This window comes from Pimelobacter simplex, from assembly GCF_900114845.1.
GTDB lineage: Bacteria > Actinomycetota > Actinomycetes > Propionibacteriales > Nocardioidaceae > Nocardioides > Nocardioides simplex.
On sequence record NZ_FOUK01000009.1, the window covers coordinates 1 to 55234 of the forward strand.

58 protein-coding genes and 3 tRNA genes (1 of these 61 cut by a window edge) are annotated in these 55234 nt (G+C 70.5%); 40 read left to right on the plus strand and 21 right to left on the minus strand.

Going from position 1 to position 55234, the window contains the following annotated elements; genetic code table 11:
* Positions 1 to 293: 293 nt before the first annotated feature.
* Together BM223_RS26840 and BM223_RS26845 are read right to left on the minus strand one after the other, a co-directional pair.
* The gene (locus BM223_RS26840) at positions 294 to 1466 is read right to left on the minus strand and encodes a hypothetical protein (RefSeq protein WP_141267150.1); all 1173 of its coding nucleotides are present in this window, start codon (positions 1464 to 1466) and stop codon (positions 294 to 296) included.
* Between the two features lie 237 nt (positions 1467 to 1703).
* Entirely contained in the window at positions 1704 to 2210 is a 507-nt protein-coding gene (locus BM223_RS26845) for a TIR domain-containing protein (protein ID WP_038676875.1), read from the minus strand.
* 623 nt (positions 2211 to 2833) lie between these two features.
* Between BM223_RS26845 and BM223_RS26850 the strand changes: the two genes are divergently transcribed.
* On the plus strand, positions 2834 to 3394 hold the full coding sequence (locus BM223_RS26850; protein ID WP_141267149.1) for a hypothetical protein: 561 nt from the start codon (positions 2834 to 2836) through the stop codon (positions 3392 to 3394).
* A complete protein-coding gene (locus BM223_RS26855; protein WP_075018787.1) occupies positions 3391 to 3972 on the plus strand; it encodes a TIR domain-containing protein in 582 nt (193 codons plus the stop codon). The genes BM223_RS26850 and BM223_RS26855 overlap by 4 nt, the downstream gene beginning before the upstream one ends.
* Before the next feature lie 721 nt (positions 3973 to 4693).
* On the opposite strand, the gene BM223_RS26860 is transcribed toward BM223_RS26855, so the two are convergent.
* The 4 genes from BM223_RS26860 to BM223_RS26875 all read right to left on the minus strand — a co-directional run bounded on the left by BM223_RS26860 (position 4694) and on the right by BM223_RS26875 (position 7732).
* On the minus strand, positions 4694 to 5140 hold the full coding sequence (locus tag BM223_RS26860) for a TIR domain-containing protein (protein WP_038676879.1): 447 nt from the start codon (positions 5138 to 5140) through the stop codon (positions 4694 to 4696).
* A gap of 79 nt (positions 5141 to 5219) precedes the next feature.
* On the minus strand, positions 5220 to 5858 hold the full coding sequence (locus BM223_RS26865) for a Thoeris type III anti-phage system protein ThcA (RefSeq protein ID WP_038676881.1): 639 nt from the start codon (positions 5856 to 5858) through the stop codon (positions 5220 to 5222).
* Positions 5855 to 7057 carry a Thoeris type III anti-phage system protein ThcB4 gene (locus BM223_RS26870; RefSeq protein ID WP_038676883.1) on the minus strand — a complete coding sequence of 401 codons (1203 nt, stop codon included), beginning with the start codon at positions 7055 to 7057 and terminating at the stop codon, positions 5855 to 5857. The genes BM223_RS26865 and BM223_RS26870 overlap by 4 nt, the downstream gene beginning before the upstream one ends.
* 294 nt (positions 7058 to 7351) lie before the next feature.
* The gene (locus BM223_RS26875; protein ID WP_038676884.1) at positions 7352 to 7732 is read right to left on the minus strand and encodes a hypothetical protein; all 381 of its coding nucleotides are present in this window, start codon (positions 7730 to 7732) and stop codon (positions 7352 to 7354) included.
* A 79-nt stretch (positions 7733 to 7811) separates the two neighbouring features.
* On the opposite strand from BM223_RS26875, the gene BM223_RS26880 reads away from it, so the two are divergent.
* Positions 7812 to 8243 (plus strand): hypothetical protein, encoded by a 432-nt coding sequence (locus tag BM223_RS26880; protein WP_141267148.1) that lies wholly within the window; start codon positions 7812 to 7814, stop codon positions 8241 to 8243.
* On the opposite strand, the gene BM223_RS26885 is transcribed toward BM223_RS26880, so the two are convergent.
* Genes BM223_RS26885 through BM223_RS26895 form a run of 3 tightly spaced genes read right to left on the minus strand, consistent with a single transcriptional unit; the run spans position 8204 to position 11382 of the window.
* Complete coding sequence (locus BM223_RS26885; RefSeq protein WP_052138230.1) at positions 8204 to 9019, minus strand: MBL fold metallo-hydrolase; 816 nt, start codon at positions 9017 to 9019, stop codon at positions 8204 to 8206. The genes BM223_RS26880 and BM223_RS26885 overlap by 40 nt on opposite strands.
* Complete coding sequence (locus BM223_RS26890; protein WP_038676886.1) at positions 9006 to 10343, minus strand: MFS transporter; 1338 nt, start codon at positions 10341 to 10343, stop codon at positions 9006 to 9008. Before BM223_RS26890 ends, BM223_RS26885 begins: the two co-directional genes overlap by 14 nt.
* A complete protein-coding gene (locus tag BM223_RS26895; RefSeq protein WP_038676888.1) occupies positions 10333 to 11382 on the minus strand; it encodes a carbon-nitrogen hydrolase family protein in 1050 nt (349 codons plus the stop codon). Before BM223_RS26895 ends, BM223_RS26890 begins: the two co-directional genes overlap by 11 nt.
* Positions 11383 to 11539: 157 nt before the next feature.
* On the opposite strand from BM223_RS26895, the gene BM223_RS26900 reads away from it, so the two are divergent.
* Positions 11540 to 12319 carry a TrmB family transcriptional regulator gene (locus tag BM223_RS26900; protein WP_038676889.1) on the plus strand — a complete coding sequence of 260 codons (780 nt, stop codon included), beginning with the start codon at positions 11540 to 11542 and terminating at the stop codon, positions 12317 to 12319.
* A 36-nt stretch (positions 12320 to 12355) separates the two neighbouring features.
* Here the strand turns inward: BM223_RS26900 and BM223_RS26905 are convergent, their stop codons facing one another.
* Positions 12356 to 13825 (minus strand): Vgb family protein, encoded by a 1470-nt coding sequence (locus BM223_RS26905; protein ID WP_038676891.1) that lies wholly within the window; start codon positions 13823 to 13825, stop codon positions 12356 to 12358.
* A gap of 110 nt (positions 13826 to 13935) precedes the next feature.
* Here BM223_RS26905 and BM223_RS26910 point away from each other — a divergent pair, with 110 nt between their 5' ends.
* On the plus strand, positions 13936 to 14985 hold the full coding sequence (locus BM223_RS26910; RefSeq protein ID WP_038676892.1) for a S66 family peptidase: 1050 nt from the start codon (positions 13936 to 13938) through the stop codon (positions 14983 to 14985).
* An 82-nt stretch (positions 14986 to 15067) separates the two neighbouring features.
* Here BM223_RS26910 and BM223_RS26915 read toward each other — a convergent pair whose 3' ends face one another.
* The 6 genes from BM223_RS26915 to BM223_RS26940 form a co-directional block, all read right to left on the minus strand.
* The gene (locus BM223_RS26915; RefSeq protein WP_038676893.1) at positions 15068 to 16120 is read right to left on the minus strand and encodes an ABC transporter ATP-binding protein; all 1053 of its coding nucleotides are present in this window, start codon (positions 16118 to 16120) and stop codon (positions 15068 to 15070) included.
* Complete coding sequence (locus BM223_RS26920; protein ID WP_235319114.1) at positions 16120 to 17532, minus strand: ABC transporter permease; 1413 nt, start codon at positions 17530 to 17532, stop codon at positions 16120 to 16122. Before BM223_RS26920 ends, BM223_RS26915 begins: the two co-directional genes overlap by 1 nt.
* A 107-nt stretch (positions 17533 to 17639) precedes the next feature.
* The gene (locus BM223_RS26925; protein WP_038676895.1) at positions 17640 to 18656 is read right to left on the minus strand and encodes an iron ABC transporter substrate-binding protein; all 1017 of its coding nucleotides are present in this window, start codon (positions 18654 to 18656) and stop codon (positions 17640 to 17642) included.
* Positions 18653 to 21199 (minus strand): AMP-binding protein, encoded by a 2547-nt coding sequence (locus tag BM223_RS26930; protein WP_052138231.1) that lies wholly within the window; start codon positions 21197 to 21199, stop codon positions 18653 to 18655. The genes BM223_RS26925 and BM223_RS26930 overlap by 4 nt, the downstream gene beginning before the upstream one ends.
* 27 nt (positions 21200 to 21226) lie before the next feature.
* Positions 21227 to 21706, minus strand: a complete 480-nt coding sequence (locus BM223_RS26935; protein WP_038676897.1) for a nitroreductase family deazaflavin-dependent oxidoreductase — start codon at positions 21704 to 21706, stop codon at positions 21227 to 21229.
* A gap of 107 nt (positions 21707 to 21813) precedes the next feature.
* Positions 21814 to 22470: an RDD family protein gene (locus BM223_RS26940; RefSeq protein WP_200887062.1), complete on the minus strand. Its 657-nt coding sequence runs from the start codon at positions 22468 to 22470 to the stop codon at positions 21814 to 21816.
* A gap of 128 nt (positions 22471 to 22598) precedes the next feature.
* On the opposite strand from BM223_RS26940, the gene mptB reads away from it, so the two are divergent.
* Both mptB and BM223_RS26950 read left to right on the plus strand, forming a co-directional pair.
* Positions 22599 to 24110: a polyprenol phosphomannose-dependent alpha 1,6 mannosyltransferase MptB gene (gene mptB / locus BM223_RS26945; RefSeq protein ID WP_052138232.1), complete on the plus strand. Its 1512-nt coding sequence runs from the start codon at positions 22599 to 22601 to the stop codon at positions 24108 to 24110.
* Between the two features lie 165 nt (positions 24111 to 24275).
* Positions 24276 to 25319, plus strand: coding sequence for a hypothetical protein (locus tag BM223_RS26950; protein ID WP_141267147.1), 1044 nt, complete (start codon positions 24276 to 24278; stop codon positions 25317 to 25319).
* Positions 25320 to 25400: 81 nt separating this feature from the next.
* Here BM223_RS26950 and BM223_RS26955 read toward each other — a convergent pair whose 3' ends face one another.
* Positions 25401 to 26516: a glycosyltransferase gene (locus BM223_RS26955; protein WP_082003539.1), complete on the minus strand. Its 1116-nt coding sequence runs from the start codon at positions 26514 to 26516 to the stop codon at positions 25401 to 25403.
* Positions 26517 to 26586: 70 nt separating this feature from the next.
* Between BM223_RS26955 and BM223_RS26960 the strand changes: the two genes are divergently transcribed.
* The 11 genes from BM223_RS26960 (at position 26587) to BM223_RS27010 (ending at position 33639) form a co-directional block, all read left to right on the plus strand.
* Positions 26587 to 27588, plus strand: coding sequence for a pirin family protein (locus BM223_RS26960; RefSeq protein WP_038676902.1), 1002 nt, complete (start codon positions 26587 to 26589; stop codon positions 27586 to 27588).
* A complete protein-coding gene (locus tag BM223_RS26965; RefSeq protein WP_038676905.1) occupies positions 27585 to 27974 on the plus strand; it encodes a CidA/LrgA family protein in 390 nt (129 codons plus the stop codon). The genes BM223_RS26960 and BM223_RS26965 overlap by 4 nt, the downstream gene beginning before the upstream one ends.
* The gene (locus BM223_RS26970; RefSeq protein ID WP_038676907.1) at positions 27971 to 28681 is read left to right on the plus strand and encodes an LrgB family protein; all 711 of its coding nucleotides are present in this window, start codon (positions 27971 to 27973) and stop codon (positions 28679 to 28681) included. Before BM223_RS26965 ends, BM223_RS26970 begins: the two co-directional genes overlap by 4 nt.
* A 71-nt stretch (positions 28682 to 28752) precedes the next feature.
* Positions 28753 to 30150 (plus strand): amidase, encoded by a 1398-nt coding sequence (locus BM223_RS26975; protein WP_038676909.1) that lies wholly within the window; start codon positions 28753 to 28755, stop codon positions 30148 to 30150.
* Between the two features lie 101 nt (positions 30151 to 30251).
* A tRNA-Thr gene (locus tag BM223_RS26980) sits at positions 30252 to 30324 on the plus strand.
* A 71-nt stretch (positions 30325 to 30395) separates the two neighbouring features.
* A tRNA-Met gene (locus tag BM223_RS26985) sits at positions 30396 to 30469 on the plus strand.
* A gap of 38 nt (positions 30470 to 30507) precedes the next feature.
* Entirely contained in the window at positions 30508 to 30678 is a 171-nt protein-coding gene (gene rpmG, locus BM223_RS26990) for a 50S ribosomal protein L33 (protein ID WP_028654832.1), read from the plus strand.
* An 88-nt stretch (positions 30679 to 30766) separates the two neighbouring features.
* A complete protein-coding gene (locus BM223_RS26995; protein WP_038676911.1) occupies positions 30767 to 31165 on the plus strand; it encodes an FAS1-like dehydratase domain-containing protein in 399 nt (132 codons plus the stop codon).
* Positions 31162 to 31563: a MaoC/PaaZ C-terminal domain-containing protein gene (locus BM223_RS27000; RefSeq protein WP_038676913.1), complete on the plus strand. Its 402-nt coding sequence runs from the start codon at positions 31162 to 31164 to the stop codon at positions 31561 to 31563. The genes BM223_RS26995 and BM223_RS27000 overlap by 4 nt, the downstream gene beginning before the upstream one ends.
* Positions 31556 to 32587, plus strand: a complete 1032-nt coding sequence (locus tag BM223_RS27005) for a UDP-N-acetylmuramate dehydrogenase (RefSeq protein ID WP_038676915.1) — start codon at positions 31556 to 31558, stop codon at positions 32585 to 32587. Before BM223_RS27000 ends, BM223_RS27005 begins: the two co-directional genes overlap by 8 nt.
* 68 nt (positions 32588 to 32655) lie before the next feature.
* Complete coding sequence (locus BM223_RS27010) at positions 32656 to 33639, plus strand: hypothetical protein (protein WP_038676916.1); 984 nt, start codon at positions 32656 to 32658, stop codon at positions 33637 to 33639.
* A 12-nt stretch (positions 33640 to 33651) separates the two neighbouring features.
* Here the strand turns inward: BM223_RS27010 and BM223_RS27015 are convergent, their stop codons facing one another.
* Together BM223_RS27015 and BM223_RS27020 are read right to left on the minus strand one after the other, a co-directional pair.
* Complete coding sequence (locus BM223_RS27015) at positions 33652 to 34047, minus strand: hypothetical protein (RefSeq protein ID WP_038676919.1); 396 nt, start codon at positions 34045 to 34047, stop codon at positions 33652 to 33654.
* A gap of 29 nt (positions 34048 to 34076) precedes the next feature.
* Entirely contained in the window at positions 34077 to 35099 is a 1023-nt protein-coding gene (locus tag BM223_RS27020; RefSeq protein WP_038676921.1) for an adenosine deaminase, read from the minus strand.
* Between the two features lie 58 nt (positions 35100 to 35157).
* Between BM223_RS27020 and BM223_RS27025 the strand changes: the two genes are divergently transcribed.
* The 10 genes from BM223_RS27025 to BM223_RS27070 all read left to right on the plus strand — a co-directional run bounded on the left by BM223_RS27025 (position 35158) and on the right by BM223_RS27070 (position 41123).
* A complete protein-coding gene (locus tag BM223_RS27025) occupies positions 35158 to 35751 on the plus strand; it encodes an RNA polymerase sigma factor (RefSeq protein WP_038676923.1) in 594 nt (197 codons plus the stop codon).
* On the plus strand, positions 35748 to 36326 hold the full coding sequence (locus BM223_RS27030) for a hypothetical protein (RefSeq protein ID WP_052138233.1): 579 nt from the start codon (positions 35748 to 35750) through the stop codon (positions 36324 to 36326). Before BM223_RS27025 ends, BM223_RS27030 begins: the two co-directional genes overlap by 4 nt.
* A gap of 86 nt (positions 36327 to 36412) precedes the next feature.
* On the plus strand, positions 36413 to 36829 hold the full coding sequence (locus BM223_RS27035) for a hypothetical protein (RefSeq protein ID WP_038676924.1): 417 nt from the start codon (positions 36413 to 36415) through the stop codon (positions 36827 to 36829).
* A gap of 20 nt (positions 36830 to 36849) precedes the next feature.
* On the plus strand, positions 36850 to 37521 hold the full coding sequence (locus tag BM223_RS27040; protein WP_038676926.1) for a TetR/AcrR family transcriptional regulator: 672 nt from the start codon (positions 36850 to 36852) through the stop codon (positions 37519 to 37521).
* A 135-nt stretch (positions 37522 to 37656) separates the two neighbouring features.
* Positions 37657 to 37729, plus strand: a tRNA-Trp gene (locus BM223_RS27045).
* 6 nt (positions 37730 to 37735) lie between these two features.
* The gene (secE, locus tag BM223_RS27050) at positions 37736 to 38050 is read left to right on the plus strand and encodes a preprotein translocase subunit SecE (protein WP_082003540.1); all 315 of its coding nucleotides are present in this window, start codon (positions 37736 to 37738) and stop codon (positions 38048 to 38050) included.
* Positions 38051 to 38099: 49 nt separating this feature from the next.
* Positions 38100 to 38987: a transcription termination/antitermination protein NusG gene (gene nusG, locus BM223_RS27055; RefSeq protein WP_083427868.1), complete on the plus strand. Its 888-nt coding sequence runs from the start codon at positions 38100 to 38102 to the stop codon at positions 38985 to 38987.
* 155 nt (positions 38988 to 39142) lie between these two features.
* Positions 39143 to 39577, plus strand: a complete 435-nt coding sequence (gene rplK, locus BM223_RS27060) for a 50S ribosomal protein L11 (protein WP_038676928.1) — start codon at positions 39143 to 39145, stop codon at positions 39575 to 39577.
* A gap of 61 nt (positions 39578 to 39638) precedes the next feature.
* Positions 39639 to 40352 carry a 50S ribosomal protein L1 gene (gene rplA / locus BM223_RS27065; RefSeq protein WP_038676930.1) on the plus strand — a complete coding sequence of 238 codons (714 nt, stop codon included), beginning with the start codon at positions 39639 to 39641 and terminating at the stop codon, positions 40350 to 40352.
* Positions 40353 to 40439: 87 nt separating this feature from the next.
* Entirely contained in the window at positions 40440 to 41123 is a 684-nt protein-coding gene (locus BM223_RS27070; protein ID WP_052138234.1) for a DUF4232 domain-containing protein, read from the plus strand.
* On the opposite strand, the gene BM223_RS29990 is transcribed toward BM223_RS27070, so the two are convergent.
* Positions 41113 to 42396, minus strand: coding sequence for an aspartate aminotransferase type Ic (locus tag BM223_RS29990; protein WP_038676932.1), 1284 nt, complete (start codon positions 42394 to 42396; stop codon positions 41113 to 41115). The two genes, BM223_RS27070 and BM223_RS29990, sit on opposite strands and share 11 nt — an antisense overlap.
* 77 nt (positions 42397 to 42473) lie before the next feature.
* Positions 42474 to 43043, minus strand: a complete 570-nt coding sequence (locus BM223_RS29995) for an SMI1/KNR4 family protein (RefSeq protein ID WP_052138235.1) — start codon at positions 43041 to 43043, stop codon at positions 42474 to 42476.
* Positions 43044 to 43329: 286 nt separating this feature from the next.
* Between BM223_RS29995 and rplJ the strand changes: the two genes are divergently transcribed.
* The 12 genes from rplJ to BM223_RS27140 all read left to right on the plus strand — a co-directional run.
* Positions 43330 to 43983, plus strand: coding sequence for a 50S ribosomal protein L10 (gene rplJ / locus BM223_RS27085; protein WP_038676933.1), 654 nt, complete (start codon positions 43330 to 43332; stop codon positions 43981 to 43983).
* A 75-nt stretch (positions 43984 to 44058) separates the two neighbouring features.
* Positions 44059 to 44451, plus strand: a complete 393-nt coding sequence (rplL, locus tag BM223_RS27090; RefSeq protein WP_038676935.1) for a 50S ribosomal protein L7/L12 — start codon at positions 44059 to 44061, stop codon at positions 44449 to 44451.
* 432 nt (positions 44452 to 44883) lie between these two features.
* A complete protein-coding gene (locus BM223_RS27095; protein ID WP_038676937.1) occupies positions 44884 to 45846 on the plus strand; it encodes an ABC transporter ATP-binding protein in 963 nt (320 codons plus the stop codon).
* 68 nt (positions 45847 to 45914) lie between these two features.
* Positions 45915 to 46697, plus strand: coding sequence for an MlaE family ABC transporter permease (locus tag BM223_RS27100; protein ID WP_038676940.1), 783 nt, complete (start codon positions 45915 to 45917; stop codon positions 46695 to 46697).
* Between the two features lie 7 nt (positions 46698 to 46704).
* The gene (locus BM223_RS27105; RefSeq protein ID WP_038676941.1) at positions 46705 to 47532 is read left to right on the plus strand and encodes an MlaE family ABC transporter permease; all 828 of its coding nucleotides are present in this window, start codon (positions 46705 to 46707) and stop codon (positions 47530 to 47532) included.
* Positions 47533 to 47539: 7 nt separating this feature from the next.
* Positions 47540 to 48799, plus strand: coding sequence for an MCE family protein (locus BM223_RS27110; RefSeq protein ID WP_038676943.1), 1260 nt, complete (start codon positions 47540 to 47542; stop codon positions 48797 to 48799).
* Positions 48796 to 49854 carry an MCE family protein gene (locus BM223_RS27115; RefSeq protein ID WP_052138236.1) on the plus strand — a complete coding sequence of 353 codons (1059 nt, stop codon included), beginning with the start codon at positions 48796 to 48798 and terminating at the stop codon, positions 49852 to 49854. The genes BM223_RS27110 and BM223_RS27115 overlap by 4 nt, the downstream gene beginning before the upstream one ends.
* Positions 49854 to 50825, plus strand: coding sequence for an MCE family protein (locus tag BM223_RS27120; RefSeq protein ID WP_038676945.1), 972 nt, complete (start codon positions 49854 to 49856; stop codon positions 50823 to 50825). Before BM223_RS27115 ends, BM223_RS27120 begins: the two co-directional genes overlap by 1 nt.
* Positions 50822 to 51958, plus strand: coding sequence for an MCE family protein (locus BM223_RS27125; RefSeq protein WP_038676947.1), 1137 nt, complete (start codon positions 50822 to 50824; stop codon positions 51956 to 51958). The genes BM223_RS27120 and BM223_RS27125 overlap by 4 nt, the downstream gene beginning before the upstream one ends.
* Positions 51955 to 53424 carry an MCE family protein gene (locus tag BM223_RS27130; RefSeq protein ID WP_052138237.1) on the plus strand — a complete coding sequence of 490 codons (1470 nt, stop codon included), beginning with the start codon at positions 51955 to 51957 and terminating at the stop codon, positions 53422 to 53424. The genes BM223_RS27125 and BM223_RS27130 overlap by 4 nt, the downstream gene beginning before the upstream one ends.
* A complete protein-coding gene (locus BM223_RS27135) occupies positions 53421 to 54707 on the plus strand; it encodes an MlaD family protein (RefSeq protein WP_038676949.1) in 1287 nt (428 codons plus the stop codon). The genes BM223_RS27130 and BM223_RS27135 overlap by 4 nt, the downstream gene beginning before the upstream one ends.
* Positions 54704 to 55234, plus strand: the 5' portion of a protein-coding gene (locus tag BM223_RS27140) for a hypothetical protein (protein ID WP_038676950.1). It continues 168 nt past the right edge of the window; the window shows 531 of its 699 coding nt (coding positions 1–531); the start codon lies at positions 54704 to 54706; its stop codon lies off the right edge, out of view. The genes BM223_RS27135 and BM223_RS27140 overlap by 4 nt, the downstream gene beginning before the upstream one ends.

Genomic DNA, 55234 nt, shown 5'->3' on the forward strand with positions numbered 1-55234 from the left:
CGCCTGTTTACCCAGGTCAGAGGGCATTTCCGCAAGTCAGATGCTAGATTTCCAAGGTAGCACGACAGTGGTTCGAATCCACTACCTGCCACGGCCTGAACCGCCCCTGACCTGCGGAGACGCAGGGCGGGGGCGGTTTGCGTTGGGGCGGCCGGCCAGCCGAGGGTTTCGTCGCTAACGGGCATCGCGACCTGACGCAGATCGCACCCGATCAGCGTCACTGGGCGATTCGTCGGCAATGCGGATCGTCCTTGGCCACGCGCGGCACGTGCGAAGCCCGTCACCTCTGCTGCCTACCCGCCGGTGCACAGGTTGACGACCTCGAGCCCGAGCGCCTTGTAGACCGTGGTGTCCAGGTCACCGGCTCCGTTCTCGGTCAGGTCGTCGACGTAGGCCTGAAGCGAATCAACCATCCCGGTGAGGTAGGTGGCTAGGGGCTCGGGCGACAGGCCCGCGATCTCGTTGACTTCTGCGACAGACGCCTTGAAGTCGCGGAACGTGTCCGGCGTCGCCTTGGTCGTCCCGCTGAGGAACTCGGCGATCGCGTTCAGCTCGCCGTCACCGGAATCTGGGATCAGCATTGCGCAGGCCGTGGAGAGCGAGACCGTCGGGACATCATTCCCGGAGCTCAGGCCGTCGCTTGCGCCGGCGCCGTAGTCGAGTGCGGTGTCGAAGGCTTCGACCTGCTCCGGGCAGTAGGCGACATAGAACAGTCGTTCAGCTTCGAACTCATCTTCGGTGTAGATGTCGCGGAACAAGTCGACGGACCCGTTCATCTGCTCCTGGGTGCGACCGCACGCTGCCTCCGCGGTGTCAGCGGCGTCGGTCTCCGTCGATGCCCAGTGCTCCTCGGCGATCCCGGCTTCCGTTGCGAGACGCGTGTACTCGGCCCACTTCTCCCCGGCCGTGGCTGTCGCGGCGTCGTAGTCCGTGTCGCTGGACTTGTCGTCGTCCGCCTTTCCCTTGGGCGTGGTTCCGGTGAAAGCGGCTTCGTACTCGTCTGCTTCCGATGGCTTGAGCGTGCCGGAGACTCTTAAGAGGAGCTTCCCCTGGACGTAGTTGTACTCCCTGCCAAGGATCGGAGCATCCTTAAGCAAGCCCTGGATGTAGTCCATTCGCGCCGTGGCTGACTCCGCGTCGGGCCACTGCTCAATCGTTGCTCCGCAGTCGGCCCCAATCTGCTCCTCGGTACAGGTTGTGAACTCGTCGCCAGCTCGTTGATCGAACAGCACAACCCCCGCTTCGTAGCCGTTCGGGCGACCGAGCATGTCGTCGTTGGGATCGTTGTCCTCAGTGATCGTGACTGTTTTGGTGATCTCCGAGATGGCACCCTCAAGTGCGTCGGCGGCGTCCCGCGCGGAGTCGAAGTTCTTCTCGTCGTCGCCGGCAGTGCCGTCGCCGCAAGCAGAGAGCAGTAGCGAGAGCAGGACGGCAGACAGCGCGGAGGTGACAAGCGTGGGACGCATGGCCCGGACCATAACCTGCGCGTTTCTGGCTTCGCAGCCAAAGCCGGGCGACCCTCGTTCGTGGCGGCTGGACCCGCCGTACACAGGCGACATGCCTGGCTGCCGCGCCCTGGATCACGCCCAGATCGCGGCACATTCGAGGTGCCTCAAAGCGCCCACTATGGGTCACTTGTGAGCGGCTGACCCCTCGGTCTAATCGACAATACACCCGCACCGCCCGGGCTCGACGGCCGAAGGTCAAGGCCTTCGGTAGCCGCTAGACGCCCAGACGGCCAAGTTTTCCTTGATCGCTGCGTAGATGTCGTTGCTCGTCGGGGACGTGAGGCCTGTGTACTCCCTCGGATCGAACAGGGGAACGTAGTCTGCGTAGGTCTTTGAACTGTCCGAGAAGCCGAACTGGGCGAAAGGGTTCGCTCCCGCCGAATCGGTCGTCTGGTTGCTGTCCTTCAAACCATGAATCCGGATCCCAAGGAGGGGCTTCTTCATCGACCATGCCCGCCGGATCTCATACTTTACGAACTTGCGCGAGGCCGTCTCCTTGCCTACGAGGACCACAACCGCCGACTTGTAGTTCATCTGCTCGTCGATCCACGCCTCAACAGCCGCATCACCGCGCTTCTTGACTGCCTCCCACTCGTTCGAAGGCAACTCAGGCTGCCCGGCGAGCGCACTGATGTTGCGAACTTGGTTAGCGCGCCAGTGATCGCGACTGAAATGAAAGCTGATGAATGCGGACTTAGCCATCGTGTACTCCTCGGGTGTCGGGGACCTGAAGTCTATGCACCACCACTGACAGTGATCCGAGCGGGCACTCGATCCGGGCAAGAAACCGTCGCGTCCCGCGCCTACGCGACTAAGGCCACTCGCGAGAGCGCGATCTGTGGAAGACTAGGCAAGGTTCCACGCTCTGGGAACTGAGACATCGGGCGAGGGCGGTTTTGAGGGGGAAAGTGGCACAACCAAAAAGTCGCGACTTCTGCGCCATCGCTGATGGTACTGAACCGCCAGGGTCGTCAAGCGACCCAAGGACATTGATGCGTTCATCCCCATCGAACCGGCCACGTTTGGCCACGCGGTCGTCGTCGCGACCTGTGATATCACGGACGTCGGGGACCTTGGCGAGACGACCGGCGCGGTCCTTGCCTCCGCCCTACTGCTGGTCGCTGACGCGGTGCAAAGCGCTTTGGCCCCGGCGGGTCTCATGGTCATCTAGTCGCCCGGAACGGCTGCCACCCAGATCCTCCCCATCTGCATGTTCCCCTGGTGCCGACGACAGACGATTCCATGGGTGACCTCTGGCGACCGACGCCACATTTCCTGATGTTCACCTGGACGCGGCGCTGAGCCGTGAGAGAAGAGGTCATTCGTTGACTGGTTACGACCTCGGCGATGCCGACGATCGCGAGGACCGGCGTAAGCACCTAGAACTCGTGTCGGCGACCGTCGGGCGCATGGCATCGACCTCGGCGATGTTTAAGGGCTGGTCGATCACGTTGGCTTCCGCCGCTTTCGGCTTGGCGGCAGTCCGTGACAACTGGCTGCTCCTCTTTCTGGGGCTCGCCGGCATCGTGGTCTTCGCCGCGCTGGACTCCTTCTACCTCTCGCTGGAGAAGAAGTTCAGGGATCTCTACTCATCGATCGTCGACAACTCCGCTGTCCCACTCGCGATGAACGTTTCGTCTCTACCGGCGAACCCCACGAACCGGTCGTACCGTTCGACGTCGATATGGGGCTTTCATGTCCCGCTCGCTGTCGCGGGAATGATTTTGTTCGGGGCCGCTCTTGCCGCTGACGAGTCGGAGGACCGAAACCAAGGCCACCCGCACGGGAACCACGATTGTCACGGAGGAGACTTCCCCAAGCCGGCCATCAAGACGCCGGGCGCAGGCGGCTCACCGAGTTCCTCGGACGGCCCGTCGAGCCGATGACCTACTTCACCGCAACTGAGCTACGGGCGCGAACCGGCGGTCTCACGGCTAGCGCTGCCGGGAAGGTGCTCGCAAATTCCGCACAGACCGAGCAAAATTCCTTTGATGTCTTCCTAAGTCATAGCATGGTGGACGCGGCTGCCGTGCTAGGTCTAATGGAATGGTTGGAGTCGCTTGGATTCAGCGTCTATGTCGACTGGGTCGTCGACAGCGAACTGGACCGATCGAAGGTCGACCAGAGCACTGCAGCCCTCCTTCGCCAGCGGATGCGTCAGTCCAGCACACTTGTCTATGCGACTTCGAGAGCTGCCCAGGCTTCGAAGTGGATGCCCTGGGAACTCGGATACTTCGACGGCATCAAGGGCCAGGCCCAAGTCGCGATCTGTCCTATCGAAACCGGGGCGATGGCGACGCACTTCATCGGACAGGAGTATTTAAATCTCTACAAGGCTCTGGAGAAGCTCTTCGTCAACGGAGAGCCTGTGCCTTACGTCACGGCGAACAACACGACGCGCGCTCAGACCATGGCCTCTTTTATTGCAGGCTCGGGCCAGTTCGAGAAGGTCAAGGCGTCCTAACCGAGAAGGGACCTGCGCCTGTCGGGCCAGTTGGACCGAAGCGACTCAGGGCCAGAGTCACGGGCCCCTGCGGTTGGACTGAGCGTCCTCGCGGTGATGCAGGCTCGTCAGAGAAAGAACCAGGACCGTCGCAGCTAAGCTAATCCGGCTCTTCCATGTCGCCCGACCGCAACTGTCCACCACGGCGCTCTAGCCACGCCTAGGCACACCTCAACTGCCGCTCGCATGAGACATGCGGCGATCGCTATCGACGTCCGACGAACGAGTCGCCCGCAAATCGGAAACCGGGAGTAATTCCGATTTTGTCCGGCACCCTTCTTCCCGTCGAAGTTGCCGAGCTCAAGCCATCCATCGCGAAACTGTTGACGACCGCGTGGTGAGGTAAAGAAGTCCGTGCGAACTGTTCGTTTGCTGTCAAAGGGCACCGTCGTAGCGCTCGTGACGTTGTCGCGGTCAAGGATGCGGGCAGTCCAACCAATCCCCGTAGGCGGTGTAGCCGTGATTCGCTAGACGTGGCCTGGCGGCCAGCGACTAGTGAGTGGTCGATCTTGGTGTGGCTAAGAAGGGGGTAGTATGCGCCCGGTGCAGGTCGCGCTGGGTGCGGATCGAGCCTCAGGCCGCGACTCGGTCGAAGCGCCGTGTTTCTCAGGCCTCTCCTAGAAGGTCATCCTCGCGAAGAAGGCCATGTATCCTCGCGCTGACACGCTGCCGCAGCTGATCGTCATCGGCCGGCGGCCTTTGCGGCGGCCTCGATCCAACTCCCCAGATTCTTCTGGCCGCAATCTTTGTTCCATCTGTAAAGCGGATAATCCGTCGGCACTGGGTTGATGCCGGTGTTGTCCGTGTCGCCATTGCGGTCGCCGATCTTGCTGATGTCGATGGCTAGCAGGCCATTTCCCTTGGCGATGCTCTGCTCAATCTCGTACTTGACCCACGGGCGCGAAGAGGTCTTGGCCCCCACAAGAACGACGGTAACAGAGGTCCCGGCCAGCTGGTCGTCGATCCAGCGGCGAACACCGTCAGGCCCGCGCAACCTGACCTTCTCCCAGTCAGCCTTGTCGTAGAAGGGGTTCTTCGTGTACCCCGACACGACCCCGCTATTCCGAACCTTGGCGACTCTCCATGAATCGCGCGCGTAGTGGAAGCTGAAGAAGACCTTGCGAGTCATGATTCACCAATCGCTCGAGTTTCAGGAGCCGTGACGATGACACGAGGGTCCGACAGTTTCTGAAGGGCAACGATCGCGATCAACGCTCGGCCTCGTCGTCCGGGTCGTACATCACTGACTCCAGCGGTCCGACGGGTCGGGGCGCCGCTGCCCCTGACCTCTCTAGAGCTGCGAGTGCGAGCGACGAGTACGCGCGACCCTCGAGGACTCTGGACTCTGCAGTGGCGTCGAGCGCGAGTTGCGCGGTCCTACCTCCGGGCTCGGTTATCAGATAGGTGGTGGTTCCAGTCGTCCGGGCAATCCGATGTTCCTCGTCCAGGCCGTCCATCCCGCCGCAGAAGAATGCGCAGTCGGGCCTGCTCGCGAACATCTCCGTCCTCATGATCGTCAGGCTCTCTGGCCGGTCTGCCGCACGTTTCGTGGTCCGGAGATGTGCGCCGAGGTCATGGGTGAGCATCCGCACAGCTTCGGTCGTGCTCGATTCAAAGAACGCTGACTGAAAGATCGTGACCAGGCGTCCAGCGTCAAGCATTCGCGCGGTGTGAAGGACGATGGGGCTAATCGTTGGGTGCGCGCCAAAAACCAGGCGGGCGCCCGACCGTAGGGTCGCCTCCGCCACTGCCACCACTGCGAGTGCGATGTCGGTCGAGTAGTAGGGCTCTACGTCAGGAGCTCGAGGGCCGCTCGGGAAGCTGGCGCACAGTACGACTCTGGTCACCTTTTGACCCTCGTTCCGAGAAGCATCACGGGCGACGGGCCGACCCTGCGGTGCCGCGACATCCATGCGATTAGCGATGCGCGGTCGCGATCGATGTCTTCCAGCGGGTGAACGACCCAGCCGCGCGCACGTCGCTTGGGAGCACGGACTTGGCTACGCAGCGCCTCCACGGCCATGAGATCACGGGGGGCGGGCGCTCGAGGTGTCACGGTGACGACCTCGTCGCCGGCTGCGTTCGAAGCGAGAAGAGACCAGCCCCCGAGTACCTCCACCTTGAAGCCTGCCCGTTCAAGTTCCTCCGCGGCATCCAGCAGCAGGATCTCGCGGCGCTGTTGAAAGGCGCTCGCGTGACGTCGATCAATCTCTACCAACACCGATTCCAAAGCATCCGGCGTCAACTTGCGTGCACCGATCGGGCCGTCAACATCACCGAGGTCCAACTGCTTTCTAAGGTCCTCAAGAACTGCTGGAAAGTACTCCGCCCTGGTCGTCTCGGGAAGGGCCAACGACATCAACCCAAACTTGTGCATGTGTGCGAAGGCAATCTCATGCTCAACCCAGATGCTGCTCACGGCGTCTGGGGATTCGACCAACACCACGAACGCCTTGTCAGCCAGATCGCGGTCAAGCTGCTCTTGGAAGACCGCAGCGGGTGGCACGCTGAAACGGTCCAGGAAGACGTCCCATCCCGCATCCACCAGGCTGTAGCGGAGCTGATTGGCGAGCGCACTGCCGTCCGTGCGCCGGTAGGATACGAACGCTTTCCGTTCGGTTTCCGTTAGTCCCAGTAAGCGAAGGACGGTGCTTGCAGGAACTTCTGGCGATTGAGCGTCAGCCCACGGCACACCGTTCAGTTCGTGGACCACGTCGGGGACCTGGCTCGCGAAGTCTGCGCACGGGTCGAACATCGGGATGCAGACCCGCATCGACGCGCGACAAGCCTTCGCTGCTTGGCTGACGTCCTCATCGGTCGCAGTCTTTGACCCACCGATGACGACGAGGGCAGTGGTCGGGTCGCTAGGTTTGGGATCGACAACCAGTGCCGAGTGGTCCGTTGTGATGTCGATCGGCGCCCGCGTGCCGCCAGCCATCGTCGTGCGGCGCGAGAGTTCGTCAGTCAGCTCCAAGACCTTGTCCGGTCGGTCTGCGCTGAGGATGACTACCCGGTAGCCAGGTGCTTCCGCGTCGACGTCGGCCAATCTTGTTTCCTCCCGCTGATGCCTGTAGCGAGGCTACCGGGAAGCGACTGCGGATTCCGATCAATTGTGAGGAACGCTCATCATCGGAGCCCTCTCGATGACGATGCGGCGACTGCGCCGGGGGTGGCTTCCGGCGGGTGGCCGAGCGCCGCATTGTGAACCGCGGAGGAGATCGCGCAATACGGGGTTGGGGTCCGTACAATGCGGTTCGACACCGCGACCGGGAGCAAGCCCGTCGCATCGTCGCACTAATGGTGCCTCCAAGGCCACTCTCGCGCGCGCGTTACATCGCCGCTAGGGCTCGCGCGCGAAGCGCTCGCGGAGCCCTTGGTCTTCGATGGGCTGCCGAGACACCTCGAGGCGGGCCAGAATTGGTCCGACGATGCCTTCAATCGCTGCGACATCGCGGAAAGTCAGTTGTGCGTGTCCCCGGAGAACTTTGCTGATCCGCCCGGTGGCGAGGCCAGCTTGCTCCTCGAGCCATGACTTCGGCTCGCTGAGCTCAGTCAGCAGGCTGACGAGGGCCAGCCCGAAGTGGTGCTGGAGCTCGGCGGCTCTCAGGCCGGCGTATTCCTCGGGTGTCGTGGGCTGGAGCCAGGTGTGGTTGCCGGGGCGGCCGAAGAGGTCGGGGTGCTCCAGATGGCGCCGAGGCGTGATGGTGCGCGGTTTGGCCACGGAGACAACATACGGGGATCGGTCGACCGCGGAGACGAAGGCGGTTGCAGGTCGTTCGAAATCAGCATAGCGTCTGTTTATGGACGCTTCTCTCGGATTGGTTGCCGAAGTCGCAGGGCTCAGAACGATCGTTGACCGGATGGTCGCCACGGGGCATGTCGTCGGGTGCGGCGACGGCTGGGAGCCGCTCGTGGTGGAGCTCGATGAGCGGCTGGCGCTGGTCGACCCGGACTACGCGCTCTTCCGCGTCAGCCGGGACGGCGGCCACCTGGTGAACGACGCCCAGCCGTCGAGTCGGCGTCATCGCGAGGTGTTCAGCGTGCTGATCGGGGCGGCGGTGTTCCGGGCCGGTCAGACCTGTGAGGTCTGCGGTGACACCGGCGTACGACGGGAGGTCGGTGGGCTGGCGGAGGTGCTCTGTCCGATCCACGAGTGGACCGCAGACGCAGCGGCCGCGTCCGACACCAGGAGTCAAACAAGAGCCGAGCACCACGTCCCGAGCCTCGCCTGACACAACCGCCCAGCAATTCCCACCCCATCAAACGCCCGGTACGTCGCCGAAGCGTCGTCCCGGAAGTGCGCCCACCCCTCCTGATGCGCGACGACGACGTGCGGGCTGCCGAGGATCTCAGCCGCCGCGGCGGCGCGGTCGGCGGTGAGGGTGAGGGGGCGGCCGCGGAACTTGGTGGGCACGGAGGCGCCGCCGGCGAAGAGGACGGCGACGTCGGGGGAGCCGAACCGCTCGCGGATCTCCCGCACGATCTCGAGGGAGGCGTTGTCGCCGCTGATGTAGACGGTGGGTGCTCCGGGGGCGGTGACGACGAAGCCGGAGACCTCGCAGTTCACGAACCCGCCCTCGTCCACCTCGCCGTCGGCGGGGCCGTGGCGGGCGGGTACGGCGGTCACGGACAGGACGCCGTCGGGGCTGGTCCAGGTCGACCAGGCGTCCAGGCCGACCGCGGGACCTCCGAGCCGCCCGGCTGCAGACGGAGGCGCGAGCACCGAACCAGAGGACAGCGCGTACGAACGCCCAGAGACGTCGAGGTTGTCCGGGTGCAGGTCGTGACTGACCAGCACCACATCGGCCGAGCCGACCAGATCAAGACCGACGGCAGGCCCAGCGGTCTTCTGGAGGTAGCTGTAGTCCGTGGGCGGGTCGAACGTCGGGTCGCAGACGACCCGCCGGCCGAGGACGTCGAGGACCGTGGTCGGCCCGCCGAGCACGGCCACCCCGAAGGGCAGCCGTGCCGGCGAGACCAGGCCAGGAGACGAATCACAGGTCGACATGGCGCAGGTCCTTGCTGATGTACGAACCCGCGAGGAGGAACACCCCACCGGCTACGAGGATCACCAGCGGCGTGAAGTCGTAGCTCATCACTCCGCCGAGCCACAGCATGTAGTACGGGTAGAACGCCGGGATCACGCTCGGGAGGCTGTAGGCGATGCCGTACCCCGAGGAGCGCACCTCGGTCGGGAACATCTCCATGATGTAGGCGGTGATCATCGCGAAGACGCTGAGCCCACCGACGATCGCGACGGCGGCGCCCGCGATGACCGTCATCGACGACTCGAAGCCGCCGATGGCCAGGCCGAAGGCGATCGTGCCGGGGACCAGGTTGAACAGGGCGATCGCCATCATCACGTGCCGGCGTCCGTACCGCTGGCCGGCCGCTCCGATCAGCGGGAACAGCGCCATGCCGACGACGGCCGACACGAGCACGGTCGTGTTGACGACGTCGTGGTCGGTGCCGAGCTTCTTGAAGTGACCGGCGAAGACGCCGATCGTGCCGTCGAGGATCAGCCACGCGCCGGTCGACGTCACGAAGGCGACCCCGAAGTTCCGCAGGTTCTGGCCGCTCAGCAGGGCACGCAGCGGGTTCGTCGTGCTGTTCTCGCTCGCCGCCCACAGCTCCGACTCGGGCACCGAGCGCAGGTAGTGCAGGAACACCATCAGCGACAGCACGAAGCCCACAGCGAAGGGGATCCGCCATCCCCACACGCTGTACGCCGCATCGGCGTCGCCCGACGGCATCAGCTTCAGGATCAGCATCGTCAGCAGGGTCATGAAGCCCAGCGCCGCGGGATACCCGATGTTGAGCAGCGATCCGTACAGGCCGCGCAGGTGGCGCGGGGCGTACTCCATCGCGAGGGGGTTGGCCGCGGTGTACTCGCCGCCGAGGAAGACGCCGTCGACGAGACGCAGCAGGATCAGCGCTCCTGCGGCCCACCAGCCGGCGGTCGCGTAGCCGGGCAGCAGGGCGATGAGGCCCGTGCAGACAGTGAATCCGGCCGTCACCCACACCGTCGTACGACGACGACCCACCCGGTCGCCGAGGACGCCGAAGATGATCGATCCGATCGGCCGTCCCACCAGGGAGACCGCGAAGATCAGGGCGGTGAGGGTGGCCGCCTGGGTCTTCGACGCGTGGTCGGGGATGAAGTACGCGATCGCCGGGGCGAGCGCGATGACCGGCAGGTAGACGTCGTACATGTCGACGAAGAAGCCGCCGATTGCTGCGCGCAGCGCCTTGCGCCCGTTGGCGCGGTACTCGGGGTCGTTCTCGCGGGCGAGGACCGGGTCGGTCTCGCGGATCTCGGCGTCAGAGGACATCGCGACCCACCTCCTCGTCAGCCGAAGCGGCGGGAGCAGCGGCCGCGGCACCGGGAGCGTCCTCGATCGTCGTGATCGCAGGACGGCGGCGCTTGTCCACGCGCACGTCGAAGATGTCGAAGCGGTTGTAGGTGCCGACGATGTCGTGCGCCCGCTTGAGGACGATCTCCTCGTTGAGGTCGACCGTGGCGGTGACGATGCCCTCGTCCGTCGTGGGCGGCCCGGCGACGACCTCGCCGCGCGGCCCGACGACCATCGAGACGGTCGGGGTGGCGCGCAGCAGCTTCTCGACGCGCTCGTCGCCCTGGGCGACGGTCTCGACGGCGTCCTCGTCCAGCACGGTCGCGGCCACGACGGTGAACACCTTGCCCTCGAAGCTGTGCGCGGCGCTGCGCAGCCGGATGCTCTCGGCGAGGTCGTACTCAGGCGCGTCCGTGCGCTGGTCGAACGGCCAGGCGGGCGGGTACGTCGCGATGTGCAGCCGCTCGCCCTGGGCGAGGAGCGTGTACTTGGCGAGCGTGTTGGTGTTCTCGCCGCAGATGAGCGCGCCGAGGAACCAGCCGTCGAGCTCGACCGGCTCGAGGCCGTGGGCGTCGCCGTGCGACCAGGTGAGGCGCTCGTGCCAGGTCCCGACCAGCTTGCGCCGGTGGTTCACCAGCGCGCCCGTCCGGTCGAACACGAGGTTGGCGTTGAACACCTGACCCAGGCTGTGTGCCGCCCGCTCGTTCACGCCGACCGACAGGACGACGCCGTGCCGGGCCGCGATCTCGCCGAGGCGCCGCGCGTGCGGCCCCGGCACCGTGATCGAGGACTCGACCAGCCGCTGGTGCAGCTCGTGCTGGTCGACGGGCGGCAGCACCGACCCCCAGATGGGGAAACCGGACACGAAGCTCTCCCCGAACACCACCAGCTCGGCCCCTCCGGCAGCGGCCTCGGCGACGAGCGACTCGACCTTGTCGAGCGTCGCGTCGCGGTCGAGGAAGACCGGTGCTGCCTGGACGGCGGCCACCCGGACGAGGGGTAGACGGTCGTTCACCATGTTGGACACATCCCTTGCTAACTATGTCGCCGGAAGTCGACACTGAGGTGACCGTCAACGGCGATGTGGGCTACGTCACCGGACGCTAGGGCCGCTTGCCGAGCCTGGTCTACGGCAACTGTGTCGACGCTTTTCGACAACAAGGGAGATCCCCGAAATGTGGCAGCAATTGGTCGAAGCCGGCCTCGATCCGAAGGACGCGCACTTCTACCTCGCCGTCCTCCGCCGCGGCCGGACGACGGTCGCCGAGGCTGCCCGCGAGGCCCACGTCAGCCGCACCAGCGGCTACGACATCGCCCGCCGGCTGCAGGCCCGCGGCCTGATCGGACGGGTCGAGTCAGGGCCCAGCGACAGCGAGGACCTGCGCACCCAGAGCCACCTCGTCGCCAACGACCCTGAGCACCTGCTCGACGAGTGGGCGAACCGGCGTCGTGTGCTGGACGACGTCGTACCCCAGCTGCGGGCGCTGTTCTCGGCCAGCCGGTCGCGGCCCAAGGTCCGCTACCTGGAGGGGGCGGCGGGCATCCGGGCTGCGCTGTTCGAGACGCTGGAGTGGCAGTCGCCCATCCGCGGCATCCTCTCGATGCGGGACCTGATGAGCGTTCCGGGGGAGGCCGCGATGGAGGAGTACATCGCCGGGCGGCGCGAGCGCGAGCTGGTCCTGCGCGTCGTCCGCACCCGCGACCACGACTGGCCGCAGGGCTGGCTCACGAGCGCCGCCGACTACCGCGTCGTGAAGCATGCGCCGCCTGAGTACGAGTTCACGATGACCGCGGTGATCGGCGAGCACCAGGTGGTCAACCTGTCGTCGGCGCGGGAGACGTTCGCGATGGTCATCGAGAGCGAGGAGTACGCCGAGATGCAGCGGAACTTCTTCGAGGTGCTGTGGAGCGTCAGCAAGAGCGCGGAGGAGGACGGCTCAGGCGTTCCCGCGTGACGGCGGCGACGGCGGCGAGGGCGGCCAGGTCGACGTTCAGCGGGTGAGGAGGGCCTTCCGGGTCACGCGCTGGCCGGTCGCGGAGGTCAGGATCAGGACGACCTTGACCTTCGCCTTCCGCTTGAGCTGGGTCCGGGCGGCGGCGTTGAGCGACACGACCGCGTTCGCTCGACGGCCGGGAGCGGCGGCGTACCTGCCGGTGCCGAGCGTCTTGCGGCCGAGCTTGACGACGACGGATCCGCTGCACGGGACGAGTCCGGCGCCGCAGGTGACGGCGACCGTGGCCTTCTTGCGGCGCTTGTCGGCGTCGACCTTCTTGGCGGCCGTGGCGCGCGGCTGCGGGTGGGGACGGAGCTGGGACCGGCCGCCCACGTTGACGTTGGTCACCCACAGGTTCTCGCGGGGCACGCGCACGATGGCGTTGTTGTCGCTGTCGGTGAACCACAACGCGCCGTCGGCGCCGTGGGTCACCGAGGTGGGGCGGTAGTTGCCGACCTGGACGATGGCGCCCTGGCCGCTGGCGTTGACGTGCCCGATGCCCTTGGCGGCGCCGACGCTGGTGAACCACACGTTGCCGTCGCGGCCGGTGACGAGGCTGCGGGGCGCGGTCCGGTCGCCGGTGCGGATGACGTGAGCCTGGTTGGCGTTGTCGATCCAGCCGACGTTGCCCCAGGCGGGTGAGGAGAACATCGAGCCGCCGGTGTCGCGGCCGAACCAGATCTTGTTGTTGGGCCCGGTCGCGACCGAGTAGGGGTACGTCGCGTCGGAGGGCAGTGGCAGCGCGGCGCCGCCGGCGCCGTCGGCGTCGACCCGGATGAGCTTGTCGAAGTCCTGGCACCACATGAAGCCGTCGCGGCCGCGGCCGAGGGCGTTGTCGCACTCGGGAGCGTTGGCGGCCCAGTTGGCGTTGTCGCCGACGATGCGCAGGATGCCGTCGACGTCGTACGACAGCGTCACCCAGGTGGCACCACCGGGACCGACTCGGACCTCCTCGCCATAGGGGTACGTCAGCGACCACGTGTACGCCGTCAGCGTGGCCGGGTTGATCCGGCTGATCTTCCAGCCGGAGTCCCACACCACCCACACCAGCCCGGACACGTCGACCTCGATGTCCTTGACCGTGCTGCCGGCGCTGGTCTGTGCGAAGAGGTTGTACTCGGTGATCACGCCGCTGGTGGTGATCCTGCCGATCTTGTTCTTGTCGCCCTCGGCGAACCACATGCTGCCGTCGGGCGCGGTGGTGATCCGCCGCAGATCGGCCGCACTCGTCGGAACCGGGTACGCGCGGACGCCGCCGGCGGAGGGCCGTTGGGCGCGAGGCGCGACGCGGCGGGGCGTGACGGTGGTGACCTCGACCGAGCGGACCAGGTCCGTGGTCGGAGCCTCCACCCGGTCGTCCGCGTGCGCGGGGCTGGCCGTGGTGACGACGCCGACGACCGGAAGGGTCAGGACGGCGGCGGTGCCGGCGGTCAGGAGCCGCCGCAGCAGCGGGCGCGGGTGGTGCATGGGGGGTCCCTCCGGTCGAGCGGGCCTCCCGCCCGCGTGTGGTGCAACCCGGGTCACGTACCCCGCAAAGTCGAGTGCGAATCCTCGGCCTGCCGTGATCTCCTGGCGGCATGTCTCGTGACCTCGTGCACCCGCCCAAGGCCCGCCCCGGCGACCGGATCGCCGTCCTGTCGCCGTCCTTCGCGGCGCCGGCGGTCGCCCCCGAGGTCCACGAGCAGGCGATGCGCCGACTGGCCGAGGTGACCGGGCTGGTGCCGGTGGAGTACCCGACGACCCGCAAGCTGGGGGCGACCGCGGAGGAGCGGGCGGCCGACCTCAACGCGGCGTTCGCCGACCCGGACATCCGAGCAGTGATCGCGACGATCGGCGGCGAGGACCAGATCACGGTCATTCCGCACCTCGACGCCGATGCGGTCCGCCACGACCCCAAGCCGTTCCTCGGCACGAGCGACAACACCAACCTGCACCAGTGGCTGTGGTCGCAGGGAATCGCCAGCTTCTACGGGGGTTCCACGCAGGTCCATGTCGGGCCGGGGCCGGGTCTCGACCCCGAGCACACGGCGTCCCTGCGGGCCGCGCTCGTCGACGGCGGCCGGCTCGAGATCACCGACCCGGGGGAGTCCGAGGACGTTGGCAAGGACTGGAACGACCCCCTCGCCCTCACCGAGTACGGCGACCGCGAGCCCACCGAGCCCTGGCACTGGGCGGGCCCGGCCCGCGAGGTCACCGGCCCCACCTGGGGCGGGTGTGTCGAGATCCTCGAGTGGGTGCTCGCGGCCGGCCGGTTCACCGCGGAGCCCAGCGACCTGGATGGCGGCGTGCTCCTGCTCGAGACATCCGAGGAGCTGATGCCGGCCCGCGAGGTCAGCTGGATCGTCCGCAACCTCGGCGAGCGCGGACTCCTGGCCGCCGCCGACGCCGTGCTCCTGGCCCGGCCGCCCGTCTCCGACTTCGCACGACGTCCCGACCCGGCCGAGCGGGCGCGCCTCCGGGCCGAGCAGCGCGACGTGGTCGTCGACCTCGTCGCCCGCTACAACCCGGAGGCGGTCGTGTGCGTCGGCGTCCCGTTCGGCCACACCCGGCCGCAGTGGATCCTCCCCCACGGGGGATCGGTGACGGTCGACGGCGCGAGCCGGACCGTCCACGCCGACTACGCCTAGCCCGGTTCCCCCGTCGTACCGGACAAAATGGTCGTGAAATCGCAGGAATCACGACCATTTTGTCCGGTACGACGGAGAGACCTCAGCCCGCGAAGGCGATGACGTCGCCCGTGACCCGGAGCCCGACCCGGTCGCCGGCGCGGGGGACGCTGTCGGCGGGGGTGCGCGCGGTGACCTGCTCGCCGGAGTCGAGCCGGACCCGGATGGTCGCGTCGTGCCCGAAGAAGCTGACGTCGAGCACCTCGCCCGGCGTCGCGCCGTCGCCGGCGGCGGTGCCGGTGCGGACCTGCACCTGCTCCGACCGCACGGCGAACCGCGCGGGCCCCGCCGCGACCGGCGTCCGCAGGTCGAGGACGCCCAGCGGCGAGCGGCCCTGCCCGTCGGCGTCGACCTCGCCCGCGAGCAGCGAGGCGTGCCCGATGAAGGCAGCGACGTCGGGGTCGGCGGGGGCGAGGTAGACCGCCGCAGGTGCGGCGACCTGGCGGAACTGACCGGCCATCATGACGGCGACCTGGTCGGCGAGCGAGAGCGCCTCGCCCTGGTCGTGGGTGACGAGGACGGCGGCCGCGTCGGCCGCGCGCAGGGCGCGGACGACGGCGCGCCCGGTCTCCTCGCGCAGCGACGCGTCGAGGGAGGAGAAGGGCTCGTCGAGCAGCACCAGGGCCGGGCGGGGCGCGAGCGCCCGGGCCAGGGCGACCCGCTGCTGCTGGCCGCCGGAGAGCTCGTGGGGGTAGCGGCCGGCCAGCGCCGGGTCGAGCTCGACCATCTCGAGCGCGGTGGCGACGAGGGTGGCGGCGTCGCGACGTCGCTCGCGCGGCAGGCCGAAGGCGACATTGCGGGCGACGGTCAGGTGCGGGAAGAGCGCGCCCTCCTGGGGCACGTAGCCGATCCCGCGCAGCCGGGCGGGGAGGCTGCGGCGTCCGCCGACGACCTCGGTGCCGGCCACGCTGATCGCGCCGCTGGTGGGCTGCACGAAGCCCGCGACCGCCCGCAGCAGCGTGGTCTTGCCGCAGCCGGAGGAGCCGAGGATCGACGTCACCCCACCCGGCACGACCAGGTCGACCCCGCGCAGGACGGGCGTCGCGCCGTAGCCGGCCTCCAGCCCGCGGATCTCGAGTGCGGCATCCGAGGTCATCAGCGGCTCCTCATGCTCAGCCGGGCCAGCAGCCAGGTGGACGGTACGGACAGCGCGATCAGCGCGAGGGCGTAGGGCGCGGCGGCGCCGTACGCGACGGACGAGGCGTCGGACCAGAACCGGGTCGCCAGGGTCTCGGTGCCGATCGGCGCGAGCAGCAGGGTCGCCGTCAGCTCGGTGGCGACCGCGAGCGCGACCAGCGCGGCGGCGGCGCTCAGCCCGGGCAGGACGAGCGGCAGGGTCACCCGGCGGGCCACGGCGGGGCCGCTGCAGCCCAGGCTGCGCGCGACCTCCTCGAGGTTCGGCGGCACCAGCTCGAAGGTCGACCGCACGCTCACGACGGCGCGCGGCAGGAACAGGATCAGGTAGCCGACCAGCAGCAGCCCCAGCGTCTGGTAGACCGCCGGCACCGCGCGGATCGAGACGGTGACGAGCGCCAGCGCGATGACGATGCCGGGCATGGCGCTGGCGGTGTAGACGCTGCGCTCGATCGCGGTGGTCACCAGGCCGCGGTGCCGGACCGCCAGCCACACCACCGGGACGGCGGCCGCGGTGGCGAGCAGCCCGCCCAGCAGCGCGAGCACGAACGTGCTCGACGCGGCGCCGGTCAGCTCACCCCAGTCGATGCCCGACGACGTGCCGCGCACCAGCCAGCGCACCAGGGCGCCGATCGGTACGCCGAGCGCCCACACGGCGAGCAGCGCGAGCCCGCCGATCACCACGGGACGGCGCCGACCGAGCCGGATCCGGGTGGGCTCGCGGCGCGCGCCCGAGCCGACCCGGGCACGCCGGCGTCGTCCGCGCAGGAGGAGCTCGATGCCCAGCAGCAGCAGGCAGAACGTGACGAGCACGAGCGCCAGGAGCGTGGCCTCGGGTCCGTTGAAGACGGTCGCGTACTGCTGCAGGATCGCCGTGGTCAGGGTCGGGTAGTTGAGCAGCTGCAGGGCGCCGTACTCGGCGAGCAGGTGCAGGCCAACGAGCAGTGCTCCGCCCAGCACCGCCGGGCTGATCGCCGGCAGCGTGACCCGCCAGAACACCTGCCACAGGCCCTTGCCGAGCGCCGTCGCGACCTCCTCGACCGCCGGGTCGAGACGGCGCAGCGCGGCGACCGTGGGCAGGTAGACCAGGGGGAAGTACGACAGCGACACCACCATCACCGCGCCCGGGAACGACTGCACCGCGTGGGTCGTCGAGACCCAGCCGTAGCCGTTGACGAACGCCGGCACCGCCAGTGGCGCGCACAGCAGCCCGTGCCACCAGCCGCGCGCCGGTACGTCGGTCCGCTCGACCACCCAGGCACCCGCCACCCCGACGGCGGTGCTCACCAGCACGCCGAGGACGAGCAGCCGGACGGTGTTCCAGAGCAGCTCGCCGATCCGCGGACGCCACAGGAAGTCCGTGGCCTCGCCCACGCCCAGCTCGGCCGTCGTCCAGAGGACGTAGCCGAGGGGGACGAGGGTGAGCGCCGCGATCGCCAGCCCGAGGACCAGCAGCGGCGGTGCGGAACGGCGAGTGGTGCTCAGAGGAAGCCGACCTCGGTCATGAGGTCGACGACCTTCTTCGCGTCGAGGTCGGACACGTTGACGGCCGGCGGCTGCAGCTCGCTGAACGGCTTCTGCACGCCCTCGAGCTGGACGGCCGGGTTGAGCGGGTACTCCAGCGCGTAGCTGTCGGCGAGGATCTGCTGGCCCTTCTCGTTCACGAGGAACTCGATGAACTTGCGGGCCTCGGTCTTCATGTCGCTCGACTTGAGGATGCCCGCGCCGGAGACGCTCACGAAGGCGCCGGGGTCGCCGTTGGAGAAGTAGTACTGCGAGCTGTGGTCGCTGACGTCTCCGCTCTCCTTGTGGTCGCGCTCCCAGTAGTAGTGGTAGACGATCCCGACCTCGATCTCGCCGGAGTTGACCGCCTCGAGCACGAGGTTGTTGCCGTCGTAGACCTTGCCGTTGGCCTTGATGCCCTCGAGCCAGGCCTTGGTGGCGGCCTCGCCCTCGAGGTCGAGCACGGCGGCGACGATGGCCTGGAAGTCCGCACCGGTGGGGGAGAAGGCGATCTTGCCCTTCCACTCCGGCTTCGCGAGGTCGAGCAGGGACGCCGGCATGGCGGCCTCGTCGGTCTGGTCGGTGTTGTAGACCAGCACGGTGGAGCGGGCCACGAAGCCGGTCCACAGGCCGCTGCGGGGGCGGTACTGCTCGGGGATCGGCGCGACGAGGTCGGCCGGGAGCTTGTCGAGGAGGCCGGCGGCCTCGACCTGGGACATGCCGGGGGAGTTCTCGGTCAGGAAGATGTCGGCCGGCGAGGCCTTGCCCTCCTGGACGATCTGGTTGGAGAGCTCGAGGTCCTTGCCGTTGCGGAGCTCGACCTCGATGCCGGTCTCCTTCGTGAACTCCGGCGCGAGCGCCTTGAGCAGCGGCTCGTGCTGGGCGTTGTAGATCACCAGCGTCGGCTCGTCGTCACCCCCGCAGGCCGTGAGGAGCGGCAGGACCAGGGTGGCGGCGGCGACGCCGAGGCCGGCGCGGAGGAGGCGGTTCTTCATCGGGCTTCCTGTCGGTGGTGGTGGTCGCGAGCGTAGTGAGCGCGGGGTGCGGGACGACGGCGGGCCCAGGCCGGGGCCCGCTCGGCGAGCCGCCAGACGAGGACGCCGAGCGCGAGCGAGGCGAGCAGTCCGCCGAGCGGCCAGCGGTTCTCGAGGTGGGGGTAGACCTGCCAGTGGGTCAGGTAGATGAAGAGCGAGGCGCTGGCGAGCGTGCCGGTGAGCCCCACGAGCGGCCGTGGCCACGGCACGGCGGGTGCCCAGACGAGCACGGTCACGCCGGTGATCACGACCAGGTCGCGCCGGGTGTCGCCGGTGAACCCCCAGGCGCCGGCGACGAGGAGAGCGGTGACGAGCACCCGCTGCGCGGGGGTGCGGGCGACCGCGGCGGCCCAGCCGCCGGCGAAGAGCCACGCCACGAAGACGGAGGAGTGGATCACGTCGCCGTCGTACGACGTCGCGGTGGCCCAGAAGCGCGGGACCAGTGCGGCCGCGGTCAGCCCCACGGCGAGCGGGAAGCGGTGCCGGCGCTCCAGCGCCATCACCCAGGGGATCGCGGTGAGCAGGCCGGCGCCGAGCGTGACGAGGAGGACCACCTCGACGAACCAGTAGTACCAGTCGGGCTCGGACCAGGTCCGGGCGCCGAGGACGTCGTTGAGCAGCAGCACGCTGCGCCAGCCGGGCGCGCCGGTGACGAGGGCGACCGCGCCGATCCAGAGCACCGACGGGACGGCGATCCGGGCCGCCGAGCGGGCCACCCGGGTGAGCCGGTCGCGGGGACCCTCGTCGGCCAGGTGGAAGCGGGCGAAGTTGGCGCCGGCGACGGCGAGCAGCACGTGCGCGCCGCCGACGAGGACCCAGAGGTTGGTGTGCGAGCCGACGATGAGCACGATCGCGATGGCGCGCAGCACGATGGTGGTGTCGACCCGGGCCCAGCGCGAGGGGCGGGTGGCGACGAGTCCGGCGAGGTCGGCGACGGTCCAGCGCTGCCAGTCGTCGGGCAGCCGGCCGATCCGGCTCTCGAGGCGCAGCGACAGCTCGACGTACGAGAGCGAGTCGCCGCCGAGGCCGACGAACGAGTCGGTGGGATCGACCGCGGGCCGCCCGAGCACGCGTGCGTAGAGCCGGGCGAGGGAGTCCTCGGGCGAGGCGGCCTCGGCGACCGGGGCCGCCGTGAGCCGGCCGACCGCCTGCTGGTCGAGCTTGCCGTTGGCCAGGCGGGGCAGGACGTCGACCGCGACGACCCGGACGGCGTGGCCCGGCAGCCCGGTGCCGGACGCCGCGGCGGCCGCGACCTCGGCCAGCGTCGCGGGGTCGGGCCGACCGGGTACCGCCACCACGAGCTGCTGGCCGTCGGCGGACTCGGCGCACCCGGTGTCGTGCCCGCCGAGGCCGAGGAGGGTCTGCACCCGGTCGAGGTCGATCCGCTGCCCGAAGAGCTTGGCGAAGCGCGAGCGGCGGCCGACGATCTCGACCAGTCCCTCGGGGGTGATCCGGGCCAGGTCGCCCGTGCGCAGCTCGTCGACCTCGGCACCGCGGGCCAGGTCGGCGGGCGACTCGGCATAGCCCTGCATGACGTTGGGGCCGCGGTAGACGAGCTCGCCGACGCCCGGGCCGGCGCCGGCGACGGGGTCGACCCGCAGCTCGCCCCCGGGGACGGCGACCCCGACGGCGCCCGGGTGCCGGGCGGCGAGCTCGGGCGGCAGGTAGGCCATCCGGGCGGTCGCCTCGGTCTGGCCGTACATGACGACCAGGTCCCAGCCCTCGCGCGCGCCCTGCTCGGCGAGGGCCCGGACCCGCTCGGGTGCGAGCCGGCCGCCGGCCTGGGTGACCTGGCGCAGCGTCGGGAGCTCGGGCCAGCCGGCGCTGCCGAGCAGGTCGAACGTGTAGGGGACGCCGGCGAACGACGTGACGCCCTCGGCGCGGGCGCGCTCCCACAGGCCGGCGTCGGTGACCGAGCGGTCGTCGAGGACGAGCGAGGCGCCGGCGACCAGGTGGCTGTGCAGCACCGAGAGGCCGTAGCAGTAGTCGAGCGGCAGCGTGGTCAGCGCGACGTCGTCGGCGACCAGCCCGAGGTACGACGCGATGGCGGTCGCGTTGGCGTCGAGGTTGGCCGCCGAGAGCCGGACCAGCTTGGGCGACCCGGTCGATCCCGAGGTGCTCAGCAGCAGCCGCAGGTCGGGGTGCAGCGCCGGGGCCGGGACGCCGGTCGGGCGCCAGGTCTCGTCGCGCTCGACCGAGACGCCGTAGGCGCGGGCGAGGCCGTCGTCGTGGGTGAGCAGCGTCGCGTGCCCGCCGGAGAGCGCGGCCAGCCAGGTGACGACGAGCTCGGCCGTGGCCGCGGGCCGCAGCCGGACCAGCTGGCGCACGCCCGGCGCCACCGCTCCCAGGGCCGCGCGCTCGGCCGCCACCCGCCGGTCGAGGTCGGCGTAGGTGAGGGTCCCTGTCGGCGTCCGGAGGGCGGGGCGCTCGCCGTGGCGCGCGAGGTCGTCGGCGATCCCTGCCGCGACCGGGGCGCTGCGCGCGCTCGTCGTACCGTCCCCCACACGGCGAAGACTAAAGCAAGGCTGTCCTTATGCTTCTTTTGATTGAGGGGTGAGCAGGAAGACCGGGATCACCCGGTCGGTCCACTCGGTGTACTTGGCGTAGTTGGGCCAGATCGTCAGCATGTGCGCCCAGACCTTGTCCTTCTCGTCGCCGGTGACCTCGCGCCAGGTGCAGGTGTGCCGGCGCCGGTTGTAGTCCACCTCGACCGTCTCGGCCGCGCGCAGGTTGGCCGACCAGAGCGGCGGCTTGGGCGCACCGAACGACGACCCGGCGATCAGCCAGCCGCCCTGCCACGGGACGCAGAGCAGCGGCGTCGAGCGGGGGATACCGCTCTTGCGGCCCTTGACGGTGAGCAGCAGGCTCGGCAGCCCGGCCAGGCCGACCAGGCTCACCCGCCGTCCGGTCAGGCGCTGGAGGTGCTGGTCGGTCCAGGTGATCTGGGGGAGCAGCTTCGGCATCCACGGCTGGGAGCCCAGCTTGATGGCGATCGGGGTGAACAGGCCCATGCGCGCACCCTAGAACGTGTTCTCGGAGATGGCCGCAAATGCGACGAGGCGCCCTCCGTGCGGAGGGCGCCTCGTGCGGTGCTGCGCGGCGTGGGGTGCGGTGCGGGTCAGCCGACCTGCAGGACGCGGGTGCCGCCGGCGAACTTGTCGTGCCAGCCCTGGTGGTTGGGCACGTCCTTGTTGAGCGTGACCGCGATGTAGATGACCGCGGCGAGCGGCACGGCCCAGCCCAGGAAGAACCAGCCGATGAACGGGATGATGCTGAGGATCCCGAGCGCCGAGTAGGCGTTGCGCTTGAGCGCCTGCTCCATGGTCGGCTTGCTGACGCCGTCGGGACCGTAGGTCCGCAGCTTCATCACCATCTTGCCGACCGTCTGGCCGGAGTTGGACTCCATGAACGCGAAGTACCCGAGGTAGATCGCGGCCTGCAGGATCGCGGTGACCGTCCAGAACAGGAAGAGCTCGCCGAACGAGTGGACGAAGCCGGTCAGGAAGATGCCGCTGAAGACGCCGTAGATGATGGCGTAGACGACACCCAGCAGCACGTGGTCGATCAGCCGCGCGAGGAAGCGGTTGAGCAGCTCACCGGGACGCGGGACGCCCGCCGGAGCACCGCCGTACCCACCCGGACCCGGCTGCGGCGGGGGACCGCCGTAGCCGCCCGGCGGGGGCGGAGGCGGGGCGCCCGGACCTCCCGGGGGCGGCGGGGGCGGCTCGTTGTACGACATGCTGTTCTCCTCGAGGTCGTCGGTGCTCACACGCACCGGGGGGATGCCTGCACAGTAGTGCTGAAAGGCGCCTCCGAGCGGGCGTTATGGCGTTCTTGCCCCGTTGCCCGGCAGTTCAACCGGGTGACCTTCCGGGGTCGTCCCGGCTGCCTACGGTGCGACCCGTGATCGCTCGCGGAACGCTCGGCAGCGTGCTCGTCCTGCTCGGGGGCCTGGTGACCGCGACGCTGCCCGTGTCGACGCCCGTGCTGCGATTCGTGCCCCTAGAGACGGTTCGGGGCCTGGAGCTGGGCCGGATGACCGGTCTGGTGGTGGTCCTGGCCGGGTTGGGGCTGCTCGCCAACGCCTGGCTGCGGCTGTGCCGGACCGTGGCGGTGGGCGACCGCGAGACCCGTGAGCCGCGCGAGGGCGTGGCCCTGGTCCGGTTCGCCGCAGTGGTCTGGACCGCTCCTCTCGTGCTGGCGCCACCGCTGTTCTCGCGCGACGGCTGGTCGTACGCGGCTCAGGGGATGCTCGCCGACGTCGGGCTCTCGCCGTACCGCTGGGGACCGGGGGCCCTCGCGCCCGAGACGTTCATCCCGCTGCCGGGCTGGCTGACCGGGCCGCCGATCGTGCAGGCCGTCGACCCGCTGTGGTGGGACACGGCGACGCCGTACGGGCCGGTGCCGGTGTTCCTGGGCGGGCTGGCCGCCAACCTGACCGGCAACCCGTGGGTGCTGGTGGTCGCGCACCGTTGCTTCGCCCTCGTCGGCCTCGTGCTGCTGGCCTGGGCGGTGCCCCGGCTCGCCCGCTGGGGTGGGGTGAACCCGGCCGTGGCGTCGGCGCTGGTGATCGTGTCGCCGCTGATGATGGCCAACGGCGTCGCGGGGCTGCACAACGACCTGCTGATGGTGGGCCTGATGGCCGCGGCGCTGGTCGTGGCCGTCGAGCGCGGCTGGGTGTGGGGCGCCGTGCTCGCCGGTCTCGCTGCCGGCGTGAAGGTCCCCGGGGGCCTGGTCTGCGTGGGCATCGTGCTGGTCTCGCTGCCGGTCGGGGCCGCCGTCGTGCCGCGGCTGCGCCGGCTCGCCGAGGTCGGCGCGGTCGCGGTGAGCACGCTGCTGGGGCTCGGCGTCGTCACCGGTCTCGGCAACGGCTGGCTGCATGCGCTGACCGTGCCCGGCGAGGTGAACACCCCCTTGTCCGCGACCACGCTGGTCGGCGGTGTGCTCGACTGGTTCGCGCTCCACCTGGGCCTCGGCACCGGGCCGGCGTTCTTCCGGGACGTCGTGCGGGCGCTGGGCCTGCTCGCCGCCGTGGGGACGGGCGCCTGGGTCGCGCTCCGCTGGGACACCGGCTCCCGTCGTACGGCGATCGCGGCGGTGGCGGCGGCCGGCGGCGCGTTCGTCGTCCTCTCGCCGGTCGTGCACCTCTGGTACTTCCTGCTGCTGCCGCCGTTCCTCGCGGCCCAGCGGCTGCCGCGCTACGGCACCGGCGCGTTCGTCGCGGTGTCGGTGCTGCTCGGCCTCGTCGCGCCGCTCGACTCGTCCCTGCACGGCGCCTACTACGCGATCGTGATCGGCTGCATGACCGTCGCCCTACTGCTGCCGGTGCTGCTGTTGACGCGCACCGCGCGCGAGCGGGTGGCGCGGATCGTCGCGCCGCTGGCGCCGGAGGTCGAGGCGCCAGCGCGCATGTAACTACGTGTTACATCGCGAATTCGGGTGCAACAGCGCCCGGGTAGCGGCCGCAGCGCCCAGGTAGATGGGCTCCCGGCCGAGCGGCCCACGAGCGCCGACGCGCGGCTGTCCACAGGCGAGAAACTGAGGGTGGCGTACGACGGACCCCGCGGGCAGCCTGCCCGCATGGATGCTCGGGTACTGGCGGTCATCGATGCCAACGACGGTCTCATCTCGCGACAGAAGCTGCTCGACCTCGGCGTCGGACCGGATGCGATCCGCTCGCTCCTGCGCACGCGGCGGGGCGAGAGCCGGCCCGCGCTGCACGTCGTACGACGGGGCTACTACACGACATCAGAGCGCTGGGATGGGCTGGACGAGTATGTCGGCCGGCCGCTTCTGTGCGCCCGTGCGGTGGGTCTGGCCGCCAGGCGCGGGTGGGTGCTCAGCCACGACTCCGCCTGCCACCTGCAGGGGATCCCGGTCCTGCGACCGCGGGAGTCGTTCGTGCACATCACCCGCCCCGGCTGGACGAACGCATGGACCGAGTACGGCGTGAAGCACCACCTCGCCCGGTTCAACCAGGAGCAGGTGGTGGAGGTCGGAGGAGTTCGCGCCCTCGATCTCGCTCGTACCGCCGTCGACATGGGGCGGGAACACGGCTACCTGCGAGGCCTCGTCGCCTGCGACGCGGTGCTCCGGCGCGGCGTACGGCGGGACGATCTCGAGCGGGCGTTGGCGATCATGAAGTACTGGCCGGGCGTGCGGGATGCCCGGCGGGCCGTGCGGTCGGCCGACCGCGGAGCCGAGACGGTCCTCGAGACGCTCGCTCGGGAGCTGGTCATCGAGTCGGGCGTCGGGGAGCCGGAGACACAGTTCCCGGTGCGCACCGTGCGTGGCGTGGTCTGGTGCGATCTGCGCGTCGGGAACCTGGTCGTCGAGGCCGACGGTGAGATCAAGTACCGCTCGGTGGAAGACGGGCGAGTCGCGGACGACCCTCGGCGCGCGGTGTTCGACGAGAAGGTCCGCGAGCGCGACATCGCCGATCGCGGGCTGGTCGTCGTACGGGTCATCTACGCCGACCTGTGGGGACGGCATCGTCCCGAGGCCATCGCGCGGATCCGGCGCGGGCATGTCGAGGCGGTACGACGGTTCGGCCGCGATCTTGACCCCGAACTGGCTGCGGAGGCGGCCGAGATTCGCGCGCGAGGCGATCGGCGTCCGGCGTAGCGGCGTACTGCCCGGGCGGTGTCGTTGCTACCACGGTGCTGTTGCACGCAATTCGGCGACGTAACACGTAGTTACATGGGCTCAGGCGCTGAGCACGCCGGCCCGGTCGCCCGCGTGGAGCTCGAGCATCCGGGCGACGGTGCGGTCCCAGCCGTAGCGCTCGGCCCGGCGCCGCGCCGCGGCCCGGCGCTCGGGCTCGGGCCGGGTAAGCAGCCGCAGCACCGCGTCGGCCAGCGCCTCCGGGGTGGGGGCACCCCAGGCGCCGGACGCGGCATCGACCAGCTCGCGGGCGCCGCCACGGTCGGCGGTGACGACGGGGGTGCCGCAGGCGAGCGCCTCCAGGACGGCGAGACCGAACGTCTCGCCGGGGCACACCGACAGCGAGATGTCGGCCGCGGCCAGCCGGTCGCGCAGCGCGGCCCGGCCGTCGACGTACCCGTGGAAGTGGACGGGCGCGGTGCCCGCGATCTCCTGCAGCTCGTCGAGGTGCGGGCCCTCGCCGTACACGTCGAGACGGAGGGGGATCCTGCGCCGGTGCAGCTCGACGGCGGTGGCGACCGCGAGGTGCGGGGACTTCTCGCGGGAGAGCCGGCCGGCGTGCACCAGCCGCAGCAGGCCGTCGTCCGCGGGCCGCGCGGGCGCCGGCCGGAAGGTCGCGAGGTCGACGCCGAGGGGGACCCGCTCGACGGGACACCCCGCCGCCTCGGCGACGGCGCGGAACTCGCCCTCGGCGTACGCCGAGGTGACCACCACGGTGTCGAAGCTGCGGACGAGCACCCGGTTGAGCAGGCCGATCGAGACCTTCGACGTCGTGTCGAGCCCGGTGCGCATCGCGAACATGTCGCCCATCCGCTCGTGGGAGAGCAGCACCGACCGGACGCCGTTGCGCCGCGCCCACCAGGCCACCGGCAGGAGGGTGAGCTTGTCGCTCCACTCCACGCTCGTGGGGCCGAAGCGCTCGAGCGCCTCGGTGACCCGCCACGGCTCGACGATCAGGCGGTAGCCGCCGCCGACCCGGGGCGCGCGCACCTGGACGACGTCGCCGAGGTCCGTCGTCCGGATCGCGTCGACGGGACCGGGGATGACGAGGAGACGCTCGGCACCCGCGGCGACGTAGCCGCGGCCGAGCTGCTCGATCGCAGTCCGCATGCCTCCCGACGTCGCCCCGACGAAGTTGGCCAGCTGGGCGATCCGCACGGGCACACCCTTGCGGCAGCGGATGAACCCTCGCCCACCGCACGGTTGACGGGCGCGGAAGGATGAGGGCATGAGCAACCCGGACGCCCGGCCCGACGAAGTCGTCTGCGAGAGCCGGCAGGCCGCCGGCGTGGAGCTGATGGAGCCGCGGGACGTCCCGCTCGGCGGTCCCCGCGCGATGCAGGTGCGCCGCACGCTTCCGCAGCGCCAGCGCTCCCTCATCGGCGCGTGGTGCTTCCTCGACCACTACGGCCCGGACCTGGTCAGCGACAGCGGCGGCATGTCCGTCGCGCCGCACCCCCACACCGGGCTGCAGACGGTGAGCTGGCTGTTCACCGGCGAGATCGAGCACCGCGACAGCGCGGGCAACGTCGCGATGGTGCGTCCCGGCGAGGTCAACCTCATGACCGCGGGACAGGGGATCAGCCACTCCGAGGTGTCCACGCCCGGGACCACCGTGCTCCACGGCGCGCAGCTCTGGGTGGCGCTGCCGGCGACCGACCGCGACACCGCGCCCGGCTTCGAGCACTACGCCCCCGACGAGGTCGGCGGCGACGGCTGGCGGGCGCGGGTCTTCCTCGGCTCGCTGCTCGGCGACAGCTCGCCGGTCCGCACGTTCACGCCGCTGCTCGGCGCCGAGCTCGTGCTCGACCCGGGGACGACGCTGCGGGTGCCGGTCGACGCGTCGTACGAGCACGGGGTGCTGGTCGACCTCGGCGGCGTCAGCGTCGCCGGCGTCGACGTGGCGGCCGCGGAGCTCGCCTACGTCCCGACCGGGGCCGACGAGATCGTGCTCGTCGCCGGGGCCGAGGGGGCGCGCCTCCTCGTGCTCGGCGGACCGCCGTTCGGCGAGGCGATCGTGATGTGGTGGAACTTCGTGGGCCGCACGCACGACGAGGTCGTCGCCTACCGCGAGGCCTGGCAGACCCAGATCACCGATCCTGCGAGCGGCGAGGTGCTGCCGGACGGCCGGCAGGTGGCGCCGGGGCGCTTCGGCGTCGTCCCGGACCAGCCGCTGCCGCCGATCCCCGCTCCCGGGCTGCCCAACGCGCGGCTCCGCGAACGCCGGTGATCGCCGGTCTCACCTGGCTGCTCGCCTTCCAGGTGCTGGGGGAGGTGATCGTCCGGCTCCTCGACATCACCGTGCCGGGGCCGGTCGTCGGGATGCTGCTGCTGTTCGTCTTCCTGCGCGTGCGCCGGTACGGCGACGACGGCTCCATCGTCCGCGCGGGCTCGGCGCTGCTGCGGCACCTGCAGCTCTTCTTCGTCCCGGCGGGCGTCGGGATCGTCGTCTACCTCGGGATGCTGCGCGACCACGCACTGCCGATCGCCGCGTCCCTGCTGGGCTCCTGGCTGATCGGGCTCGCCGTCGTCGGGTGGACGGCGGTCGGGCTCGAGCGACTGCTGGGCAAGCCGCACGACGACCTGCCCGGTCCGGCGGGGGAGGAGGCGCCGTGAGGGGCGACGAGCTGCTCGACCTCGCCCGCTCGCCGCTGGTGCTGCTGCTGATCACGCTCGGCGGCTACCAGGCAGGGCGCTGGCTGCAGCGTCGTACCGGCGGGCACGCGCTGGCCCAGCCCGTGCTGCCGGCGATCGCGGCCGCGGGCATCGCGATCACGGTCCTCGACGTCGACTACGCCGACTACCGCAGCGCGACCGAGCTGATCGCGTTCTGGCTCGGCCCGGCGACCGTCGCGCTCGCGATCCCCCTGCACCGGCAGGCCGATCGCCTCAAGGGGTTCGTCGTCCCGCTGCTGGTGGCGATCGTCGCCGGGGCGGTCACCTCGATCGTCACGGCGGTCCTCATCGCCCGCGCGCTCGGCGCCGACGAGCAGCTCGAGAAGACGCTCTCGGCCAAGGCCGCGACGACACCCGTCGCGATCGCGCTCACCCAGTCACTGGGAGGGATCCCGCCCCTGGCCGCCGTCTTCGCGATCTCGATCGGCATCGTCAGCGCCATCACCGCGCCGGCCGTGCTCAACCTCCTGCGCATCCGCGACCGGCGCGCCCGCGGCCTGGCCGTCGGCGCCGTCTCGCACGGCATCGGCGCCTCCCGGATGCTGCGCGAGGACGAGACCGAGGGCGCCTTCGCGGGGCTCGCGATGGGCCTGTCCGCGCTCGCGATCAGCCTGCTGGTGCCGGTCCTCGCGCTCGTCCTCTTCTGACCCGGACGCCGTCGCGAGTTACGACCCTGGTCGGACGAACCGGGCCCTCCCGACCCGCTAGCGTGACCGCCATGCGCGTGCACGCCTTCACCGACGATGCCCTCGGCGACCTCGACGCGGTCGGCCTGGCCGAACACCTCGCCGCCGGAAAGCTCTCCGCCGAGGAGGCCGTCGACGCCGCGATCGCCCGGGTCGAGGCGGTGAACGGCGAGCTCAACGCCCTGGCCCATGCGGCCTTCGACGAGGCGCGCGCGGCGGCTCGTCGTCCGCGTCCGGGCTTCCTGTCCGGCGTGCCGACGCTGGTCAAGGACAACGTCGACGTCGACGGCATGCCCACGCGCTCGGGCACCGACGCCTGGGAGCCGCGGCCGGCGAAGAAGAACGGCGACTTCGCCGACATGTACCTCGGCACCGGCCTGGTCGCGCTCGGCAAGAGCCAGCTCTCGGAGTACGGCTTCAGCGCCTCGGCCGAGCACCCGCGGCTGGGCGCCGTCCGGTCGCCGTGGGACACCGAGCGGACTGCGGGCGCCTCGAGCTCGGGCTCGGCTGCGCTCGTCGCCGCGGGCGCCGTACCGATCGCCCACGCGAACGACGGCGGCGGCTCGATCCGGATCCCTGCCGCGGTCAACGGCCTGGTCGGCCTCAAGCCGACCCGCAACCGGCTCGCCCAGGACAAGCTCTTCCGGGACATGCCGATCCGGATCGTCTCCGACGGCGTCGTCACCCGCTCCGTGCGCGACACCGCCGCCTTCTACCGCGAGGCCGAGCGGCTCCACCGCAACCTTGCGCTGCCGCCCATCGGCGACCTCACGCGCCCCATCAAGCGCCGGCTCCGGGTCGCCCTCAACACCAGCGGCGTCGGCCGTGGTGCGGACGCCGAGACCAAGGCCCTCACCGAGCAGACCGCCGCCCTCCTCGAGAGCCTCGGGCACACCGTCATCGAGTCCGAGGTCCCCGTCGGCCCCTCCTTCGCCGACGACTTCCTGCTCTACTGGTCGCTCCTCTCCCAGGTGATGCTCACCACGGGTCGGCCCTTCCACGGCCGCACGTGGGACCGCGCCAAGCACGACAACCTCACCCTCGGCCTCGCCCGGCACGCGCGCCGCAACCTGCACAAGGTCCCCGCCGCGATCACCCGGCTCAAGCGCGCCGCCGCCCAGGCCGAGCTCTACTACGAGCGGTACGACGTCGCCCTCACCCCGACCCTCGCCACCGCCACCCCCAAGATCGGCCACCTCGACCCCACCCAGGACTACGAGACGATCATCGACCGCCTCCTCGACTGGGTCGCTTTCACCCCCTGGCAGAACATCACCGGCGCCCCCGCCCTCTCGCTGCCGCTCGCGGTCACCGCGAGCGGCCTGCCGCAGGGGATGATGTTCGGCGCCGCCCCCGGCCAGGAGGCGCTGCTCATCGAGCTGGGCTACGAGCTGGAGCAGGCCCGCGGGTTCCCCCGCATCCAGGACTGACCTTCCGGCCCCGCTTCGGGGGAGGGGGAGGACCTGCGAACCGGGTGGAGGGGCCGCCGATTTCGTACGGCCCCGGCACGCGTGTATCGTTCAGCGGCGTTGCCCCTTTAGCTCAGTCGGCAGAGCGTCTCCATGGTAAGGAGAAGGTCTACGGTTCGATTCCGTAAAGGGGCTCTGAGATGGGGCGCCGCCGCACGACCCGCCCGGGACCCGGGCGGCCAGCGCGGAGGGCGCCCTCCTCACGTGGCGGGATAGCTCAGACGGTTAGAGCGCACGACTCATAATCGTGAGGTCACGGGTTCGATCCCCGTTCCCGCTACCGAGTACTGCACCACCACCATCGACGAAGGACTTCCTGTGGCCAGCAAGAGCAGCGACGTTCGCCCCAAGATCACGCTCGCGTGCGTGGACTGCAAGGAGCGCAACTACATCACCAAGAAGAACCGCCGGAACGACCCCGACCGCATCGAGCTGTCGAAGTTCTGCCCGCGCTGCCGCAAGCACACCGCGCACCGCGAGACCCGCTGAACCCAGCGCTCGACGAGCGCTCCGACGGCCCGCTTCCCCCCAGGGGAGGCGGGCCGTCGTCGTTCTCACGGGTCGATAGGGTGGGCGCATGCCGATCGACGCCTCCCTGGTCGGACGCGCCTTCCCCGCGACGCAGCCGCTGGCCGTGACCGAGGAGGCCGTCTCGGCCTTCGCGACGGCCGTCGGTGGCAGCGCCGGTGGAGCCGTCCCGCCGACCTTCCCCATCGTGGTGACCTTCGCCGCGCTCCAGGACTTCCTCGCCGCCGAGCAGGTCGAGCTGTCCCGGATCGTGCACGGCGACCAGCGCTTCCGGTACGAGCGGCCGGTCGTCGTCGGCGACGCGCTGACGGCGACCCTGACCGTGACCGGCGTCCGGTCCATCGGGGGCAACGACATCGTCAGCACGGCGAGCGAGATCACCGACGCCGCCGGCGCGCTCGTCTGCACGGCGACCGCGACCCTCGTCCACCGTGGAGGTGCCGCATGAGCGACCTGACGCCGGGTGCCGCGCTCGAGCCGCGCACCTACGAGATCACCCGGGCCGACCTCGTCGCCTACGCCCACGCCAGCGGCGACCACAACCCGATCCACCAGGACGAGTCGATCGCGCTCGCGGTCGGCCTGCCGGGCGTGATCGCGCACGGGATGTACACGCTGGCCCTCGTCGGCCGCGCGATCAGCGAGTGGACCGGGGACGCCGAGGTGCTCGAGCTGGGCGCGAAGTTCGTCGCGCCGGTCGTCGTCCCGGCCGAGGGGGCGGCGCGGGTGACCGTCGCCGGCACCGTCGGCGAGCGCAACGACGCCGGGCTGCTCACGCTGGCCCTCGAGATCACGAGCGACGGCACCAAGGTGCTCGGCGCCCCCAAGGTCACGGTCCGTGCCTGATCCCGCCCTGGCGGACCTCACCACGCTCCGCCTGGGAGGCCCCGGGCGGAGCTATGTCGCGGTGCCGGACGCCGACGCCCTGGTCGCCGCGGTGACCGAGGCCGACGCGGCCGGCGAGCCGGTCCTCCTGGTCGGCGGCGGCAGCAACCTCGTCGTCGCCGACGCGGGCTTCGCCGGCACGATCGTGCACATCACGTCCCGCGGCCGCGCCGTCGTCCCCGCGGACGACGACGCCGTCGAGGTCACCGTCGCCGCGGGCGAGCCCTGGGACGCCTTCGTCGCCCACGCCGTCGCCGAGGGCTGGACGGGCGTCGAGGCGCTCTCCGGCATCCCGGGCACCGTCGGTGCCACCCCGGTCCAGAACGTCGGCGCCTACGGCCAGGAGGTCGCCCAGACGATCTCCGCGGTCCGGGTCTGGGACCGGATGCTGCGCGGCGAGCGGACCTTCACCGCCGCCGAGTGCCGCTTCGGCTACCGCCACTCCCGGTTCAAGGCCGACCCGGCGCGCCACCTGGTCCTCGACGTCACCTTCCGGCTGCCGCGCGGCGAGCTGTCCGCGCCCGTCGGGTACGCCGAGCTCGCCCGCACCCTCGGCGTCGCCGTGGGGGAGCGCGCCCCCCTCGCCGACGTCCGGACGGCGGTCCTCGGGCTGCGCCGCGGCAAGGGCATGGTCCTCGACGCCGCCGACCACGACACGTGGAGCGCCGGCTCCTTCTTCACCAACCCCATCGTCGACCCGGACGTCGTGCCCGCCGGCGCGCCGTCGTACCCGCAGGGGGACGGCGTCGTGAAGACCAGCGCGGCCTGGCTCATCGAGCACGCCGGCTTCGGCAAGGGTTTCGGCCTCGACCGACCCGGCGCCCGGGTCTCGCTGTCGACCAAGCACACGCTGGCGCTGACCAACCGCGGCGGCGCGACCTCCGACGAGCTGCTGGCGCTCGCCCGCGAGGTGCGGGACGGGGTGGCCGCGCGCTACGGGATCACGCTGGTCAACGAGCCTGTGCTGATCGGCTGCGCGCTCTGAGGGTGCGGGGCTAGCGTCAGGCTCGCCCTCCGAGCCTCCACCCCCCCCACCTCAGCAGGAGCTCCTCCATGAAGTACCTCTCGGCGCGCCGCAGCGCCGCCGCACTGCTCGTCACGCCTGTCGCGCTGGCCGGCCTCGCCGCCGTCCCGGCGCCGGCGCTCGCGGCGCCCAACCTGAGTGTCGCCCTGCAGACCCAGTTCGACTTCGACGACGACGGCGCCGACTGCGCGGTCACGTTCGCCGACAACGCGCCGTCGAAGAGCCTCACCGACAACGGGGCCACCGTGACCCAGGCCTGGGCGGACACCGGGACGAGCGTCTCGGACGGGAACCCGGCCGACATCACCGACGTGGCCGCCTCGACCAGCATCGCGATGTCCGCGACGCCGATCGGCGCCGCCGGGGCCACGATCAAGGGCGCTGCCCGGGCGAGCGCGTCGGCCCGGCCGCGGCTGGCGACGTCGGTCTGCAAGGCCGACGCGCGGGCGCAGTCGACCGCCAGCGGGACGTTCGTGCTGGCCCAGCCGATGTGGGTGACCCTCTCGGCCCAGGGCAGCGGTCACGGCGCGATCCAGGTCGCGGCCGGCTCGATGGACGGACCGGCAGCCGTGCTGGCCGCCGACCGCGGCACCGGGACCGCGACCGCGCTCCTCCCGGCCGGTCCCCACATCGTCTCGGTGCTCGTCGGCGCCCACGCGACGACGGTGGGCCGGCGGGCGGCGTCCTACTCGGGCTCGTTCACCATCCGGCTCGCGCCGCTGGGCGAGGCCTCGCCGGTCACCGGCAACGGTCGCAGCCACGTCACGCTGGGTGCGCGCAGCTGCACGAGCAACACCGTCGCGGCCGGGCTCACCGGCAAGGTGAAGAAGGCGAAGAAGGTCGTGGTCGAGGTCAACGGGGCGAAGGCCGCGTCGTTCCAGGGCAAGAAGCTCAAGAAGCGGGCGTTCACGGTTCGTGCGGCGTCGCGCTCGAAGGCTCAGGTGACGGCGACGATCACGCTGCGCAACGGCAGGACCGTGAGCGTCAGCCGGTCGTACCTGCCCTGCTCCTGACCGTCGGCCGGGTCAGAGCAGAGCGGAGACCACCCAGGCGACGAGGCCCACCACGGCCGCCAGCACGGCGACCACCGCCAGCACGAGCAGCGCCGCGAGCACGGTCCCGGCGATGCCCGTGACCAGCGCGGCGGTCGCCAGGCCGGCGCCGCGGTGGGCTGCCGGGTCGTGCCGGATGGAGCGGCGGGCGCGCAGCGCGGTGCGGATCGCGAGCGGTGAGCAGATCGCCGCCGCGAACGAGACGATCGTGAACGGCGTCAGCAGGACGCCGACGAGGCCGGTGACGGCGAGCGTGAGGGCGACGACGGCCTGGGGGTGCGTGCTCGGGATCCGGTACGACGCACCGCCCTCGGGCACCGCGGACCCGAAGGCCGGCGGGCGGTAGGGCTCGTAGGACAGGCCGCTCATGGAGCCATCCTGCCCGGGCGGTGGTGACGCTACGCCTCGTCGGGCGCGGCGAGCCAGGCGTCGATGGCCGCGAGCGACGCGGCGACGACGTCCTGGGGCGCGCGGCTGGCGCGGAAGGACATCCGGGCGAGCTCGGCGAGCTGGTCGTCGCCGAGGCCGTGGGCGGCGCGCATGGTGGTGTACTGGCCGGCCAGGCGGGAGCCGAAGAGGAGCGGGTCGTCGGCACCGAGGGCCACGGTGGCGCCGGCCTCGAGGAGCGTCGGGAGCGGGACCGAGGTCAGGTCGGAGTAGACGCCGAGCGCGACGTTCGAGACCGGGCAGACCTCGAGGGCGACGCCGGCGTCGACGATCCGGGCGAGGAGGGCGGGGTCCTCGGCGGCGCGGACGCCGTGACCGAGCCGGTCGGCGTGGAGGGAGTCGAGGCACACGCGGATGTGCTCGGGCCCGCGCAGCTCGCCGCCGTGGGGGGCGAGCAGGAGGCCGGCCCGCTCGGCGATAGCGAAGGCGCCGGCGAACTCCGAGGTGCGGCCGCGGCGCTCGTCGTTGGAGAGGCCGAAGCCGACCACGCCGCGGCCGGCGTACTGGCCGGCGAGGCGGGCGAGCGTCCGCGCGTCGAGGGGGTGGCGGGTGCGGTTGGCGGCGATGACGACGGCGATCCCGAGGCCGGTGCGCTCCGAGGCGTCGCGGACCGCGTCGAGGACCAGGTCGGTGAAGGCGCTGATCCCGCCGAAGCGGGCGCCGTAGCCGCTGGGGTCGACCTGGATCTCCAGCCACCGGCCGCCGTCGGCGACGTCGTCCTCGGCGGCCTCGCGCACGAGACGTCGTACGTCGTCCTCGGTGCGCAGCACGGACCGGGCGACGTCGTACAGGCGCTGGAACCGGAACCAGCCCTTCTCGTCGGCCGCCGTCAGGTGCGGCGGCCACTCGGAGACGAGCGCGTCGGGGAGGTGGATGCCGTCGCGGGCCGCGAGCTCGAGGAGCGTCGCGTGCCGCATCGACCCGGTGAAGTGCAGGTGGAGGTGCGCCTTGGGCAACGCCTGGAGATCCCGCACGGCGCCATCGTAGGGGGAGCGGCTGTAACGTCGAGCACCCCTAGGGCCAAGAGGGGACATGAGCGACCAGCCCGACGACGTCCGGCGCATCGGGCACGACCCCGACGCGTTCGAGGCGTTCTACCGTGCCCACCTCGACCTGGTGCAGCGGTTCGTCGCGCGCCGGGTAAGCGACCCGCACCTCGCCGCCGACCTGACCGCCGACGTCTTCCTCGCCGCCGTCGACGCCGCAGCCGGCTACGACCCGCGCCGGGGAAGACCCGCGGCCTGGGTCACCGGGGTGGCCCGCAACGTCGTGGCGGGCGAGTTCCGCCGCCAGGGGCGCCAGCGCACCGCCGTCCGCAAGCTCGCCGGACGGCGCCTCCTCGACGCCGACAGCCTGGGCCGGATCGAGGAGCGGATCGACGCCGAGCGCGAGACCCGCCAGCTGTACGACGCCCTCGGCGCCCTGCGCCCCCGCGACCGCGCGCTCATGGAGCTGGTCGCGATCGAAGGGCTGTCGGTCACCGACGCGGCTGCCGTGCTGGGGGTGAAGCCGGCCACCGCGCGGGTCCGGCTGCACCGCAGCCGGCGCCTGGTCCAGTCCCACCTGCGGCCTCCGCACCCCCATGCCGTCGCGGAGGCCGCTCTCACCCCGGAGGTTCCGTCATGACGTCCACCTTGGACACGTTCGAGCAGTCCCTGCTCACCGAGCTGCGCCGGCACGTCGCCGAGCGCCCCGCCCCCCAGCTCCGCCGCCGGAGCCGGACCCGCCGGTGGGCCGCGACCGGCGCCGGACTCGTCGCCGCCGGATCGGTCGCGGCCGGCGCGGTGCTGCTGCAGCCCGGGCCCGCGTTCGCCGTCCAGGAGGAGGCGGACGGCGACATCGTGGTCACCATCGCCAGCCTGAAGGACGCCGACGGCCTCGAGCGGGCCCTGGAGGAGCACGGCGTCGAGGCAGAGGTCACCTACGGCGCCGACGACCTCCTGCCGGACGTGCGGGAGGTGCCGCCGCCCTCGGGCGACGACCCGGGGCCCCGCATGGAGACCGGGGGCGAGACCGCCGCCGAGCCGCCGGCCGGTCCGCTCGCCTGCGACGTGATCGCGGTCGAGCTGCGGGGCGGCGAGATCACCTTCCGGCTGCCGGCCGAGGCGGTCGCGGCGGCGTCCCCGCTGCAGATCCGGACCGCGGGGGAGACCGACGGCTGGTCGGCGATCGCGGTGCAGTGGGAGCGACCCGTCTGCTGACCCTTCGAGCCGGACTTGAACACGTTCAAAACCTGCCCTAGGCTGCACGCACCAAGGTTTTGAACGTGTTCAAGAAAGGATCGGCCATGAACTGGACCATCGCCAGCCACCTCACCTACCTCGGGGTGACCGTGCCGCTGACCATCTGGGTCGCGAGCACGCTCTCGCGCAACGGCCGGGTCTTCCTGGCCGACGTCTTCAAGGGCGACGAGGGCCTCGCCGACGCCGTCAACCGGCTGCTGGTCGTCGGGTTCTACCTGCTCAACCTCGGCTTCGTGACGCTCTTCGTGCGCAGCGGCCGGATCCACGACGCCGAGGGCCTCTTCGACTCGCTCAGCGTCAAGATCGGCGTCGTCCTGCTGACCCTGGGCGTGCTGCACTTCGTCAACGTCTGGGTGTTCAACCGGCTGCGCCGCCGGCACCGGATGGAGGAGCTCTACCGGGTGCCCCCGCCGCCGCCCCTCCCTCGCTACCCCCTGCCGGCCTACCCCGTGCCGCGCTGAGCGTCTCTAGGGTGGAGCCCGTGCCGGACACCCCGCGGACCCCCAAGGCGGCGCAGACACGTGCCGCCATCCTCGCCACCGCGCTCCGGCTCTTCCGCGAGGACGGCTACGACCGCACGACCATGCGCGCCGTCGCCAAGGAGGCGGGCGTCTCGCTCGGCAGCGCCTACTACTACTTCGCCTCCAAGGAGCACCTCGTCCAGGCGTTCTACGACGAGCTGCTCACCGAGCACCAGGCGGCCGTCGAGGAGGTCCTCGCCCGCGAGTCCGGCTTCGCCGCCCGGCTGCAGGGGAGCCTCGAGGCCTGGCTCGCGGTCGCCGCCCCGCACCACGCGTTCGCAGCGCAGTTCTTCCGCAACGCCGCCGACCCGGCCAGCCCGCTCTCGCCGTTCAGCGCCGAGTCCGCCCCCGCCCGCGACGGCAGCATCGCACTCATGCGCCGCCTCCTCGACGGCTCCGACGCGAAGGTCTCCCGCGCCCTCCAGGCGCAGCTGCCCGACCTGCTCTGGCTGCTGCAGATGGGCGTCGTCCTCTTCTGGGTGTACGACGCCAGCGACGACCAGCGCCGGACCCGGACCCTCGTGCGCGGCCTGGTCCCCCTCGTCGACCGGCTGGTCCGGATGAGCCGGCTGCCGGTGCTGCGCGGCGTCGTGGACGACGTCCTGGCGCTCGTCGCCTCGCTGCGGACCTGAGCGACCCTGGCCGCCGTTGGGTTCGGTCCGTACTTTGGTCGGCACCGGGTGCATCTGTAGAGTGCTCTCTGGTGGATCTTCCACATGGTCGGTCGCGCCCTCAACCAGGGTGCGCGCGACCGGGAGAAGCCGCGGAGGGCACTAGCTCAACTGGCAGAGCATCGGTCTCCAAAACCGAAGGTTGGGGGTTCAAGTCCCTCGTGCCCTGCAAGAGATGACGAAGCTGCTGGCACTGGCCAGCACGACAAGTGAGAAGGTGAGCAGCGTGGCGGATGCTCCGGCAGTCCGTGGGGGCCGCAAGGACTCCTCGGGCGGCAAGCAGCCCGAGAAGCGCACCGGTCCGGTGACCTTCTACCGCCAGGTGGTCGCCGAGCTCCGCAAGGTCGTCTACCCGACCCGCGAGCAGCTGGGCACCTACTTCATCGTCGTCATCGTCTTCGTCCTCGTGATGATCGCGCTCGTGTCCGTGCTCGACCTCGCGCTGGGCAAGCTCGCGTTCCAGATCTTCACGGGCGCGGACGACATCTGACGGGGCGGGCGCACTCGCGCCCCGCCTCGTGACCCGTACGAAACAACTGATGGAGCAGCACGTGTCCGAGCAGTACGACCCGGCCCACGACGCCGAGGACACCGCCGCCGCCGAGGCCTTCGCGGCCGCCGAGCTCGCCGACGAGGCGGTCGACGAGACCGCTGACGTCGAGGCCGACGTCGACATCGACGTCGAGGCCGAGGTGCAGGCCGAGGCCGACGACGAGACCGACGTCGAGCCCGCGGCGGACGAGTCCGAGCCCACCGACGAGGCCGAGGCCGCCGACGAGACCGAGCCCGAGGACCAGGACCCGCTCGAGGCCTTCCGCCGCGAGCTGTGGGCCAAGCCCGGCGACTGGTTCGTGGTGCACACCTACTCCGGCATGGAGAACCGGGTGAAGCAGAACCTCGAGAACCGGATCCACTCCCTCAACATGGAGGACTACATCCACGAGATCGTGGTCCCCACCGAGGAGGTCGCCGAGATCAAGAACGGCCAGCGCAAGATGGTCAAGCGCACCGTTCTCCCCGGCTACGTCCTGGTCCGGATGGACCTCACCGACGAGTCCTGGGCCGCCGTGCGGCACACGCCGTCGGTCACCGGGTTCGTGGGGCACTCCCACCAGCCGGTCCCGCTGAGCATGGACGAGGTCGAGAAGATGCTCGCCCCGGCCGTGGTCACCGCGGCCGCTGCCGAGGCCGAGGCCGCCGCGGCCACCTCGACCGGGGGCACCGCCACCGCGCCGGCCAAGAAGCCGATCGAGGTCGCCGACTTCGGCGTCAACGACTCCGTCCTCATCGTCGACGGCGCCTTCGCGACGCTGCACGCGACGATCACCGAGATCAACGCCGAGGCCCAGCGGGTCAAGGCGCTGGTCGAGATCTTCGGCCGGGAGACCCCGGTCGAGCTCAGCTTCGGCCAGATCCAGCGGGTCTGACCGAGCGGCCCCGCGCGGGCCGCGATTTCGCCGTCCGCGCGTGGGCGCGGAAGAATGTCTGGGTTGCCCGGTCCCTCGTGGGCCGGTGACGCAGGTGGCAGAGGCGTACGACGTGCGCCTCGTCATGACCACGAGAAGAAAGAGAGGGCACAGGAATGCCTCCCAAGAAGAAGATCGCCGCACTGGTCAAGGTGCAGCTGCAGGCCGGCTCGGCGACCCCGGCTCCGCCGGTCGGTACCGCCCTCGGTCCGCACGGCGTGAACATCATGGACTTCTGCAAGGCGTACAACGCGCAGACCGAGTCCATGCGCGGCAACGTCATCCCGGTCGAGATCACGATCTACGAGGACCGGTCCTTCGACTTCATCACGAAGACCCCGCCGGCCGCGGAGCTGATCAAGAAGGCCGCCGGCCTCAAGAAGGGCTCGGGCGTCCCGCACAAGGAGAAGGTCGGCAAGCTGACCAAGGACCAGGTGCGCGAGATCGCCACGACCAAGCTCCCCGACCTCAACGCCAACGACGTCGACGCCGCCATGAAGATCGTGGAGGGCACCGCCCGCTCCATGGGCGTCACCGTCGAGGGCGCCTGAACCACTGTGGGAGGGCCGCGCTGGCCCGCTGACCACATCTCCTGAAAGCAGAGGACCACTGATGCAGCGCAGCAAGACCTACCGCGCGGCTGCCGAGACGTTCGACAAGAACGAGCTCTACGCGCCGCTCGCCGCGATCAAGATCGCGAAGACCAGCAGCAAGAAGAAGTTCGACGAGACCGTGGACGTCGTGTTCCGCCTCGGCGTCGACCCCCGCAAGGCGGACCAGATGGTGCGCGGCACCGTCAACCTGCCGCACGGCACGGGCAAGACCGCCCGCGTCCTCGTGTTCGCCAACGGCGACAAGGCCGACGCCGCCCGTGAGGCCGGCGCCGACTTCGTCGGCAGCGACGAGCTCATCGACAAGGTCGCCGGCGGCTGGACCGACTTCGACGCCGTGGTCGCGACCCCGGACCTCATGGGCAAGGTCGGCCGCCTCGGCCGCGTGCTCGGTCCCCGTGGCCTCATGCCGAACCCGAAGGTCGGCACCGTGACGCCGGACCCGGCCAAGGCCGTCTCCGACATCAAGGGCGGAAAGATCGAGTTCCGCGTCGACCGCCACGCCAACCTGCACTTCATCATCGGCAAGGCGTCCTTCTCCGAGCAGCAGCTCGCCGAGAACTACGCCGCTGCCCTCGAGGAGGTGCTGCGGCTCAAGCCGGCCAGCTCCAAGGGCCGCTACCTGAAGAAGGTCACCGTCTCCACGACCATGGGCCCCGGCGTCCAGGTCGACCCCAACCGCATCAAGAACGTCGCGGCTGAGGACGAGGCCTGATCCAGGCACCAGTCAAGGACGACGCCCGCCGCTCCCCTCGGGGACGGCGGGCGTCGTGCTTCTCGGCGGGCGGCCTAGGGTGACGGCGTGAAGCCTGCCCTCGGGATCCTCGCGGCGCTCACCGCCCTGACCGCCCTGGCCGGTCTGTCTGGCTGCACCTCCGATCCCGCACCCGACGCGGTGCCGGAGCCCGGGCTCACTACGGCGCCGCCGGGCCACGAGGAGCTCTCGCCCGGCTGGGACGAGAGCCCCGACGAGCCCGCGCCGACCCCCGACGACAGGCTCGACGACGCCGCACTGACCGCGCTGCTGCGGACCCGGGCCACGGCGTCCGGTGCGGACCACTGTGCCGCCGGCCAGGTCACCGTCACGCTCGAGGGCTACGACCAGGCGGCGGGGCACCGCTACAGCCGGGTCGTGGTCCGCAACAGCGGTGACGAGCCGTGCGTGGTCGAGGGCGTGCCCGGCGTCGGTGCGCGCGGCGACTGGGGGACGACGTTCGTCAACGAGGTCGGCCGCGGCTCGTCCGACGTCCCTGCCGAGCCGGTGCGGCTGGCCCCCGGGGAGCGGGCGTCGAGCGACCTGGAGTGGACCGGCGACCTGGCCGGTGCCGCACCCGGGTCCGAGCGCATCTCGCTGCTGGTGCTCCAGCTCGCGCGCGGTCAGGTACCGGTCGCGGTGCCGGCGCGGATCGCCGGGGACACCCCCGACGACCCGCCGCTCGACATCGGGCCGCTCACCACGCTGCGGCTCGCTCCGTTCAGGCGCTGAGCTTCTCGAGCGCCGCCAGCTCGACGCACACCGCGACGCCGGCCATCGCCGCCTCGACCTCGGCGAGCACCGGGAACGTGGGGGCGAGGCGGATGTTGCGGTCGTTCGGGTCGTTGCTGTGCGGGAACGCCGAGCCCGCCGGGGTCAGCGCGATGCCGGCCTCCTTGGCGAGCGCGACCACCCGGGACGCCGTCCCGTCGAGCACGTCGAGGTTGACGAAGTAGCCGCCCGTCGGCACCGTCCACTCGGCGATGCCGAGCCCGCTCAGGCGCGACGACAGCGCATCCTCGACCGCCGCGAACTTCGGGGCGATGAGGTCGCGGTGCTTGCGCATGTGGGCGCGGACGCCGTCGGCGTCGCCGAAGAACTCGACGTGGCGCAGGTGGTTGACCTTGTCCGGGCCGATGGACCCGAAGCCGAGGCGCTGCAGGTACCACGCCTTGTTCTCCGGGGACGCCGCCAGCGCGGCGACGCCGGCGCCGGCGAACGTGATCTTGGACGTCGACGCGAACATGATCGGCCGGTTCGGGTGGCCCGAGGCCGCGGCGAGGCCGAGCGCGTCGGCGCTCTTGATCTCGTCGTCGGTGAGGTGGTGGACGGCGTACGCGTTGTCCCAGAAGATCCGGAAGTCCGGCGCCGCGGTCGGCATCGCCATCAGCTCGGCGGCGACCTCGGCGGAGCAGACCGCACCGGTCGGGTTGGCGTACGTCGGGACGATCCACAGGCCCTTGACGGCCGGGTCGTCGGCGACGAGGCGGCGCACGGCGACCGGATCGGGGCCGTCGGGGGTCATCGGGACCGGCAGCATCTCGATGCCGAGCTCGGCCAGCATCGTGAAGTGGCGGTCGTAGCCGGGCACCGGGCAGACGAACTTCACGACCGGCTCCTCGCCCCACGGACGGGGGGAGTCCGGGCCACCCTTGAGCAGCAGCGCGGTGAGCACCTGGTGCATCATCGTCAGGCTCGAGTTGCCGCCGCACACGACGCTCGCCACGTCGACCGAGAGCAGGTCGGCGAAGATCTCGCGCATCTCGGTCAGGCCCTCGAGCCCGCCGTAGTTGCGGACGTCCGTGCCCGACCGGTCGCGGAAGGACGACGGCAGGCCCAGCAGGTCGTTGGACAGGTCGAGCTGGTCGGCGCCCGGCTTCCCGCGCGTCAGGTCCAGCGTCAGGCCGCGGGCCTTGAGGTCGTCGTACGCGCCACGCACCGTCGTGAGGCGGGTGGCGAGCTCGTCGGCGGAGAGGGCGGACAGCGGCTGCGCGGAGGTGGTCACGGGACCATCGTGCCAAGTCCGCGCGCCGCGCGCGCGTCCGGTCCGTCCTGGAGCCTGGCGGCGGCGCCGTCCGGACCTCAGAGCTCGCCGCGCTCGCGGCGCAGCGCCACCATGTCGGCGGTCCGCTGGCGCAGCGCCGCGACGTCCTCGCGGTAGGCCGTCGCGAGGTCGGTGCCGAGCTCGTCGACCTCGCCCGTCGTGGACCAGGTCAGCACCACGCTGCCGTCCGGGCGCAGGCCCCAGGTGCGGTCGCCGTCGCCGTGGACGACGAACGCCGGGACGACGTCGGTGATGCCGGCCTCGCGCAGCTGCAGCGCCCGGACCTCGATCGACGCCCACCCCGGCAGGTCCTCGCCGCCGACCCCGAGCACCACCAGGCCGGGCCAGAACGTCCAGGCCGGGCCCACGTCGTACGGCTCGGCGGGCGGCCACAGCTCGGTGCGCGCGAGCACCGCCAGGCCGTTGAGCCGGTCGCCGAGGAGGTCGCGCAGGGGCGCCGGCACCCGCAAACCGAGGGCCGCCTCGAGCGCCGCCACCTGCTCGTCGGTCGCGGGGCCGGCGGCGACGATCTCGTACTCGTCGCGTCCGGTCTCCTGGAGGGCGTCGATCAGCTGGTCGCGCAGGCCGGGCGTGGGGGAGTCGCTCATGCCGGCACCGTCCCCGGCGCCCGCGGCAGCAAACGCGCAGGGTCGCCGATTTGGCCGAGCGCGCCGGGCGCCGTACCGTTGCCGACTGAAACCTTAAGACCGCCGGTCGTCCGGGCTCCCAGCCCTGACCGAAGGTGCCGCCGAGAGGCGGACGGCCTGCGCAGGGGATCAGAGCAAGAACAAGGTGCATCGCAAGGTGCACGCTGTCCACGCCCTGAGCGCCTGCGCTCGGGGCGTTCGTCATTCTGACGGGTCCTTCGCGGTGGTAACCACTGGAAGGAGACCCATGGCGCGGGCAGACAAGCAGGCCGCCGTCGCGGAGATCGCTGAGTCCTTCAGCGAGTCCGCTGGCGCTGTGCTGACCGAGTACCGCGGTCTCACCGTCAAGGAGCTGCAGGACCTTCGCCGCTCCCTCGGTGCGAACGCCAACTACGCCGTGGTCAAGAACACGCTGGCCAAGCTCGCCGCCACGGAGGCGGGCATCGAGGGCTTCGACGAGCTCCTCACCGGCCCGACCGCCATCGCCTTCATCAAGGGCGACGTCGTCGAGGCCGCCAAGGGCCTGCGTGACTTTGCCAAGGCGAACCCCACCCTCGTGATCAAGGGTGGCGTTCTGGACGGCAACCTCCTCGACGCGAAGGAGATCGCCAAGCTGGCCGATCTCGAGTCGCGCGAGGTGCTCCTGGGCAAGCTGGCGGGCGCGATGCTCGCTTCGCTCAGCCAGGCCGTCTACCTCCTCAACGCCCCGCTCGCCCAGGCTGCCCGGCTCGCCGGTGCCCTGGAGGCGAAGGCCCAGGAGGACCCCTCGATCCTCGCAGGTGGTGCCGGTACGCCGGCCGCTGCCGAGGAGACCCCGGCTGCCGACGAGGCCGCCGCCGAGGAGGCCCCCGAGGCCCCCGAGGCTGCCGCCGACGAGGCCGCCGACTCCGCCGACGCCTGATTCCAGGCCGACGTACCACCACCTGAAACCCGGTCCGCGTCCGCGGGCCACAAGCACCAAGAAGGAGACGCCACCATGGCGAAGCTCACCACCGACGAGCTCCTCGACGCGTTCAAGGAGATGACCCTCATCGAGCTCTCCGAGTTCGTGAAGCAGTTCGAGGAGACCTTCGGCGTCACCGCCGCCGCCCCGGTCGCCGTTGCCGCCGCTCCCGCCGCCGGCGGTGCCGCGGGCGGTGCCGAGGAGGCCGCTGCCCAGGACGAGTTCGACGTCATCCTCGAGGCCGCTGGTGACAAGAAGATCAACGTCATCAAGGAGGTCCGCGCGCTGACCTCCCTCGGTCTCAAGGAGGCCAAGGACCTCGTCGAGGGCGCCCCGAAGGCGATCCTCGAGAAGGTCAACAAGGAGGCCGCTGACAAGGCCAAGGAGGCGCTCGAGGGCGCCGGCGCCACCGTCACCCTCAAGTGATCTCCTCCGGTCACCTCGCCCCCTCCGGGGCGGCGTAGGCGGCCGGACAGCATCGCAGGCACGAGGCGGATCCCTCCGGGGATCCGCCTCGTGCTGTTTTTTGCCGCGAAGTGCGCGGGTTGCGGGTCCGAAGTACGCCGGTTGCGGGGTCGAGGTGCGGAGCCGATCCGGCAACGCGCACCTCGACCCCGCAAGTCACCCACTTCGCGCCCGCAACCGGCGCACCTCGCGCCCGCAACCGGCGCACTTCGCGGGGGGAGACCGGCTAGCACTACTCGCGAGTTGGACGCTAGAGCTACTCGTCAGTACTTTGCGGGTCTCGATGGTCGGGTAGGCGTGACGCATGCCACGGATGCCGCGTAACGTGCGCCACGTGGCTGCGTTGTTCCTACGCAGCCTGCGGGCCGCGAGCGGACGAGGGAGAGGTCAATCATGGGCGTCGACGTACAGGTGACGAACCTGACGAAGCAGTTCGGGAAGCAGCTCATCTGGAAGGGTGTGTCGCTGACCCTGCCTGCGGGCGAGATCTCGGTGATGCTGGGCCCGTCGGGTACTGGCAAGTCCGTCTTCCTCAAGGCGCTCATCGGCCTGATCAAGCCCGACGAGGGCTCGATCGTGATCGAGGGCACCGACATCGCCTCGTGCTCCGAGAAGGAGCTCTACGAGATCCGCAAGCTGTTCGGCGTGCTGTTCCAGGACGGCGCGATGTTCGGCTCGATGAACCTGTTCGACAACGTCGCCTTCCCGCTGCGCGAGCACACCAAGAAGTCCGAGTCCGAGATCCGTGACATCGTCATGGAGAAGATGGACATGGTCGGTCTGCTCGGCGCCGAGGACAAGCTGCCCGGTGAGATCTCCGGCGGCATGCGCAAGCGGGCCGGGCTGGCCCGCGCGCTGGTGCTCGACCCCGAGATCCTGCTGATCGACGAGCCCGACTCGGGCCTCGACCCGGTGCGCACGTCGTTCATCAACCAGCTCTTCGTCGACCTCAACGCGCAGATCGACGCGACCTTCCTCATCGTCACCCACGACATCCACAGCGTGCGGGTGGTGCCGGACCAGATCGGTCTGCTCTACCACAAGCACCTGGCGATGTACGGGCCGCGCGAGATGCTGCTGTCCTCGGACGAGCCCGTCGTGCGCCAGTTCCTCAACGCGCAGACGATCGGGCCGATCGGCATGTCGGAGGAGAAGGACGCCGACCAGCTGGAGGCCGAGAAGGACATGGACCTGCCGCCGCTGCCGCCGATCCCGCTCCAGATGGAGCCCTCCAACGGCATCCCGCGCCGGGCGCAGGCCGAGCCGGGTGCCTGGTGCCGGGCCAACGGCATCACGCCGCCGCCGGGCTCGTTCACGCGCGAGGCCGAGCACGCCGCGGGGCAGCAGCAGAGCTGAGCCGGCCGGCGCGGGCGCAGCGAAGAACGAGACGAGGAGACCGGGATCAGTACGGAAAGGGGCGGTAGGTGTCGCTGACCGCTGCACGTGTCATCGCCCCACTCGGTACGGCGGGCAAGCTCTTCGCCTTCGCGCTCGACGTCGGTCGCGGGCTCTTCCGGCGACCCTTCCAGACGCGGGAGTTCATCCAGCAGGCCTGGTTCATCGCCTCGGTCACGATCATCCCGACGGCGCTGGTCGCCATCCCGTTCGGCGCGGTCATCGCGCTGCAGGTCGGTGGCCTGATCAAGCAGTTCGGCGCCCAGTCGTTCACCGGCTCGGCGTCGGTGCTGGCGGTCATCCAGCAGGCCGGGCCGATCGCGACGGCGCTGCTGATCGCGGGCGCCGGCGGCTCGGCGATCGCGGCCGACCTCGGCGCGCGCAAGATCCGCGAAGAGCTCGACGCGATGATGGTGCTGGGCATCGACCCGATCCAGCGGCTCGTCGTGCCCCGGGTGCTCGCCTGCATGCTCGTCGCGGTCTTCCTCAACGGCATGGTGAGCGTCGTCGGCGTGGCCGGCGGCTACGTCTTCAACGTCATCCTCCAAGACGGTACGCCGGGCGCGTACCTCGCGAGCTTCACCGCGCTCGCCCAGCTGCCGGACGTCTGGATCGGCATGATCAAGGCGCTCGTCTTCGGCCTGATCGCCGCGATCGTGGCCGCCTACAAGGGCATGAACGCCGCCGGCGGCCCGAAGGGTGTCGGCGACGCGGTCAACGAGTCGGTCGTCATCACCTTCCTCCTCCTGTTCGTCGTCAACTTCACCCTGAGCACGATCTACCTGCAGGTCGTGCCCCCGAAGACGGGTTAGCGACGACATGGCGAACATCAAGGCGATCTACGACCGGCCGATGAAGGGCCTGGACAACCTCGGCCACGAGCTGTCCTTCTACCTCAAGGTCCTCCTCGCGCTGCCCCGGTCGGTCAAGCGCTACCCGCGCGAGATCCTGCGCATCCTCGCCGAGGTCACCCTCGGCTCGGGTGCGCTCGCGGTCATCGGCGGCACGGTCGGCGTCATCATCGGCATGACGTTCTTCACCGGCGCCCAGGTCGGGCTCTCCGGCTACGCCGCGCTCAACCAGCTCGGGACGGCGGCCTTCTCCGGCTTCGTCTCCGCCTACTTCAACACCCGCGAGATCGCGCCGCTGGTCGCCGGCATCGCGCTCGCGGCAACGGTCGGCTGCGGCTTCACCGCCCAGCTCGGCGCCATGCGGATCTCCGAGGAGATCGACGCCGTCGAGGTGATGGCGATCCCGTCGATGCAGTTCCTGGTCACCACGCGGGTGATCGGCGGCCTGATCGCCATCGTCCCCCTGTACGTCGTGGGCCTGCTGTCGTCCTACGTCGCGAGCCGGCTGGTGGTCACCCAGTTCTACGGGCAGTCGTCCGGCACCTACGACCACTACTTCAACCAGTTCCTGCCACCCGGCGACGTGCTGTGGTCCTTCGGCAAGGTGCTGGTCTTCGCTGTGGTCGTCATCCTCATCCACTGCTACCACGGCTACACCGCCTCCGGCGGCCCGGCCGGGGTGGGCGTGGCCGTGGGTCGCGCGGTGCGGACGAGCATCGTGGCGATCAACGTGATCGACCTCTTCCTGTCGATGGCCATCTGGGGTGCCTCCACGACCGTCCGGCTGGCGGGGTGAGGCGACGATGAACCGCATCCTGTCCGCGCACCGCGCGCTCGGCGTCGTCTTCGTGTGCCTGCTGCTGGTCGGCGTCTGGCTGACCTACGCGACCTTCACCAAGAAGTTCACGAGCTACGACAAGGTCACCCTCGAGACCACCAACATCGGTCTCCAGCTGCCCAACCGGGCCGACGTCAAGGTGCGCGGCGTGATCGTGGGCGAGGTGCTCGCCGCCGAGTCCGGCGACGCGGGCGGGGCGAAGATCACGCTCGGCATCTACCCCGACAAGATCGGTGTGGTCCCGGCCAACGTGACCGGCTCGATCGTGCCCAAGACGCTCTTCGGCGAGAAGTACGTCTCGCTCGTCATCCCCGACAGCGGCCCGTCCGGCACCATCCGGGCCGGCGCGACCATCGAGCACACGGTGGTGAGCACCGAGCTCGAGGAGGTGCTCTCCGACCTCTACCCGCTGCTCGAGGCGGTGCGCCCGGCCGACCTCAACATGACGCTGACCGCGCTGGCGACGGCGCTCGAGGGCCGCGGCGAGCAGCTCGGCAAGAACCTCGAGGTGCTCGACTCCTACCTCAAGCGGCTCAACCCGCAGATCCCGGCGCTGCTCGAGGACCTCAAGCTCACCGCCGACGTCTCCGACACCTACGCCGACATCCTTCCCCAGGTGGCCCAGATCCTCGACGACACCGTCAAGACCACCGGCACCATCGAGGAGCGCGAGGCCTCGCTGCGCGCGACCCTGCGCGACGTCCGGACGTTCTCCGACACCGCGCGCTCGTTCCTCGACGCCAACGCCGAGCGGCTCGAGGAGGCCGGCCGGCTGAGCACGCCGATCCTGCGCGCGGTGGCCCGCTACGCCCCCGAGATCCCGTGCATGGCGCAGGCGATCACCGTCGTCCAGGGCCGGCTCGCCCAGGCGTTCCGCGGCTACCAGCTGCACATCGTGCTCGAGACGCTGCAGGACCAGCCGCGCAAGTACACCGACAAGGACACGCCGATCTTCGGCGACGACCGCGGTCCCGACTGCCTCGGCCTGCCCAACCCGCCGTGGAGCCAGGAGAACCCGCACGGCCCGCTGCCGCACCTCAACGACGGCATCAACGGCAACACCGGCAAGGGCAACCTGCGCCCGGCTCCCGGCTACCGCGGCACCCCCGACGACGTCACCGCCCTGCGCGGCGCCCTCGACGCCGAGTACGGCGAGGGCACGGGCTCCGACCTCAACGTCCTGCTCGCCGGCCCGCTCCTGGCCCAGGGGGGTGGGCGCCGATGATCCGCGGCCTCGACAAGCAGACCGGCGGCGCGCTGGTCCGGCTGGTGATCTTCATGGTCACCACCGCGCTCGCGACCGGCGTCCTCATCATCACCATCGGCAACCTGTCCTTCGGCAGCACGAAGCAGTACTCGGCCGACTTCACCGACGCCACCGGCGTCAACAAGGGCGACGACGTCCGCATCGCGGGCGTCAAGGTCGGCACGGTCGAGGGCATCGAGGTCAAGGGCGCGAACCGGGCGCGGGTGACCTTCAAGGTCGACTCCGACACCGTCATCGACGGCGCGACCCACGCCCGCATCCGCTACCGCAACCTGATCGGCCAGCGCTACATCTCGCTGACCCAGGAGGGCACCGGCGGCGGCCGGATCGCCGAGGGCAAGACCATCGCCATGGACCACACCGAGCCCGCGCTCGACCTGACCGTCCTCTTCAACGGCTTCAAGCCGCTCTTCCAGGCGCTCTCGCCCGACGACATCAACAAGCTCTCCTACGAGATCGTCCAGGTCTTCCAGGGCGAGGGCGGCACCGTCGAGAGCCTGCTGTCGAGCACCGCGTCGGTCACCCAGACGCTGGCCGACCGCGACCAGGTGATCGGCGACCTGATCGACAACCTCGACTACGTCCTGGGCCACGTCGCCGACCGCGACAAGCAGCTCACCCGCCTCATCGACAGCTTCCGCTCGCTCGTCGGCGGCCTCAACGACGACCGCGAGGCGATCCTCGCCTCGCTCGACTCGATCTCCGACCTGTCCGTGCAGACGGCGGCCCTGGTCACCGACATCAAGGACCCGTTCGTCAAGGACATCAAGGAGCTGCGCAAGCTCGCCGGCAACCTCGACCGCAACCGCAAGGAGATCGACCGCTCCCTGCAGGTGCTGCCGATCAAGCTGACCAAGATCGGCCGGACGGCGACCTACGGCTCCTGGTTCAACTTCTACCTCTGCAACTTCCAGGCCACGATCACGCTGCCGGGCGCGAAGAAGCCGCTCCCGCCGGTCGGCTACCCGGTCTCGGCCGACCGCTGCCACCTCGAGCGAGAGGTGGCGCGCTGATGAAGCCGTTCCGCGAGCGCAACCCCGTCGTCGTCGGTGCCGTCAGCATCGCCGTGCTGGTGCTCGGCCTGGTCGCCGCGCTGCGCGCCCAGGACCTGCCGCTGATCGGCGGCGGCGACACCTACTACGCGTCGTTCTCCGAGGCGGGCGGGCTCAAGGTCAAGGACGAGGTCCGGATCGCCGGCGTGCGCGTCGGCCAGGTGACCTCGATGGACCTCGACGGCAACTCGGTCAAGGTCGGCTTCAAGATCAAGCCCGACACCCCGTTCGGCGACGAGACCCGGGCCGACATCAAGGTCAAGACGATCCTCGGCTCGATGTTCCTCTCGCTCGAGCCGGCCGGCAGCGGCCAGCTCGCCGAGGGCACCACGATCCCGGTCGAGCGGACCAGCTCGCCCTACGACGTCGTCGACGCCTTCACCGGCCTGGCCGAGACCTCCGCCGACATCGACACCGACCAGCTGGCGGCGTCGCTGACCACGCTGGCCGACCTGACCCGCAACACGCCCGAGGACTTCCGCAAGGCGCTCTCCGGCCTCTCGGCGCTGGCCGACACGGTCGCCTCGCGCGACAAGGAGATCGGCTCGCTGCTGCAGAACCTGCACCGGGTCTCCACCGTGCTCGACTCGCGCGACGACGACATCGTCGCGCTGATGGCCGACGCCGACACGCTCTTCCAGGCGCTGCTCCAGCGCAAGGAGCAGATCCATCGGCTGCTGGTGTCGACCTCGACGCTCAGCACCAAGCTCACCGGGCTGATCCGCGAGAGCCGGGCCGACCTCAAGCCGGCGCTCGACCACCTCGACTCGGTGCTCCAGGTGATCAAGAAGAACGAGAACAACCTCGAGGACTCGATCGCGACGATGGCGCCCTTCTACCGGGTCTTCGCGAGCACGCTCGGCAACGGGCCGTGGTTCGACACCTACATCTTCAACCTGCCGCCGCTGCCGGGGACGGTGAAGGTCGGATGACCGGGCTGCGCCGCTGGCTCCCGCTGGCCGTCATCGGACTCCTCGTCGTCGCGGGCGTGGTGTGGATGGTGGGCGGCTCGGGCGACCACAAGACCGTCACCGCGTACTTCCCCCGGGCCGTCTCGGTCTACGAGGGCAGCGACGTCCGGGTGCTCGGCGTCCCGGTCGGCCAGGTCGAGTCGGTGACCCCCGAGGGCACCAAGGTCAAGGTCGTGATGACCTACGACTCCGACGTGAAGGTCCCCGCCGACGCCGACGCCGTGATCGTCTCGCCGTCGGTGGTCGGCGACCGCTACATCCAGCTCTCGCCCGCCTTCGACAAGGGCGACGACGAGATGGCCGACAACACCGTCATCGAGACCGCCAAGACCGCCGTCCCGCTCGAGCTCGACGAGATCTACTCGAGCATCGACAAGCTGACCGTCGCGCTGGGTCCCGAGGGGGCCAACCGCGAGGGCGCGCTGACCGACCTGCTGGAGCAGACCGCGCGCAACTTCGGCGGCCAGGGCGCCAACTTCAACCAGACGATCAAGGACTTCGGCCGGCTCAGCGAGACGCTCGACAACAACAAGGACGAGCTCTTCGAGTCGACGGCCCAGCTCGAGTCGTTCATCAAGACGCTGGCCGACAACGACACCACCGTGCGCGACTTCAACAAGTCCCTCGGCGACGTCTCCAGCCTGCTCGCCGACGAGCGCCAGGAGCTGACCACCGCCCTGGGCAACCTCGGGACGGCGCTCAGCGAGGTCGCCACCTTCGTCAAGGACAACCGGGCCGTCCTCGGTCGCAACATCAAGGACGTCAACCGGGTCGCCAAGGTGCTCGTGCGCCAGCGCGCCGCGCTCGACGAGCTGCTCGAGGCCGGTCCGCTCGCGCTGACGAACCTCTACCACACCTACAACCCCAAGGACGGCACGCTCGACACCAACGCCAACCTGGGCAACCTCCTCCACGAGCTGACCTCCCGGCCCGGCGACGTGGTGTGCGCCCTGATCGCGGGCGTCGACAAGAAGGGCGACCTGTGCAAGCTGGTCGGCACGCTGCTGCCGCGCAATGCGCCGTTCGCCGCGGGCTCGTGGACCGGCAAGCCGTACGACCCCACCCTCAGCGGACTGGTCGAGGTGGACCGATGACGAACCGTCTGCGCTCGCGCCTGAGCCGCCCGGCCCGCGCCGTCGCGGCCCTCGGGGCCGGCCTGCTGCTGCTCACCGGCTGCAGCTTCGACGTCTACGCGCTGCCGCTGCCCGGCGGTGCCGACACCGGCAAGGACCCGATCCACGTCAAGGTGCGCTTCCCCGACGTCCTCGACCTGGTGCCGAAGTCGTCGGTCAAGGTCAACGACGTCGCGGTCGGCCAGGTGACCGCCGTCAAGCTCGACGGCTACGAGGCCGTGGTCGAGCTCGAGCTCCGCAAGGACGTCGACCTGCCTGACAACCCGGTCGCCACGATCCGGCAGACCAGCCTGCTCGGCGAGAAGTTCGTCTCGCTCGCCGCGCCGGCGTCCGGGGCCCAGGGCCGGCTCTCCGACGGCGACGTGATCGCCGACGGCGGCCACAACCCCGAGGTCGAGGACGTGCTCAGCGCGCTGAGCCTGGTGCTCAACGGCGGCGGCGTCGCCCAGCTCAAGACCATCTCGACCGAGCTCAACCTGGCGCTCGAGGGCCGCGAGGGCTCCGCGAAGTCGGTGCTCACCCAGGTCTCCTCGCTGATGGGCCAGCTCGACGGGCGCAAGCAGGACATCGTCCGCGCGATCGAGTCGGTCAACCGGCTCGCGCTCGCCGCGCGCAAGCACCAGAAGAGCATCGACAGCGCTCTCGACGAGCTGCCCAGCGCCCTCGACTCGCTCGACTCCCAGCGTGAGGACCTCGTCGCCATGCTCGACGGGCTGACCAAGCTCAGCGACGTCGGCGTGCGCGTCATCCAGACCACGCAGGCCACCACCGTCGACTCGCTCAAGTCGCTCGACCCGGTGCTCACCCAGCTGGCCAAGGCCGGCGACGACTTCGTCAAGGGCTTCAGCACCTTCCTGACCTACCCGTTCATCGACGAGGCCGTGGGCCGCGACCCGCGCGTCGCCGAGAACCTGCACATGGGCGACTACGTCAACCTGTCCATCGACCTGCAGCTCGACTTCAACAACCTCGCGCTGCCGGACCTCCCGTGCATCCCGATCAACCTGCTGCCCGACAGCCCGCTCGACCAGCTGATCAACCTCAAGAACCTCTGCAACGGCGTCTTCCAGACGCTCCAGGGGTGCCTGCGCACGCCGGTCAACATCGACGCCTGCCGCCAGCTCCCGAAGTACCTCTTCGACAACGTCTGCGCGGCGGTCAAGCTGCTGTGCGGCCTGGTCGGCAACAAGCCGGGCGGGACGAGCGGCAACAAGGCCGGCGCCGGTACCGACCCGCTCAGCCAGCTGCTCGACAACGTGCTCAAGGGCGGCGGCCTCGGCCGGCCCGCGCCGGGCGGCGACAGCCAGGCCGACCGGATGTGGGCGGAGTTCGACGACGCCTACGACGCCAACCTGCTCCGGGCCTTCGCCGGACCGCTCGTCGCCGCGCCCGGTGACCCCGGCACGACAGGGGGGACGACCCGATGATCACCCGTCGTACCCGCATCCAGCTGGTGATCTTCGCGATCATCACGCTGCTCGGCGTCTCGTTCGTCGGAGCCCGCTACGCCAAGCTCGACCGGCTCGTGATCGACCGCTCCTACACGGTCACCGCGCACTACCCGCAGTCCGGCGGCATCTTCACCGGTGCCGAGGTGACCTACCGCGGCGTCGGCATCGGCACCGTCGGCGACCTGGTGCTCACCGACAAGGGCGTCGACGTCCAGCTCGAGATCGAGAAGAAGTGGGACAAGATCCCGCGCGACAGCATCGCGCTGGTCGGCAACCGCTCCGCCGTCGGCGAGCAGTACGTCGAGCTGCAGCCGCAGACCGACAAGGGTCCCTACCTCGAGGACGGCTCCCAGCTCGACGACGTCGCCACGCCGATCGCCACCGAGAAGCTGCTCGGCGACCTGTCCGCGACGGTCGCCAGCGTCGACCGGGACGCGCTGCGGACCACGGTCGAGGAGCTCGGCAAGGCGTTCGGCGGCACCGGCCCCGACCTGCAGAAGATCATCGACACCGGCAACTCGTTCATCGAGACCGCCAACGACAACTTCGACATCACCTCCGCGCTGATCAAGGACAGCAACACCGTCCTCAAGGGCCAGCTGGCCACCGAGACCTCGCTGCGCACCTTCGCCAGCCAGCTCTCGCTGTTCAGCGGCGCGCTGGCCGGCGCCGACCCGCAGCTGCGCAAGGTGATCGACTCCGGCTCGGTCGCGGCCACCCAGCTGCGCACCTTCCTCGAGCAGAACGGCGTCGAGCTCAGCGAGCTGCTGGCCAACCTGGTCGCCACCGGCCGGGTCGTGGTCAAGCACATCCCCGCGATCAAGCAGCTGCTCGTGGTCTACCCCTACGCCGTCGTCGGCGGCTTCGTGACGGTCGGCAAGAGCCCCAACGGCTTCTGGGACGCCCACTTCGGCCTGGTCCTCGCGCCCGACAGCACGCCCTGCTACGCCGGCTACACCAAGAAGCGCAAGAGCCCCTCCGACCGCTTCGAGAACCCGCCGATGCCCGACGTCGGCTGCACCGAGCCGGCCAAGAAGAGCAACCCGCGCGGCACCCAGAACCTGCCGCGCGCCGTACCTGACGTCAACGGGACCTCCCCGGTCGTCGCCAGCTACGACACGACGTCGGGCCAGTTGAGCTGGGGTGCGCCCGCGCCGTCCACCACCTCCCGGGGTACCGTGGCGCCGCCGTCGCTGGGAGAGGACTCGTGGAAGTGGCTGTACGTCCAACCGATGCTCGACTCGACCGCGACCCGGTGAGGTCCGCCCCGCCCCGCGCCACGCTTCGCTGGACCGTCCTGGCGGTCCTGCTCGGCGTCCTCGTCGCCTCGCTCGGCGTCACCGCCTGGGTGGTCGTCGACAAGGCCGACGGCGACCTCGGCGCCCTGCGCCACCCCCCGACCGACGAGTCCGCCCAGCGCGAGAAGGCGCTCGCCGCGGCCCGCACCTTCGTCCAGCGGTTCAACACCTACGGACCCGCGCTGCTCGACGGGGCCGGCAAGATGCCCGAGTACGCCGCGGTCGGCGGGCTGATGACGGCCAAGTTCCGCACCGTCTTCGACAAGAACGTCGGCTACGCCGAGGAGACCGTCAAGCAGACCCAGATCGACCGCACCGGCACGCCGTACGCGGTCGGGATCGCGTCGATCGACAGCGACTCGGCCGAGGTGCTCGTCGCCGGCATCGTCGCCTTCTCCTACCCGGACCCGAAGAAGGCGGGGGAGCGGATCCCGTTCGAGCCGCTGCGCTTCCGCTACGAGGTCTCGCTGGTCAAGCAGGGCGGCCGC

What these genes read in the sequence shown, in the direction of transcription:
- BM223_RS26840 (WP_141267150.1), bottom strand. Translation starts at nt 1,466, where the DNA reads ATGCGTCCCACGCTTGTCACCTCCGCGCTGTCTGCCGTCCTGCTCTCG.
- BM223_RS26845 (WP_038676875.1), bottom strand. Translation starts at nt 2,210, where the DNA reads ATGGCTAAGTCCGCATTCATCAGCTTTCATTTCAGTCGCGATCACTGG.
- BM223_RS26855 (WP_075018787.1), top strand. Translation starts at nt 3,391, where the DNA reads ATGACCTACTTCACCGCAACTGAGCTACGGGCGCGAACCGGCGGTCTC.
- BM223_RS26860 (WP_038676879.1), bottom strand. Translation starts at nt 5,140, where the DNA reads ATGACTCGCAAGGTCTTCTTCAGCTTCCACTACGCGCGCGATTCATGG.
- BM223_RS26880 (WP_141267148.1), top strand. Translation starts at nt 7,812, where the DNA reads ATGGACGCTTCTCTCGGATTGGTTGCCGAAGTCGCAGGGCTCAGAACG.
- BM223_RS26885 (WP_052138230.1), bottom strand. Translation starts at nt 9,019, where the DNA reads ATGTCGACCTGTGATTCGTCTCCTGGCCTGGTCTCGCCGGCACGGCTG.
- BM223_RS26890 (WP_038676886.1), bottom strand. Translation starts at nt 10,343, where the DNA reads ATGTCCTCTGACGCCGAGATCCGCGAGACCGACCCGGTCCTCGCCCGC.
- BM223_RS26895 (WP_038676888.1), bottom strand. Translation starts at nt 11,382, where the DNA reads ATGGTGAACGACCGTCTACCCCTCGTCCGGGTGGCCGCCGTCCAGGCA.
- BM223_RS26900 (WP_038676889.1), top strand. Translation starts at nt 11,540, where the DNA reads ATGTGGCAGCAATTGGTCGAAGCCGGCCTCGATCCGAAGGACGCGCAC.
- BM223_RS26905 (WP_038676891.1), bottom strand. Translation starts at nt 13,825, where the DNA reads ATGCACCACCCGCGCCCGCTGCTGCGGCGGCTCCTGACCGCCGGCACC.
- BM223_RS26910 (WP_038676892.1), top strand. Translation starts at nt 13,936, where the DNA reads ATGTCTCGTGACCTCGTGCACCCGCCCAAGGCCCGCCCCGGCGACCGG.
- BM223_RS26915 (WP_038676893.1), bottom strand. Translation starts at nt 16,120, where the DNA reads ATGACCTCGGATGCCGCACTCGAGATCCGCGGGCTGGAGGCCGGCTAC.
- BM223_RS26925 (WP_038676895.1), bottom strand. Translation starts at nt 18,656, where the DNA reads ATGAAGAACCGCCTCCTCCGCGCCGGCCTCGGCGTCGCCGCCGCCACC.
- BM223_RS26935 (WP_038676897.1), bottom strand. Translation starts at nt 21,706, where the DNA reads ATGGGCCTGTTCACCCCGATCGCCATCAAGCTGGGCTCCCAGCCGTGG.
- BM223_RS26950 (WP_141267147.1), top strand. Translation starts at nt 24,276, where the DNA reads ATGGATGCTCGGGTACTGGCGGTCATCGATGCCAACGACGGTCTCATC.
- BM223_RS26960 (WP_038676902.1), top strand. Translation starts at nt 26,587, where the DNA reads ATGAGCAACCCGGACGCCCGGCCCGACGAAGTCGTCTGCGAGAGCCGG.
- BM223_RS26975 (WP_038676909.1), top strand. Translation starts at nt 28,753, where the DNA reads ATGCGCGTGCACGCCTTCACCGACGATGCCCTCGGCGACCTCGACGCG.
- BM223_RS26995 (WP_038676911.1), top strand. Translation starts at nt 30,767, where the DNA reads ATGCCGATCGACGCCTCCCTGGTCGGACGCGCCTTCCCCGCGACGCAG.
- BM223_RS27000 (WP_038676913.1), top strand. Translation starts at nt 31,162, where the DNA reads ATGAGCGACCTGACGCCGGGTGCCGCGCTCGAGCCGCGCACCTACGAG.
- BM223_RS27010 (WP_038676916.1), top strand. Translation starts at nt 32,656, where the DNA reads ATGAAGTACCTCTCGGCGCGCCGCAGCGCCGCCGCACTGCTCGTCACG.
- BM223_RS27015 (WP_038676919.1), bottom strand. Translation starts at nt 34,047, where the DNA reads ATGAGCGGCCTGTCCTACGAGCCCTACCGCCCGCCGGCCTTCGGGTCC.
- BM223_RS27025 (WP_038676923.1), top strand. Translation starts at nt 35,158, where the DNA reads ATGAGCGACCAGCCCGACGACGTCCGGCGCATCGGGCACGACCCCGAC.
- BM223_RS27030 (WP_052138233.1), top strand. Translation starts at nt 35,748, where the DNA reads ATGACGTCCACCTTGGACACGTTCGAGCAGTCCCTGCTCACCGAGCTG.
- BM223_RS27035 (WP_038676924.1), top strand. Translation starts at nt 36,413, where the DNA reads ATGAACTGGACCATCGCCAGCCACCTCACCTACCTCGGGGTGACCGTG.
- secE (WP_082003540.1), top strand. Translation starts at nt 37,736, where the DNA reads ATGACGAAGCTGCTGGCACTGGCCAGCACGACAAGTGAGAAGGTGAGC.
- nusG (WP_083427868.1), top strand. Translation starts at nt 38,100, where the DNA reads ATGGAGCAGCACGTGTCCGAGCAGTACGACCCGGCCCACGACGCCGAG.
- rplK (WP_038676928.1), top strand. Translation starts at nt 39,143, where the DNA reads ATGCCTCCCAAGAAGAAGATCGCCGCACTGGTCAAGGTGCAGCTGCAG.
- rplA (WP_038676930.1), top strand. Translation starts at nt 39,639, where the DNA reads ATGCAGCGCAGCAAGACCTACCGCGCGGCTGCCGAGACGTTCGACAAG.
- BM223_RS29995 (WP_052138235.1), bottom strand. Translation starts at nt 43,043, where the DNA reads ATGAGCGACTCCCCCACGCCCGGCCTGCGCGACCAGCTGATCGACGCC.
- rplJ (WP_038676933.1), top strand. Translation starts at nt 43,330, where the DNA reads ATGGCGCGGGCAGACAAGCAGGCCGCCGTCGCGGAGATCGCTGAGTCC.
- rplL (WP_038676935.1), top strand. Translation starts at nt 44,059, where the DNA reads ATGGCGAAGCTCACCACCGACGAGCTCCTCGACGCGTTCAAGGAGATG.
- BM223_RS27095 (WP_038676937.1), top strand. Translation starts at nt 44,884, where the DNA reads ATGGGCGTCGACGTACAGGTGACGAACCTGACGAAGCAGTTCGGGAAG.
- BM223_RS27105 (WP_038676941.1), top strand. Translation starts at nt 46,705, where the DNA reads ATGGCGAACATCAAGGCGATCTACGACCGGCCGATGAAGGGCCTGGAC.
- BM223_RS27110 (WP_038676943.1), top strand. Translation starts at nt 47,540, where the DNA reads ATGAACCGCATCCTGTCCGCGCACCGCGCGCTCGGCGTCGTCTTCGTG.
- BM223_RS27115 (WP_052138236.1), top strand. Translation starts at nt 48,796, where the DNA reads ATGATCCGCGGCCTCGACAAGCAGACCGGCGGCGCGCTGGTCCGGCTG.
- BM223_RS27120 (WP_038676945.1), top strand. Translation starts at nt 49,854, where the DNA reads ATGAAGCCGTTCCGCGAGCGCAACCCCGTCGTCGTCGGTGCCGTCAGC.
- BM223_RS27125 (WP_038676947.1), top strand. Translation starts at nt 50,822, where the DNA reads ATGACCGGGCTGCGCCGCTGGCTCCCGCTGGCCGTCATCGGACTCCTC.
- BM223_RS27130 (WP_052138237.1), top strand. Translation starts at nt 51,955, where the DNA reads ATGACGAACCGTCTGCGCTCGCGCCTGAGCCGCCCGGCCCGCGCCGTC.
- BM223_RS27135 (WP_038676949.1), top strand. Translation starts at nt 53,421, where the DNA reads ATGATCACCCGTCGTACCCGCATCCAGCTGGTGATCTTCGCGATCATC.